This is a genomic window from Faecalibacillus intestinalis, assembly GCF_003024685.1.
Lineage (GTDB): Bacteria > Bacillota_I > Bacilli_A > Erysipelotrichales > Coprobacillaceae > Faecalibacillus > Faecalibacillus intestinalis.
This window is the reverse complement of the sequence record NZ_PYLQ01000018.1, coordinates 1-56665: the sequence shown is the minus strand read 5'-3', so window position 1 is coordinate 56665 and position 56665 is coordinate 1. Positions and strand designations below refer to the sequence as shown.

At 30.5% G+C, this 56665-nt stretch carries 51 protein-coding genes, 1 rRNA gene, 1 pseudogene and 1 riboswitch; of the genes and pseudogenes, 48 read left to right on the top strand and 5 right to left on the bottom strand.

All coding sequences use genetic code 11. The annotated features are described in order from the left end of the window. The 6 genes from C7U54_RS14720 to C7U54_RS11215 form a co-directional block, all read left to right on the top strand. On the top strand, positions 1 to 867 hold an 867-nt coding region (locus C7U54_RS14720), incomplete at its 5' end, for a hypothetical protein (protein WP_162297515.1). Beyond that, positions 848 to 1597, top strand: coding sequence for an ABC transporter ATP-binding protein (locus C7U54_RS11235; protein ID WP_107030343.1), 750 nt, complete (start codon positions 848 to 850; stop codon positions 1595 to 1597). The genes C7U54_RS14720 and C7U54_RS11235, both read left to right, overlap by 20 nt. A 198-nt stretch (positions 1598 to 1795) precedes the next feature. After that, positions 1796 to 2749, top strand: coding sequence for an Rpn family recombination-promoting nuclease/putative transposase (locus tag C7U54_RS11230; RefSeq protein WP_162297514.1), 954 nt, complete (start codon positions 1796 to 1798; stop codon positions 2747 to 2749). 94 nt (positions 2750 to 2843) lie between these two features. Next, positions 2844 to 3092, top strand: coding sequence for a hypothetical protein (locus C7U54_RS11225; RefSeq protein ID WP_146137631.1), 249 nt, complete (start codon positions 2844 to 2846; stop codon positions 3090 to 3092). 354 nt (positions 3093 to 3446) lie between these two features. Next, positions 3447 to 4853 (top strand): ROK family protein, encoded by a 1407-nt coding sequence (locus tag C7U54_RS11220; protein WP_107030340.1) that lies wholly within the window; start codon positions 3447 to 3449, stop codon positions 4851 to 4853. 4 nt (positions 4854 to 4857) lie between these two features. Beyond that, positions 4858 to 5457, top strand: coding sequence for an MBL fold metallo-hydrolase (locus tag C7U54_RS11215; RefSeq protein ID WP_107030339.1), 600 nt, complete (start codon positions 4858 to 4860; stop codon positions 5455 to 5457). Here C7U54_RS11215 and C7U54_RS11210 read toward each other — a convergent pair. After that, positions 5454 to 6647 carry an MFS transporter gene (locus C7U54_RS11210; RefSeq protein WP_241522611.1) on the bottom strand — a complete coding sequence of 398 codons (1194 nt, stop codon included), beginning with the start codon at positions 6645 to 6647 and terminating at the stop codon, positions 5454 to 5456. The genes C7U54_RS11215 and C7U54_RS11210 overlap by 4 nt on opposite strands. Before the next feature lie 169 nt (positions 6648 to 6816). Here C7U54_RS11210 and C7U54_RS11205 point away from each other — a divergent pair, with 169 nt between their 5' ends. From C7U54_RS11205 to C7U54_RS11175, 7 genes and pseudogenes are all read left to right on the top strand, one after another. Beyond that, positions 6817 to 7893 (top strand): M24 family metallopeptidase, encoded by a 1077-nt coding sequence (locus C7U54_RS11205; RefSeq protein WP_107030337.1) that lies wholly within the window; start codon positions 6817 to 6819, stop codon positions 7891 to 7893. Between the two features lie 493 nt (positions 7894 to 8386). Beyond that, positions 8387 to 9556: an MFS transporter gene (locus C7U54_RS11200; RefSeq protein ID WP_022000883.1), complete on the top strand. Its 1170-nt coding sequence runs from the start codon at positions 8387 to 8389 to the stop codon at positions 9554 to 9556. Positions 9557 to 9732: 176 nt separating this feature from the next. After that, entirely contained in the window at positions 9733 to 10302 is a 570-nt protein-coding gene (locus C7U54_RS11195; RefSeq protein ID WP_022000882.1) for a manganese efflux pump MntP, read from the top strand. 13 nt (positions 10303 to 10315) lie between these two features. Next, positions 10316 to 11260, top strand: coding sequence for a calcium/sodium antiporter (locus C7U54_RS11190; protein ID WP_022000881.1), 945 nt, complete (start codon positions 10316 to 10318; stop codon positions 11258 to 11260). A gap of 74 nt (positions 11261 to 11334) precedes the next feature. Continuing rightward, positions 11335 to 12174 (top strand): annotated as a pseudogene (locus C7U54_RS11185) (HAD family hydrolase). Further along, a complete protein-coding gene (locus C7U54_RS11180; RefSeq protein WP_107030336.1) occupies positions 12162 to 12875 on the top strand; it encodes a DUF554 domain-containing protein in 714 nt (237 codons plus the stop codon). The pseudogene C7U54_RS11185 and the gene C7U54_RS11180 overlap by 13 nt, the downstream one beginning before the upstream one ends. A 72-nt stretch (positions 12876 to 12947) precedes the next feature. Then, a complete protein-coding gene (locus C7U54_RS11175) occupies positions 12948 to 14270 on the top strand; it encodes an NCS2 family permease (protein WP_022000877.1) in 1323 nt (440 codons plus the stop codon). A gap of 102 nt (positions 14271 to 14372) precedes the next feature. On the opposite strand, the gene C7U54_RS11170 is transcribed toward C7U54_RS11175, so the two are convergent. Continuing rightward, complete coding sequence (locus tag C7U54_RS11170; RefSeq protein ID WP_107030335.1) at positions 14373 to 14591, bottom strand: hypothetical protein; 219 nt, start codon at positions 14589 to 14591, stop codon at positions 14373 to 14375. Between the two features lie 194 nt (positions 14592 to 14785). On the opposite strand from C7U54_RS11170, the gene tnpA reads away from it, so the two are divergent. From tnpA to C7U54_RS11155, 3 genes are all read left to right on the top strand, one after another. Next, positions 14786 to 15178, top strand: a complete 393-nt coding sequence (gene tnpA / locus C7U54_RS11165) for an IS200/IS605 family transposase (protein WP_241522610.1) — start codon at positions 14786 to 14788, stop codon at positions 15176 to 15178. 9 nt (positions 15179 to 15187) lie between these two features. Next, positions 15188 to 16273, top strand: a complete 1086-nt coding sequence (locus tag C7U54_RS11160) for an RNA-guided endonuclease InsQ/TnpB family protein (protein WP_107030333.1) — start codon at positions 15188 to 15190, stop codon at positions 16271 to 16273. A gap of 177 nt (positions 16274 to 16450) precedes the next feature. Continuing rightward, entirely contained in the window at positions 16451 to 16714 is a 264-nt protein-coding gene (locus C7U54_RS11155; RefSeq protein WP_022000924.1) for a hypothetical protein, read from the top strand. Positions 16715 to 16756: 42 nt separating this feature from the next. Here C7U54_RS11155 and C7U54_RS11150 read toward each other — a convergent pair whose 3' ends face one another. Then, positions 16757 to 18058, bottom strand: a complete 1302-nt coding sequence (locus C7U54_RS11150) for a fused HPr family phosphocarrier protein/2-hydroxyacid dehydrogenase (protein ID WP_022000923.1) — start codon at positions 18056 to 18058, stop codon at positions 16757 to 16759. 137 nt (positions 18059 to 18195) lie between these two features. Here C7U54_RS11150 and C7U54_RS11145 point away from each other — a divergent pair, with 137 nt between their 5' ends. The 12 genes from C7U54_RS11145 (at position 18196) to rpsO (ending at position 31614) form a co-directional block, all read left to right on the top strand. After that, positions 18196 to 19761 carry an L-lactate permease gene (locus C7U54_RS11145; protein ID WP_107030332.1) on the top strand — a complete coding sequence of 522 codons (1566 nt, stop codon included), beginning with the start codon at positions 18196 to 18198 and terminating at the stop codon, positions 19759 to 19761. Positions 19762 to 19968: 207 nt separating this feature from the next. Next, a complete protein-coding gene (locus C7U54_RS11140) occupies positions 19969 to 21393 on the top strand; it encodes an extracellular solute-binding protein (protein WP_107030331.1) in 1425 nt (474 codons plus the stop codon). A 15-nt stretch (positions 21394 to 21408) separates the two neighbouring features. Beyond that, the gene (locus C7U54_RS11135) at positions 21409 to 24369 is read left to right on the top strand and encodes a bifunctional diguanylate cyclase/phosphodiesterase (protein ID WP_107030330.1); all 2961 of its coding nucleotides are present in this window, start codon (positions 21409 to 21411) and stop codon (positions 24367 to 24369) included. 131 nt (positions 24370 to 24500) lie between these two features. Continuing rightward, positions 24501 to 24872: an HD-GYP domain-containing protein gene (locus C7U54_RS11130; protein ID WP_107030329.1), complete on the top strand. Its 372-nt coding sequence runs from the start codon at positions 24501 to 24503 to the stop codon at positions 24870 to 24872. Positions 24873 to 25010: 138 nt separating this feature from the next. Further along, on the top strand, positions 25011 to 26153 hold the full coding sequence (locus tag C7U54_RS11125; protein ID WP_022000918.1) for a D-alanyl-D-alanine carboxypeptidase family protein: 1143 nt from the start codon (positions 25011 to 25013) through the stop codon (positions 26151 to 26153). Positions 26154 to 26241: 88 nt separating this feature from the next. Next, the gene (locus tag C7U54_RS11120) at positions 26242 to 26565 is read left to right on the top strand and encodes an STAS domain-containing protein (protein ID WP_022000917.1); all 324 of its coding nucleotides are present in this window, start codon (positions 26242 to 26244) and stop codon (positions 26563 to 26565) included. Further along, positions 26562 to 26987: an anti-sigma F factor gene (spoIIAB, locus tag C7U54_RS11115; protein WP_022000916.1), complete on the top strand. Its 426-nt coding sequence runs from the start codon at positions 26562 to 26564 to the stop codon at positions 26985 to 26987. Before C7U54_RS11120 ends, spoIIAB begins: the two co-directional genes overlap by 4 nt. Further along, entirely contained in the window at positions 26980 to 27705 is a 726-nt protein-coding gene (locus tag C7U54_RS11110) for a SigB/SigF/SigG family RNA polymerase sigma factor (protein WP_022000915.1), read from the top strand. Before spoIIAB ends, C7U54_RS11110 begins: the two co-directional genes overlap by 8 nt. Positions 27706 to 27731: 26 nt before the next feature. Continuing rightward, positions 27732 to 28238 (top strand): signal peptidase I, encoded by a 507-nt coding sequence (gene lepB / locus C7U54_RS11105; protein ID WP_022000914.1) that lies wholly within the window; start codon positions 27732 to 27734, stop codon positions 28236 to 28238. A gap of 200 nt (positions 28239 to 28438) precedes the next feature. Beyond that, positions 28439 to 30196, top strand: a complete 1758-nt coding sequence (locus C7U54_RS11100; RefSeq protein WP_107030345.1) for a phosphoenolpyruvate carboxykinase — start codon at positions 28439 to 28441, stop codon at positions 30194 to 30196. 27 nt (positions 30197 to 30223) lie between these two features. Beyond that, positions 30224 to 31237: an AI-2E family transporter gene (locus C7U54_RS11095; protein WP_107030328.1), complete on the top strand. Its 1014-nt coding sequence runs from the start codon at positions 30224 to 30226 to the stop codon at positions 31235 to 31237. 110 nt (positions 31238 to 31347) lie between these two features. Then, the gene (gene rpsO / locus C7U54_RS11090; protein ID WP_022000911.1) at positions 31348 to 31614 is read left to right on the top strand and encodes a 30S ribosomal protein S15; all 267 of its coding nucleotides are present in this window, start codon (positions 31348 to 31350) and stop codon (positions 31612 to 31614) included. Positions 31615 to 31699: 85 nt separating this feature from the next. On the opposite strand, the gene glmS is transcribed toward rpsO, so the two are convergent. Further along, a complete protein-coding gene (glmS, locus tag C7U54_RS11085) occupies positions 31700 to 33523 on the bottom strand; it encodes a glutamine--fructose-6-phosphate transaminase (isomerizing) (RefSeq protein WP_022000910.1) in 1824 nt (607 codons plus the stop codon). A gap of 306 nt (positions 33524 to 33829) precedes the next feature. Between glmS and C7U54_RS11080 the strand changes: the two genes are divergently transcribed. Further along, the gene (locus C7U54_RS11080) at positions 33830 to 34387 is read left to right on the top strand and encodes a hypothetical protein (protein ID WP_227351855.1); all 558 of its coding nucleotides are present in this window, start codon (positions 33830 to 33832) and stop codon (positions 34385 to 34387) included. 30 nt (positions 34388 to 34417) lie between these two features. On the opposite strand, the gene C7U54_RS11075 is transcribed toward C7U54_RS11080, so the two are convergent. Beyond that, a complete protein-coding gene (locus tag C7U54_RS11075; RefSeq protein ID WP_022000908.1) occupies positions 34418 to 35608 on the bottom strand; it encodes an acetate/propionate family kinase in 1191 nt (396 codons plus the stop codon). 99 nt (positions 35609 to 35707) lie between these two features. Then, positions 35708 to 35808, top strand: a riboswitch (TPP riboswitch). Between the two features lie 56 nt (positions 35809 to 35864). Here C7U54_RS11075 and C7U54_RS11070 point away from each other — a divergent pair. The 19 genes from C7U54_RS11070 to C7U54_RS10980 form a co-directional block, all read left to right on the top strand. Beyond that, positions 35865 to 36380 carry an energy-coupled thiamine transporter ThiT gene (locus tag C7U54_RS11070; protein ID WP_022000907.1) on the top strand — a complete coding sequence of 172 codons (516 nt, stop codon included), beginning with the start codon at positions 35865 to 35867 and terminating at the stop codon, positions 36378 to 36380. 79 nt (positions 36381 to 36459) lie between these two features. Then, positions 36460 to 37017: a DUF402 domain-containing protein gene (locus tag C7U54_RS11065; protein ID WP_022000906.1), complete on the top strand. Its 558-nt coding sequence runs from the start codon at positions 36460 to 36462 to the stop codon at positions 37015 to 37017. Further along, entirely contained in the window at positions 36992 to 37462 is a 471-nt protein-coding gene (gene tsaE / locus C7U54_RS11060; protein WP_107030326.1) for a tRNA (adenosine(37)-N6)-threonylcarbamoyltransferase complex ATPase subunit type 1 TsaE, read from the top strand. The genes C7U54_RS11065 and tsaE overlap by 26 nt, the downstream gene beginning before the upstream one ends. Then, complete coding sequence (gene tsaB, locus C7U54_RS11055) at positions 37440 to 38045, top strand: tRNA (adenosine(37)-N6)-threonylcarbamoyltransferase complex dimerization subunit type 1 TsaB (RefSeq protein WP_022000904.1); 606 nt, start codon at positions 37440 to 37442, stop codon at positions 38043 to 38045. Before tsaE ends, tsaB begins: the two co-directional genes overlap by 23 nt. Next, entirely contained in the window at positions 38036 to 38476 is a 441-nt protein-coding gene (rimI, locus tag C7U54_RS11050; RefSeq protein ID WP_032090311.1) for a ribosomal protein S18-alanine N-acetyltransferase, read from the top strand. Before tsaB ends, rimI begins: the two co-directional genes overlap by 10 nt. Positions 38477 to 38478: 2 nt before the next feature. Beyond that, entirely contained in the window at positions 38479 to 39501 is a 1023-nt protein-coding gene (gene tsaD, locus C7U54_RS11045) for a tRNA (adenosine(37)-N6)-threonylcarbamoyltransferase complex transferase subunit TsaD (protein WP_107030325.1), read from the top strand. 1 nt (position 39502) lies between these two features. Continuing rightward, complete coding sequence (locus tag C7U54_RS11040) at positions 39503 to 40135, top strand: redox-sensing transcriptional repressor Rex (protein WP_022000901.1); 633 nt, start codon at positions 39503 to 39505, stop codon at positions 40133 to 40135. A 10-nt stretch (positions 40136 to 40145) separates the two neighbouring features. Beyond that, positions 40146 to 41528 (top strand): asparagine--tRNA ligase, encoded by a 1383-nt coding sequence (gene asnS / locus C7U54_RS11035; RefSeq protein WP_022000900.1) that lies wholly within the window; start codon positions 40146 to 40148, stop codon positions 41526 to 41528. Positions 41529 to 41580: 52 nt separating this feature from the next. Continuing rightward, entirely contained in the window at positions 41581 to 43047 is a 1467-nt protein-coding gene (locus C7U54_RS11030) for a metallophosphoesterase family protein (RefSeq protein ID WP_022000899.1), read from the top strand. Then, entirely contained in the window at positions 43031 to 44413 is a 1383-nt protein-coding gene (locus C7U54_RS11025; RefSeq protein WP_107030323.1) for a D-2-hydroxyacid dehydrogenase, read from the top strand. The genes C7U54_RS11030 and C7U54_RS11025 overlap by 17 nt, the downstream gene beginning before the upstream one ends. Before the next feature lie 65 nt (positions 44414 to 44478). After that, positions 44479 to 46062, top strand: a complete 1584-nt coding sequence (locus C7U54_RS11020) for a DEAD/DEAH box helicase (protein ID WP_022000897.1) — start codon at positions 44479 to 44481, stop codon at positions 46060 to 46062. A gap of 152 nt (positions 46063 to 46214) precedes the next feature. Further along, a complete protein-coding gene (gene ppdK, locus C7U54_RS11015; RefSeq protein ID WP_022000896.1) occupies positions 46215 to 48848 on the top strand; it encodes a pyruvate, phosphate dikinase in 2634 nt (877 codons plus the stop codon). A gap of 104 nt (positions 48849 to 48952) precedes the next feature. After that, positions 48953 to 49852, top strand: a complete 900-nt coding sequence (locus C7U54_RS11010; RefSeq protein ID WP_022000895.1) for an alpha/beta hydrolase — start codon at positions 48953 to 48955, stop codon at positions 49850 to 49852. 214 nt (positions 49853 to 50066) lie between these two features. Further along, positions 50067 to 50186, top strand: a complete 120-nt coding sequence (locus C7U54_RS15285) for a cupin domain-containing protein (RefSeq protein WP_022000894.1) — start codon at positions 50067 to 50069, stop codon at positions 50184 to 50186. A gap of 107 nt (positions 50187 to 50293) precedes the next feature. After that, positions 50294 to 51301 carry a DNA-processing protein DprA gene (locus tag C7U54_RS11000; RefSeq protein WP_022000893.1) on the top strand — a complete coding sequence of 336 codons (1008 nt, stop codon included), beginning with the start codon at positions 50294 to 50296 and terminating at the stop codon, positions 51299 to 51301. Next, a complete protein-coding gene (locus C7U54_RS10995; protein ID WP_107030322.1) occupies positions 51285 to 51899 on the top strand; it encodes a rhomboid family intramembrane serine protease in 615 nt (204 codons plus the stop codon). The genes C7U54_RS11000 and C7U54_RS10995 overlap by 17 nt, the downstream gene beginning before the upstream one ends. Before the next feature lie 10 nt (positions 51900 to 51909). Then, positions 51910 to 52365, top strand: coding sequence for a hypothetical protein (locus C7U54_RS10990; RefSeq protein WP_107030321.1), 456 nt, complete (start codon positions 51910 to 51912; stop codon positions 52363 to 52365). 122 nt (positions 52366 to 52487) lie between these two features. Beyond that, complete coding sequence (gene nifJ, locus C7U54_RS10985) at positions 52488 to 55997, top strand: pyruvate:ferredoxin (flavodoxin) oxidoreductase (protein ID WP_107030320.1); 3510 nt, start codon at positions 52488 to 52490, stop codon at positions 55995 to 55997. A 387-nt stretch (positions 55998 to 56384) separates the two neighbouring features. Further along, positions 56385 to 56665 (top strand): 16S ribosomal RNA (locus C7U54_RS10980); the annotation flags it as partial.

The window sequence follows — 56665 nt, the reverse complement described above, 5'->3', positions numbered from 1 at the left end:
CGTTATTGTCATATTCATCAAAGTATTTTCTATTTTAACTTTAAATTATTTAAGATGTTAGGAATTTTAGTTGTTTGTATTTTAGTTATTTTAATCGCTATGCAAATCAACTATATCAACAATAATTCTTTATCATCACTTATTAAAGATAAATATATTACAACACAAAAAGAAGATCATCGTGTCTTTATCATTCCTGATTATATTTATATCTTAGGTTATTTCTTAGGACTTTATGCGATGTATGTAGGAGAAGAATTAGATGCAGGATTTGCGATTGCTTCTTGTATTGGGGCTATTAGTGCTTATGGTTTGTTCTATTATTTTATACCTCATACTTTAAATGAAATGGTTGATTCATTGAATCTAAAAGGCGAAGATACGATTGTTTTAGGTGATTTAGCTCTATTTATGCAACAAAGCAAACTATTAATTGTCTTTATTATGTTAGCTGTAATTTTAATACCAACATTTATTTTCTCATCAATTCATATGAAGATGTTGCATATTGCCTTACACATAGGAGCTGTTTTAATTAATTTTGTTTTATGTTTAAGTGTTGTTAGTCGTTTTGATATTGATGCTTTAGAAAAGAAAGAACATTTTAAAAACTTATGTAAGATAGGACTTACAAATAAAGAAGTTAAGAAGATTTCTTATAAAGAAGGAAATGGCTTTTACTTTGTTTTATGGATCTTTGCTGGTATTTATATTTTAAGTATTGCGTGTACGTTTTTAATTCGTGCATCGATTGATTTAGGACTTGTTGGTATTGTTTTACTTGAATTTATTGTTCCTTATGGAATGGCTGAGTTCATTGTTTATTTAAAGAAAAGAGGTCAAAATTATGAGTTACATGGAAATTAGAAATTTAAAGAAAGTTTATAATCCTTATGGTGTTCATCCTAAGGTGGCTTTAAATGGGTTAGACTTTAAAGTAGAAAAAGGAGATTTTATTTGTATTATGGGAGCCTCTGGTTCAGGAAAAACAACACTTGTTAATATCTTGTCAACGATTGATGAAGCAACTCATGGACAAATTTTTCTTAATCAAAAAGATTTACTTTTATTATCGGAAAAAGAGAAAGCAAATCTAAGAAAAGAAGAAATTGGATTTATTTTTCAAAATTATAATCTTATTGAATCATTAACAATCAAAAATAATATTTTATTTTCACCTAGACTCAATAAAGTAAATCAACAAACACAACTAGAAAGGCTTCATGAACTTACAAAAATGTTAAATATTGAAGAAATCATTGATAAATATCCTTCCCAATGTTCAGGGGGACAACAACAAAGAGCAGCAATTGCGAGAGCGTTGATTAATGAGCCAAAGATCATCTTTGCGGATGAACCAACAGGAAATCTCGATAGTTTAAATGCTAGGGAGCTGATGGAATATCTAGTTAAAATCAATGAAGAAAAACACACAACTATTATTATGGTTACTCATGATAGTTTTGTAGCTTCTTATTCAAAGAAAGTTTATTATATGAAAGATGGTCAGTTAGATTTATCAATTGATCGTAATACAAAATCACAAGATGATTATTATAAAGAAATTGTTAAAGTAACAACACAAATGCATTTATAGAAAACAGGAGCAATCCTGTTTTTTTGGACTAAACGTCCATTGAAATAGTAAAAAGAGAAAGATAAAATAAGTATAAGAAATGAGACATTTGTGAGACAAATTTGAGACAAACTTGGGACAAATATTGAGTTCATACATGTTATAATCTACTTGTAATAAATCTAGATATGTTACTTTAAAAGAAAGTAGGTAATGTGTATGGAACCTCTAAATAAGTTAACAGCTGATGGTGCTTGTCGAACAGTATTCAGTAATGATGTCAGTTTTGCATCTTTTTATAATGCAGCTATATTTGAAGGGAAACAAATCATTCATCCTGATAGATTGGTACGTTATGAAAATGATATTTCTTTTATTATCAATGATTCGAAAAGAGCAGAAGATAAAAAAAGAAGAAGGGATATTGTCGTTAAAAGTGATATTAATGGAATCTACTGTATACTAGGAATAGAGCATCAAAGTAGTATTGATGAAACGATGGTTATTCGTTGTGGAATCTATGAAATGTTGGAATATTTAAAACAGGCAGAAAATAAAGAGTATAAAAGATTAGTTCCTCAAATAATAGTAGTACTTTATACAGGACCAAAGAAATGGAATGCTCCTTTAAAACTCAGTGATTATTTTGAAATACCCGAAGAATTAAAGAAATACTTTAATGATTGGAAAATCATTCTTGTAGATGTTAAAGAAATGGATACAAGTAAGATCAGTGATGAGCAAACTCGTTACTTTATAGAAGCTATCCAAGCAATGTATAAAGGAAGCTATGAAGATTTAAAAAAATTAAAGAGAATGAAAAAAGAAAACTTTCTCTATGCAGCCATCATTACAGGAAGTATAGATCAAGTTGAAAATGTTCTAGAAGGAGATGAGATGGATATGTGCGAAGGAATGGAAAGAATGGCAGAAGGATTTAGAAAAGAAGGAGAAGCGAGAAGTAAAAGTAAATATAAAGCAGAAGGAATTATTGAAGGAAAATTAGAAGAAAAACAAAATATGTTAAAAGAACAATTAGGAATTAAATTTGGAAGTCTTTCAAGTAATCTAACAAATCAATTATCAAAAGCATCTATTGAAAAACTTAATGTATTAACACGTCACATTTTTAATGTAACAAATGAAGAAGATGTTTTAAAAATTATTAATTGATAAACAAGAGCATAACAAGCTATATGGATCAATATGCAATGTTATGCCTTTATTTGCATATTAAATTCAACAACAATTTATTAACATAACAGCAATGTATAAAGGAAGCTATGAAGATTTAAAAAGATTAAAGAGAATGAAAAAAGAAAACTTTCTCTATGCAGCCATTATTATAGGAAGTATAGATCAAGTTGAAAACGTTCTAGAAGGAGATGAAATGGATATGTGTGAAGGAATGGAAAGAATGGCAGAAGGGTTTAGAAAAGAAGGTAGGTCTGAAGGAGTTATTGAAGGAAAATTGGAAGAAAAACAAAATACGTTAAAAGAACAATTAGAAATTTAGTTTGGAAATCTATCAAATAATCTAACAAATCAATTATCAAAAGCACCTATTGAAAAACTTAATATATTAACACGTCATATTTTTAATGTAACAAATGAAGAAGATGTTTTAAAAATTATTAACTAATAATTCAATGCATAACATGCAATAGAATTTAGATAGGTTCTTATTGCTTGTTATGCTTTTTATATTTTATTTTCGAAGATGATTGTTTATAAGGAAAGATATATTAGGAATAATTTTCTAACTTTTTGAGTAAAGGTTGGATTTTTTTTGAGAAATATTTTCTATTTTTGTAAGAGCTTTCTTTAGTGGGCAGGATTATGGTAAAATAATAATAAAGGTGGGATTGAAATGGATGATTATTTAAGAGAGATACAAACTGCCATATTTAGAAAGTGGATCAGTAATCAAAAAAGAGATTATTATTATCTTTATCCAAGTGAAACGGATCCGGATGCGATTATTATTGAAAATGAATACTGTTATAGTTATGTGACTTTTAATCCACAATGTATCATAGAATTATGTGTAATGAATAAAAGAACAGATGAAATGGCTTTTTATCTTCATTTTCAATTCAAAACATTGAAACATGCTATTTCTTTATTTGAAGAAATGGATCAATGTATTCAAAAAATGGTTAATCAACCAATATGTCGTCTTTTACTTTGTTGTAGTGGCGGGATGACAACAGCATTTTTTGCAGATAAAATCAAAAATGGAATAAAAGTTTTAAATTTAAATATGGAAGTAGCTGCTACTTCATATCAAAAAATATATAATGTTGCTCAAAATTATGATGTCATCTTACTAGCTCCTCAAGTTTCTTATGTTAAATTACAAGTGGAAAAAGTATTTAAAAATAAATTGGTTTTAAAGATACCTACACAAATTTTTGCTTCTTATAATGTAGGAGCTTTGATTACTTTTGTTGAAGAGTCTATAAAAAATAAGGAAAAGAAATATGATAGTACAGTAGAACCTCTTGCATCAATGATGGAAATTAAAACAAAGAAAAATATTTTAGCGGTTTCTATTAACGCTAATGGGGAAAATAGTCATATTTCTTATCGTTTATATAATAATCTACAAGAAATTGTATTAGATAGTAATATTATTAAAAGTAATATCAAATTACATGATGTTCTGGATGCTTTAGATACAGTTGTTTTACAAAATGAAATGATTGATGTGATTTCTATTGCTTTACCAGGAGTGATGGTTGAAGGAAACGTTTATTCGGGGATTATTGAGGGTGGAAATCATCAACTTAAGGAATTGTTGGAGAAGAGATATGAAAAGGAAATTTATTTGATTAATGATGTTAATGCTGCTGTTGTAGGCTATTATGCTTCACAAAACCAATATAAATCTATTGCTTTTTTATTCCAACCTATTGGACGTATGGCTGGAAGTGGCATAATTGTTAATGGTCAACTAGTAAGAGGAATGGATCATCTTGCTGGAGAAGTAGCACTTTTACCATTAAAACTTTCTAATGATTATTTTACACTTGCGAATACACCAGAAGGCACATTGGAACTTGTTAGTAAAAATATTATGAGTATTATAGCAATTGTATCACCAGAGGCGATAGTTGTTTATAGTGATTTGATTTTAGATAGTCAAGATGTGAGTAATGAAATAAAAAAATCATTGAGTCAATATTCTTTAAAAGTATATCCAAAGATTATTAAAGTGGAAAATATTTTAGAATATATATTATTAGGTGCAATGATTTTAAGTGCAAAGGAGTGATTTGATGAAAATTATTTGGTATGGACATTCTTGTTTTGAAATAACAGGCAGTGATGGAACAGTTATTTTTGATCCTTATCAAGAAGGTTCAATTCCAGGATTAAACAAACTTCATTTAAAAGGAAATCTAGTTTTATGTTCTCATGGACATAATGATCATAATGCTAGAGATTGTGTAGATGTATTGCCTAAAGAATTTAAAGTAGAAAAAATTAAAACGTATCATGACCATCATTTAGGTAGTCGTCGTGGTAAAAATACGATTCATATTTTAACTTATGAAAATATGAAAGTCGTGCATATGGGAGATATTGGCTGTATGATTGATGATCTTTCAAAAATCAAGAATTGTGGTGTTTTAATGATTCCTATTGGAGGTTATTATACAATTGATACAAAGGAAGCTTTAGAATATATCAATCAGATTCAACCACGCATTGTTATACCAATGCATTATCGTAGTGGTGATGTGGGTTATGATGTTTTATCAACCAACGAAGAGTTTATAAAAAATAGAAAAGATATCTGTTATGTAAAAGATGTTATTGAAGTCAATCAAGAAACGCAAAAACAAACGGTTATATTTGAAAAACCAAGGAACTAATTTTCCTTGGTTTTTGTTACGATAAACAATAAAGCAAGACTGATCATAATCATTGTTAAAGCGATTATAAATGCATAAAGATAAGAACCAAAGAAATCATAGATATAACCAACCATGGATAAAGAAATAGCAGCTCCCACATTAGAAGCAAAAGAAATTGTTGGGAAAGCTTTTGCATAATTTTCTGTTTTAAAGAAATATTTTGTAAGTAAAGGTATGGCAACGGCACCTAAAGAATAACAAGAACCAAACATAAAAGCTCCGATAATAAGTAGAACCATTGATTTACCAATCATGAGTAAAATAATTCCTAAAATATTAACTCCAATCATCATAAGTGTTGCTTTCATTTCTCCAAAATAATCACTTAAACTACCGATAATCAATTTAGAAACAATATTTCCCATCATTCCCGCAGATAACAACATGGCACATGTTGTAAGTGGATACCCCAAAGATTCTCCGTATCCTGGTAAATGTTGAGTCACACTTGTAATACAACTAATCAACATTCCAAAGATAAAGAAAGCAATAAATGAAACAGAAATAAAATGGAAAGAAGAAGTTGTTTGTTTTTGTATAGTTTCTTTTCTTTCTTGATAGCCATAGGGAACAAGTCCTTCATCAAAGGCTGTCATTTTAAAAGGATAAATGCAAGCTGGTAGGCATAATAATAAAATAATGATGGCTTTTAATAAATAGCCCATTTGCCAATTAAATGAACTAATGATACTTGATAAAATAGGTGAACAAATTGTTCCGCCTAAACCACTAAAACCAAAAGCAATACTTGTTGCAAGTCCATGTTTCTTTTCAAACCAACCATTAATAATGATTGTAATAGGTACGATGGAAAATAAACTTGTCGACATCCCACGAACAGCTCCTAAAATATAAAATGTTAAAGCATTTTTTCCTAGTGCCATAGCTGCTGTAGAGGCAACGGCAACAATAACGCTGATAGTAAGTACTTTTTTAAAAGCAAATTTTTCATAGATTTTTGGAACAAATAATGACATCATAGCAGTTGCAAGGGAAAATAATGTCATATGCATTGAAAATGTTCCTCTTAACATATGTAAATTCTTTGAAACAGGTGTATAGAAAACACCTGATGAATTAATAGAAATTCCAATCGATGCAGCAGCTAAGCCACAGCAACAAACTAATACCAACCAATGTTTTTTCATAAACATCTTCCTCCTTTTACTGTCTTTATTTTATAAATGTTTATTAATAATGTCTAATACTTATAATTGATCCAATATAATGCTTTATAAGCATTGTAAATAAAGTAATTATATTTCTTTTAATTTAAAATAAAACGTATTAAAATAAATGCAGTAGGGGGATTTAAAGATGAGATTAGAAAAAGTACTCAAAGAAATGCAAAAAAGACAATTAACGCATTTAATTATTAGTGATCCATCATCCATTGATTATTTAATTAATTATAAAAATAATCCAGGGGAAAGAATGTATTTACTTCTTTTATCAAGTGATGGACATCATAAATTATTTATGAATAATTTATTTTATTTAGATCGTGAAATTGATATTGAACAAGTATGGTATAGTGATACAGATAATTATCTTCAATTACTTGCTGATGAATTTGATGGCGCTTGTTCAATTGGTATCGATAAAAACTTTCCAGCTAGATTTTTAATGCCATTGATGGATTTAGTAGATGAATGTCATTTTGAACTTGGTTCTGAATGTGTTGATCGTGTAAGAATGGTTAAAGATGAAAAAGAACAACAATTAATGATAGAAGCTTCTAAAATTAATGATTTAGTAGTAGATGAAGTTATTAATATTTGTGCCAAGGGAAACTTAACTGAAAAAGAAGTTTCTGATCAACTTGCTGGTATTTACCAAAAACATGGTTGTACAGGAAATTCTTTTGAACCAATAGTTGCTTATGGTAAAAATGGAGCTGATAATCATCATAGTGGTGATGATTCTACTTTAAAACCAGGAGATAGCATTGTTATTGATATTGGTGGTTTATATAAAGGATATTGTTCAGATATGACAAGAACTGTTTTTTATAAAGAAGTTTCACCAAAACAAAAAGCGGTTTATGAACTTGTTTTAAAAGCTCAAAAGGCAGCAGAAGCCATGATTAAACCAGGTGTTCGATTATGTGATATTGATAAATGTGCAAGAGATATTATTGCTGAAGGTGGTTATACTGTTGAATTTAATCATCGTTTAGGTCATTTTATTGGACGTGATGTTCATGAATGGGGCGATGTTTCGCAAAACTATGATATTGAAGTTCAAGAAGGTATGACTTTCTCTATTGAACCAGGTGTTTATTTACAAGGTGAATTTGGAGTAAGAATCGAAGATCTTGTACTTGTAACAGAAGATGGATGTAAGGTCTTAAATAGTTATCCAAAAGATTTGAAAGTTATTGGTAATGATTAATAAAAAGCATAGGTTAGATAATCTAATCTATGTTTTTTTAATACTCTAAAAATAAATCAAGTGTTTTAGAATGATTTTGATGATACAAAGCACCACTTGCCTCTAAAAGACTAAGATTTAATTTATTAGATCATTTAAAACAACTTCATGTAGAATTTACTTTAGAAAGTAAAGTTATCAAAATTGATCAAGATGGTATTGTTTATGAAAAACATAATCAATTAGAAATACTTTCTCATTTTGATACGATTGTTTTAACTTTTGGTTCAAAAGCAAATTAAAACCTTTATTAAGAAATAAAAATTGAACATGTTTATTTAATTGTCGATGCAAGTAAAGTTGGTGACGCTAAAAAAGCTATTTTTAAAACTACTCAACTTGCTTTAAAACTTTAGAAAGGGATAACCCTTTCTTTTCTTTTTCAAATTATGAAAATAGCATCATCTTTAAAAAATTATGTTAAAATATATTTTACGACTAGGGAGGAAGAAATATGTCACTAAAAGCAAAATATAATTTTTTACATTTATTTTATTGGTTTACTGGATGTTGTATTAATGGTTTTATTGCTGTCTTTTTACAATCAAAAGGGCTTACAAATACTGAGATAGGGATTGTTACAGGAGGTTCTTGTATAGCAACAATCTTTTTATCACCATTTATGTCATCACTTATTTCTAAAATAAAAGGGATGACTATTAAAAAATTAATGACAATTTTAATGTTAACAACAGTTTTGTTATATATTGCGATGGCATTTTTACCAATACCAGCATTTTTAGTGATGGTTTTCTATGTTGTTATGTATGCTTTAAATATGTCCACAGTACCCATGCTTACAATGATTGCTATGAATTATATTAATGAAGGGACATATGTCAACTTTGGTTTAGCACGAGGAATTGGCTCAGCTTCATGGGCAACAAGTGCGCTTATTTTTGGACAAGTGGTTTCTTTTTTAGGAGCTAATGTTTTATCAATTGCATATTGTATCTTTGCTTTAGTGACATTATTTATTTTATATCATTTACCAGAATCAAAAATTACAGAAACAAAAGAAGAAGTTCAAGAAGAAGGATCTGTGATTACTGTTATTAAAAAATATAAAATTTTCTTTTTCTTACTTTTAGGTTTTTGTTTTATGTTTTCGGGAGCAACAGCAATCGGTACTTATTTAATTAATATTGTTAAAAATCTAGGAGGAAATACTTCTTTATACGGAGTAGCTATGTTTGCAATGGCTTTTAGTGAATTACCAGTCATGATGACAGTTCCTAAGTTAATGAAGAAATTTAATAGTGTAACACTTATTTTAGTAGCTTCTATTTTCTATCTTTGTCGAAATTATACAATTGGTTTAGCTCCTAATTTAATTGTTTTAATTATTGGTATGATGTTCCAAGGTCTTTCTTATGGATTGTTTACAGGAGTTATTACATATTATGTAACTTATAATCTAGAAACCCAAGATCAAATGTCAGGACAAACAATGATTGGGATTATGACATCAGGAATAGGTTCAACCTTAGGAAATGTTCTTGGTGGAGTTTTACAAGATACGATTGGATTGAATGCTTTATTTGTTTTTGTTTATTTAATGACAGCCATTGGTGCGATTATTATCTTTATTTGTAAATTTATGAGTATGAAAGTTAAAAAATAGCTTGATTTATGTCGAGGACTTTGATACTATCAAGCTGTTGAATGAGGGAGTAGTACACGTCTTAGGACGCGGTTTGTCAACATCATGGCGTATAGCCTGGCAAATCTTAAAGAACGAGACTCATGCATATTTTTTATGCATGGGTCTCTTTTATTTTAAGGAGAAAGGAATTTGGTATGAGTTTATTTATTGAAATCTTTTTGATTGGAGTAGGTCTTTCCATGGATGCTTTTGCAGTATCAATTTGTAAAGGCTTATCAATGCAAAAAGTAAAGAAGAGAGATGTTTTTATCATCGCTTTATTTTTTGGTGGCTTTCAAGCACTAATGCCTTTTATTGGCTGGTTTTTAGGTAGAGGTTTTGAAAGCTATATTACAAGTATTGATCATTGGATTGCTTTTATTTTACTTAGTATTATTGGTGGTAAGATGTTGATTGATGGTATTAAAGCAGAAGACGATGAAGATGAAGGAGAATTTAAATTAGATTTAAAGGAATTATTTTTACTTGCGATTGCGACATCTATTGATGCATTAGCGGTAGGAATTACTTTTGCTTTTTTAAATTATCCAATAGTTGAATGTATGAGCATTATTGGTTGTACGACTTTTATTATTTCTTTTATTGGTGTTTATATTGGTAAAGTTTTTGGGTCAAAATATGAACATAAGGCAGAGATTGCTGGTGGTATTATTTTAATTGTGATTGGTTTAAAAATTTTATTAGAACATTTAGGTCTATTTTAAAGGAGAGAAAGTTATGACAAATGTATTTGTATCATTATTAGTTCTTATTGTTGGTTTTATTTTATTAATGAAAGGGGCAGATTTTTTTGTAGAAGGAAGTTCTTCTATTGCTACAAGATTTCATATTCCTTCATTAATCATCGGTTTAACAATTGTGGCCATGGGAACAAGTTTACCTGAATGTGCTGTCAGTATTACAGCTTCGATGGAAGGAAATAATGCTTTAGCGGTAGCAAATGCCGTAGGTTCTAATATTTTTAATTTAATGGTTGTTTGTGGTATTTCTGCTTTATTTGTACCGATTGCAGTACAAGTAAATACGCTTAAAAGAGAATTTCCATTTTCTGTTTTATGTGCTATTTTATTAATGATCTTAGGTTATTTTGGGATGATATTAGGACATATTGATGGAATTGTTCTTTTGATTTTATTTGTAGGATATATTGTTTACATGATTGTTTCGGCTAAAAAAGCCATGAATACATATCAAGAGGAAGAAGAAATTAAAGTTATTTCAATGGGATTAAGCTTGGTTTATATTGTTGGTGGAGCAATCGCTATTAAATTTGGTGGAGATTTTGTAGTAGATAGTGCTTCCAATATTGCTTTATCTTTAGGAATGTCACAAAACTTAGTCGGTCTTACCATTGTTGCTCTTGGAACTTCTTTACCAGAACTTGTTACTTCAATGGTAGCTGCTAAAAAAGGTGAAGTAGATATGGCTCTTGGAAATGTTATTGGTTCAAATGTTTTTAATATTTTATTTGTTTTAGGTATTGCAGCAACAATTAGTCCAATTACTTTTATCTTTGAAAATATTATTGATATTCTTATTTTAACTATTTTTTCTTTAATAGTTTTATATTTTGGATTTACGAAACATAAAATTGATCGTAAAGAAGGAATTATTATGCTTCTTCTTTATGTTGCTTACTTAGCCTATATCATTATACGTTAGAGAGCATTGCTCTCTTTTTTTATTGCTAAAAAGATAAAATATGATTAAAATAGAAACGCTATAAGGAGATATATATGAAAAAAATAGTATTTTTAGATATAGATGGAACATTAGTCACACCAAATTATCCTTTATCAGATTTTGTAAAAAAAGGAATTAAAAAAGCAAGAGAAAATGGGCATTAGATTTTTTTATGTACAGGAAGAAATCGTGTCGGTATTGAAAGTATTATGTCAGATGATTTTGATGGTTGTATTTGTTCAGCGGGTGGTTATCTTGAAATTAAAGGGGAAATGATTGAAACAACTTATTTAGATAAAGAAGAAGTTGAACAAGCAAGAAAAGTTTTTGAGCAAAATCATATTCTTTATAATTTAGAATCAACTTATATGACTTTTGCGAGTGAAGAATTACGACATTACTTTGCACATGCTCTGTTAGGTGATGAAGGAACAAATTCAGAATTTGAAAGATTAAAAGAACAACAAAAGAAAGAATATCATATGGTTGATATAAGCAAATATCAAGATCAAGGAATTCATAAACTTTGTTTTATTGCTTTTAATAGAGAAGATATTGAAAAAACAAAAATACTCTTACCAAATTATCATTTTATTGTTCATGAAATGTTTAGCCAACATTCTATCAATGGTGAAATCATCAAAAAAGGAATGGATAAGGGACTTGCTATTAAAAAGGTCGTTGAAACACTTCATATGAAAATGGAAGATACGATTGCTTTTGGTGACAGTATGAATGATTATGAAATGTTACAAGTTTGCAATTATGGTGTAGCAATGAAAAATGCCTGCCAAGAATTAAAAGCAAGTGCTGATAACATTTGTGAAAGTGTTGAAAATGATGGTGTGTATTATGAAATGGAAAGGTTAGGATTGTTTGAATGTTTGGATTAGGAACAATTGTTAATACCATAGCTGTTGTTGCAGGTGGTATTATTGGTCTATTGTATAAAAATGGTTTAAAAAATAGGTATCAAGAAACGATTATGCAAGGAATTGGTTTAGCAGTTTTGTTTGTTGGTATTTCAGGGGCGATGACAGGGATGTTAAAGATATCTAAAGAAGGATTAGAATCCACCGGTTCTTTAATTCTTGTTTTATCGTTATGCTTTGGAGCGTTATTAGGAGAGTTTATTAATATTGAAAAAAGAATTGAACAATTTGGGATCTATTTAAAAAATAAAGTTAAAAGTAATGATTCTAAATTCATTGATGGTTTTGTTTCTACTTCACTTGTTATATGTGTAGGAGCCATGGCTATTGTGGGTTCTTTTCAAGATGGTTTGTTACATGATTCAAGTGTTTTGATTTCAAAAGCCGTAATGGACTTTGTAATCGTTATGGTTTTTGCTTCAACACTTGGGGTGGGAACAATTTTTTCCGCAATTCCTATTTTTGTTTATCAAGGATTGCTGACAGTCTGTGCTTCTTTTCTAGCACCTTATTTTACGACAATAATGATTTCTAATATTTCTTTTGTGGGTTCGGTTTTAATATTTGCGGTAGGGACAAATTTATGTTTTCATACAAAAATTAAAGTAGGCAATCTTTTACCAGCGGTATTTATGCCCTTGTTATTAGCACTTTTTATGTAAGTGCTTTTTTGTTTGCTTGTCAATTGTCTAAAAATAATGTACGATAATAACGTTTGAAGAAGGGAGAAATTTATGTTAGACAAGTTTTTTAAATTAAGTGAAAAAGGCACTACAGTAAAAACTGAAATTTTAGCTGGTGTGACAACATTCTTAGCAATGGCTTATATTTTAGCAGTCAATCCAGCAATGCTTGGTGAAACGGGAATGTCTGTACAAGGGGTATTCCTTGCAACTGCTATTGCTTCTGCTGTAGCTACCATTATTATGGGACTTGTTGCAAACTATCCAGTGGCTTTATCTGCTGGTATGGGTGTGAATGCATTATTTACTTATACAATTTGTTTTGGTATGGGCTTATCTTATAAAGGAGCCTTAGCCTGTGTTTTTGTCTCAGGTATTATTTTCTTAGTTATTTCTATTACAGGAATTAGAACAATGATTATTAATGCTATTCCTGCACAACTTAAATTAGCAATTGGGGCAGGTATTGGTTTCTTTATTGCCTTCATTGGTCTAAAAAATGCAGGTATTATTGTCGCAAATGAATCAACATTTGTCGGTCTTGGTAACTTCCAAGAACCAACAGTTATTTTAGCAGTAGTTGGTATTTTAATTACTTTATTACTTTTAACTAAAAATGTTCCTGGAGCTGTTTTCTATGGTTTAGTTGTTACAGCTGTTGTGGGAATTATTGCTGGAGTTTGTGGTGTTAAAGGAATGCCAGAAATTCCTACTGGAGTTATTTCATTTGACTTTGATTTTTCATTAGTAGGAGCATTTGCTTCAGGACTTGGAGAATTAACTTCACATCCACAATGTTATGTCGCAATCTTCTCATTATTATTCGTTGATTTTTTTGATACTGCAGGGACTTTAGTTGCTGTATGTAACAGAGCAAACTTAGTTGATGAAACTGGAAATCCAGAAAACGTAGATCGTGCTTTATTAGCTGATTCAATCGGTACAGTTATTGGTTCTATTGCTGGAACTTCAACTGTTACATCATTCGTTGAATCAACTTCAGGTGTTGAAGTAGGGGGAAGAACTGGTTTAACTGCGGTTACTACTGGGGTATGCTTCTTATTATCTGTTTTCTTTTCACCATTACTTTCATGCGTTACAAGTGCAGTGACAGCGCCTGCATTAATTATTGTTGGTATTTTAATGGCACAACAATTAAAAGGAATTGAATGGGATAATATTGTTTATGCAGCAAGTGGATTCATGACAGTTATTTTTATGATCTTAGCTTATTCTATTTCAAATGGTATTGCTATTGGATTTATTACATATACCGTTTCTATGATTGGTGTTGGTAAAATTAAAGAAATTAAGCCAATCGTATGGATCTTAGATATCTGTTTTGTAATCTTCTTAGTGTTCTTACCTAAATAGTGAAGAAGTGAGTTTTACGCTTAGGCGTAAGACTCTTTTTTTATTTAAATGAAAAGGATGTTTTGTACATCCTTTTCAATATGATAGGGTTAGAGTGTAAGATTACATGCCTCCGGGACTGCGGAAAGTCATATGTGCTTGTGCTCTTGAAATTTCATAGTTGTCACTATGAACATCTCTGGATAAATCATGAAGTTCTTTTGTTTTTAAGTAAGTTTCTTTGTTTTCTTTACCTTTATTTTTTCTATCTTGGATGAATAAATAAAGATAAATTCCAATAATGATGATAATAATAAAAACTACTAAATAAATAAGCTTCATATAGATCACCTCTTATCTTTATTATATTATAACATTATTATGTGTAAATATTATGTACTTACAATTGAAAACACAAGTTTTACCAAATGTTGCCGTAAAGCTCCCAGCTTTAGCTGTGGATATATAAGGCAACTTTTTTAAGCTTTTATCAATAACATATATCATTAGATAGCTTTTGGTAGTATAATATATTCATGAAGTGCAAATCAAATAATAATGTGACCTATTCCTGTAAATATCATGTTGTATTCTGTCCAAAATATCGACGTCCCGTTCTTGTAGATGGTGTGGATGATCGCTTAAAGGAGTTGATTAAAGAAACCTGTGATCAATTGAATGTCGAAATCATTGAAATGAAAATCATGCCAGATCATGTACATTTGCTTATGGAAGTAGATCCACAATATGGAATTCACAAAGCAGTTAAAAGAATCAAGGGCTATTCTTCTAGAGTGTTGAGACAGGAGTTTCCTTGGTTGAAATCAAGGATCCCATCGCTATGGACCAATAGCTATTTTGTATCTACAGTAGGTGATGCACCACTTTCTGTAATCAAGCAGTATATTGAAGATCAAAAAAACGTTTAGGTGATATCTATGCAATTAACAGAAACAGTCAAGCTTTATCCAAATAAATATCGGACAGAATTAATCAAGGCAACGATGTCGGAGTATATTTCTACAGTCAATTATCTTGTTCTTGATGCAATCAATGGAAGAGCTATTACAAAAATAACAACAGCAGATGTAAATGCTGCTCTTCCAAGTGCCTTATGCAATCAATGTATTCGAGATGCCAAGTCCATCATAAGAAAATATAATAAGGTTTTAAGAAATTCAGATACTCAAGTAAAACTTCCTGTTTTGAAAAAAATGTGTTGTTATATCAACAACCAAAACTTTAGGATCAATGATGACTGTATTAACTTTCCAGTAATCATCAATGGAAAGTCAAAACGTATATCAGTCAAGACAAAAATGTCAGAAAGACAGAAATCAATTTTTTCATCCAGTAAATTAGGAACGATGCGTATTGTTGTAAAAGGACATGACCTCGTAGCACAAATCGTCTATGATACCAAAGAAGATGCTGCTTCTTCAAATGACAATGTCATGGGTGTTGATCTTGGAATCAAATGTCCTGCGGTAAGTTACTGTCCAGATGGAAGTATCAAGTTTTATGGAAATGGGAGAAAAAACAAATATATAAGAAGACACTTCAACAATCTTAGAAAAAGATTTCAAAAAAAAGCAAAGAAGCCAAAGGCGGTTGTCAAAATCAACAACAAAGAACAACGTATCATGAAAGATATAGATCATAAGCTAAGTCGTGAAATTGTAAATACAGCAAGAGCTCATGACGTATCAGTAATCAAATTAGAGCGACTTCAAAACATACGCTCTACGACAAGAACAAGTCGAAAAAACAATCATAGCCTGCATACATGGTCATTCTATAGACTAGCTACATTTATAGAATACAAAGCAAAACTTGCAGGCATAGAAGTTGAGTATGTAGATCCAGCGTATACAAGTCAGATTTGTCCGATATGTGGAAGTGTTCATCATGCAAAAGACAGGAATTATATATGCAGATGTGGATATCAAACACACAGGGATCTGCTAGGAGCAATAAATATATGCAACTCAACTGAGTATATTGGTAACAGATATACTGCCTAGAGAACTATAGGTTCTGCTCTAGGAAGGGTAATGGCATACCCCTAACTTGCACTGCGACCTATCAGAAACGAACTGGTCAGCCAACAATGTTGGCAGGTAGCAGGAATCCCCTGCCTTTAGACATGGGGAGTGTCAAACAAGTAAGTATTATAATTTATAAAAAAGGAGGGATTATGTATGTTTGATGTTCATCTTACGACAATTAAAGTGATTGATATTGAAAACAATAAAGTGGTGATTGATAGTACTTTTGGAGAAAAAGAATATGTTTTAGATAAGATTAAAAATGGAGTTAGATTTGAACTTCCTAAATACAAAAGTGCCTTACAATATCAAGAAAAAAACGATGTATGCTATGTATTCACAAACAACCAAGGTAAAAAGCTATTTACTGCTTTAGATTCAAAATTAACCCAAGAATTATTAAAAATAATATCATAATTTTAAGTAATAAAAAAGGAGCCACACTTGGCTCCATTATTATTATGCTTTACATTCAGCGTTTCCTAATTCATTACCTTCATTGAAGTTACGTGCATTTTCCATTGTAACAACAGCGATTGCTTGTAAAGCTTCACGAGTAAAGAATGCTTGGTGACTTGTTAAAACAAGTTGAGGGAACATTTGTAAACGAGCTGTGATATCGTTTGTGATAGCAACATCACTTTTATCTGTATAAACGTTATTATCTTCACCTTCATATACGTCTAAAGCAACAGCATGGAATTTACCTTGTTTTAATGCTCTAATTAATGCTTCAGGATCAATGATAGGTCCTCTACTTGTATTAACTAACATAACTGTATCTTTCATTAAAGCGATTGTTTCATCGTTAATTAAATGATAAGTTCCATTATCTCCCATAATTAATGGACAGTGTAAAGAAATTAAATCAGCTCTCTTTAATAATTCTTCTTTACTTACATAAGTTAATAAACCTTCATCAACTAATGCTTGGTTAGGATAAGCATCCCATCCTAAAACTGTCATACCATAACCTTTACAAATTCTAGCCATACATTGACCGATTTTACCAGTACCCATGATACCAGCAACTTTATTATGTAGGTCTAAACCTAATAAACCACTTAAAGCAAAGTTATTATCTTTAACTTTTGTATAAGCTTTGTGTAAACGACGGTTTGCTTCTTGTAGAATTGCCATTGCATGTTCAGCAACTGCATATGGTGAATAAGCAGGAACACGTAAAACTGTAATTCCATATTCTTTTGCAGCTTGTAAATCAACATTGTTGAATCCAGCACAACGTAATAAGATTAATTTAACACCACATTCATGTAATTTTTCAACAACTGGTCTTGAAGCGTTATCGTTAACGAAGATACATACAGCATCATAACCTTGAGCTAAACCAGCAGTTTCAGGTCCTAATTGAGAATCAAAATATTTGATATCTGAATTGTAAGTTCCTTGACCTTTATCTTTTACTAATTCACTAAAGAAAGTTCTATCATAATCTTTAGTTCCAAAGAATGCAATTTTTAAAACATCTACAGGTTTCTTTTCTTCAAAAGCACCATGTAATAATTCTTCGATTGCTTTTGCTGCAACTTCTTCGTCATCACCATCGATATCCACTCTTAAAGTATCACCTTTTTTAGCACCTAATGCTAAGATTTGAAGAACGTTGTCTCCATCAGCCACTTTATCACCTAAGTGAATTCTTACTTGGCTTTTGAAATTCACGCAACATTGAGCAAGCAATGCAGCAGGTCTTGCATGAATACCTAATGTGTTATTAACTACATAACTAATTTCTTTCATTTTAAATCTCCTCCATTTTGCAAGACCATTTTAGCACAAAAAAAATGAGAATAAAGAAGAAATTGAGAAAAATTACAAAAGTGATGGAAATTTTATAAAATATCACTATAATAGGTTTGTCAAGAGGGGGAAAAATAATGCTAATTATTAATTTTATCTTAGGTTTATTACCTATTATCTGGTTAGTAATCGCTTTATGTGGTTTAAAATGGCCAGGATATAAGGCTGCTTTAGGTGCCTTAATTATTGCTGCGGTTGAAGCATTAACATATTTTGGATTCTCAATGTCAGATACATTAACTTCTGTTTTAGAAGGTTTTGCGTTTGCAATGTGGCCAATTGTTATCGTTATTATTGCAGCAGTTTTTACGTATAACTTATCTTTACGTACAGGATCAATCGATATGATTAAAAAATTACTTACAAGTGTATCCGCTGATAAACGTGTTTTAGTTTTATTAATTGGATGGTCATTTGGTGGTTTCATGGAAGCAATGGCTGGATTTGGTACAGCAGTTGCGATTCCAGCAAGTATGTTATGGGTTTTAGATTTTGATCCAATTCTAGCCTGTCTTGTTTGTTTAGTTGCCAATTCAACACCAACACCATTTGGGTCAATTGCTATTCCTACAGTAACACTTGCAACAAACTTAGGTTTAGAAAATAACTTAATTGCTTTTGCAACTTCTTGTGCTTTAAGTGTTTTAATTATTTTAACACCATTTGTGATGGTTTATATTTTAGGAAAAAGTACAAAAGGAAAAGGTTCTGCCTTTAAAGGAATTGTACCAGTTGTTTTAGTTTCAGGATTATCTTTCTTAATTCCAGAAATGGTTGTTTCATATTTTGTTGGTGCTGAACTTGCGGGGGTTGCAGCTTCAGTTATCTCATTAGTATGTACAATTTTAGCTAGTATGAAATTTACAAATCCAGACGCTATTCCTGATGAATATCGTTTAGAAGTAAAAAAAGGAAGTCCTTTAAAAGTAGGAAAAACTTTACAAGCGTTATCACCGTTTATTTTAATCTTTGTTGTTTTATTACTTACAAGTAATTTAGTACCACCAATCCATGATGCGTTATCATCATTTGCGACAAGTGTAAAAATTTCAACATACAAAAACGCAAGTATGACAACATTTACATGGATCAATACACCAGGTGTCTTAATTATTTTATGTGCCATCGTTGGTGGATTTATCCAAAAAGCAAAAGTATCAGAAATGGTTGCTGTCTTTATTGCAACATTAAAACAAATGATGTTTACAATTTTAACAATGTTATTTATTTTAGCAACAGCTCGTGTTATGCAATATTCAGGAATGATTGCTGCCGTTGCCGCTTTATTTTCAGTATTTGGACCTGTTTATCCATTCTTTGCCCCAATGTTAGGAGCATTAGGTACATTCGTTACAGGATCAGGTACAAGTTCAAGTGCTTTATTTGGATCAGTTCAAATGTCTACTGCTGCAAGTATTGGTGCTAATAAATATTGGCTTGCTGCCGCAAACAGCTTAGGTGTTGCTACTGGTAAAATGATGGCACCACAAAGTATTGCTATTGGATTAGTCGCTGTTGATGAAGCGGGTAGAGATGGAGAATTACTTAAAAAAGTATTACCATACGCTGCTTTATTCATTATTATTAGTGCACTCGTATGTTTCTTTGGACAATACGTCTGGGCAATCTTTGGAATTGCTTAAATTAAAAATAAATGATTTAGGAAGTATCTGTAAAAAGATACTTCTTTTTCTTTAGGTAGATTTTAAATTATTATATGAAAAGAGAAATCACAGTAAATGATTTCTTTTTTAATTCATTATAAAAAGTAAATATGTATTAATTTCATAGAAAATCCTCGATAGAAAGGAGATTTTATGAGATAATAGGTGCCAAGAAGGTGGAAAAATATGAAAAAGGGAATTATGAGTAGTTTTATTATTTTAGGGGTTTTATTATCAGGATGTGGGAGTCAAAAAGAAGAACTTTATTCTTCATCAAATCCTGTTGATATTACAGTATGGACCTATTATAACGGAGATCAATTAAGTTCGTTTAATACGTTAGTTAAGAAATTTAATCGTACACAAGGGAAAGAAAATGGGATATATGTTGAAAGTGTTTCTTGTGGAACGGTAAATGATTTGGAAAAAAATCTTAAAGATTCTATTGAAAAGAAAGTAGGAGCAAGTGAGATTCCAGATATGTTTTCAGCCTATAATGACATTGCTTATACAATTGATCAAATGCATGGTATTGTTGATTTAAATAAATATTTTAGTGATGATGAACTTGATGAATATATTGAGGGATATGTTCAAGATGGGAATATTTTAAATAATGGAAAATTGAAAGTTTTTCCTGTTGCAAAATCAACAGAAATTTTAACAATCAATAAAACAGATTTTGATATTTTTGCAAAAGCAACCAATGTAAGTTCTAAAGATTTATCAACAATTGAAGGACTTGTAGAAGTTTCACAAAAATATTATGAATGGACGGATAGTTTAACACCAAAACCAAATGATGGAAAAGCGTTCTTTGGTCGTGATGCGATGGCAAACTATATTTTGGCGGGTTCTATGCAATTAGGACATGAAATCTTTAAAGTTAAAAATGGAAAAATGAAACTTGATTATAATGAAAAAGTTGCACGTAAATTATGGGATAATTATTATATTCCTTATATTAAAGGTTATTTTACTGCTTCTGGTGTCTTTAGAACAGATGACATTAAAACAGGAAATATTATTGGTTATGTTGGATCGAGTTCTTCAGCAACTTATTTTCCTAAAACCGTAACAAATAGTAATGATGAAACATATTCAATTAAAATGGAAACCTTACCATGTCCTCAATTTAAAGATAGTAAAAATTATGCGATTCAACAAGGTGCAGGAATGGCTGTAATGAAAACAACAAAAACAAAACAACAAGCTGCTGTTGAATTTTTAAAATGGTTAACAGATACTAAACAAAACGTACAATTTTCTAAAGAAACAGGATATCTTCCTGTTAAAAAAGAAGCTAATAAAGTAGAACCACTTGTTGATAATAACAACAATATGGATACTCAAAAAGTTGTAGAAGTTTCAATTGACACAGTAAAAGAAAATGCAATGTATTCTCCAAAAGCTTTTAAACAAGGAACAACAGCAAGAGCCTACTTACAATCAATGATGGCAGATAAAGCGACTGAAGATCGTCAAGTTGTTGAAACCAATTTAAAAAATGGGCAAGATCTTGATCAAGCAACAGCTTCATTTAATAGTGATGAATACTTTGAACAATGGTATCAAGAAACAAAAACGCAATTACAAACATATGAAGATTAATAGGAGATTATCGTTATGAATAAGATGGGAAATTCTAAAACGGTATATCGGACGATTTTAAGGCCACTTTTAATAGTGGTTCTTGTTGAAATTGTCTTAATGACAGGAAGTTATTGGATTTTGGGGATTAATGATCAGCTTGATAAAAATGCTAGAGATATTTTGATACAACAAACAGAAAATAGAAGAAGCTATCTACAAAATGAAATGATTCAAAAGTGGTCTAATTTATCAACGATTTCACAAACAATTAATGAACGTACTCAACAACTTATTGACCAAGATGTCATTTCTTTACAAACATTGGATTCTTCAAGTAAAGCAAGTGCGCCACTTTTAAATGAGATTTCTAAGGAATTGATTTCAACGCTTTATAGTAAAGAAGCAACAGGAATTTTTGTTATTTTAAATACACATGATTTAAGAGAAAATAAAGATAATAAACCAGGAATCTATATTCGAAACAATGACCCTAATACGTTTTTTGTAAAAGAATATGGTGATTTGCTTATGGAAAAAGCACCCGTGGAAGTTGTTCGTTCTCTTAATATTTCAACGGATACGCATTGGGAATCGACCTTTGATCTTTCAACAGAAGAAAACACTTTACTCTATAAACCTTTTGAAAAAGCATATCATGATAAAATAAAGATGGAAGTAAAGGAATATGGCTATTGGAATGAAAAAAGCTATCATTTAAAAAATGATGATAATTCTGCAATTTCTTATTCGATGCCACTTATTTTACCAGATGGAACCGTTTATGGAGTGGTGGGTGTTGAACTTCTTACTTCTTATTTAGAAAATTTAATGCCGATCGATGAACTTAAAAATGATAATCAAGGAAGCTATGTCCTTTCTGTAGAAACGAATGATCAACACAATTCTTTAGTTGTTTCCTCGGCATCAGTAAAGCGTAAACAATTAAAAAAATTCTATTTAACAGAAGATAATGATAAAAATAATTTTGTCTTTTTAAATGGGAAAGAATATTATGCAGCAGTTCAAAATTTGAATATTTATAATAGTAATGGTCCTTTCTCTAAACACCAATGGCAATTGGTATCACTTGTTGAACGAAATCAACTTTATACATTCTCTAATCATATTTTTTACCTACAAATTTCAATGATTGTATTAGTAGGAATTGTTTCATTAATTGGAATCTTTTATGTGTCTAGAAAAATATCTGGACCCATCAGTCGCCTTTCTAAAGAAGTAGATAATTCAAGACTAGTAAAAGAAATACCAGAATTACACGCAACAGGTATTCAAGAAATTGATCAGTTTTCATCCGCAATTACTGCTTTAAGTCAAGAAGTTTTGGAAACGTCGACAAAATTCTTAAATATTATGAATATGGCAAGTATTGATATTGGTGGTTTTGAAATTAAAAAGGAAAGTAAAAATGTCTATGTCACAGACAATTTCTTCTTGTTGCTTGGTATTGATAAGGTCACTCTTCCTTTAAGTTATGAACAATTTGAAGAATTATTTAAAGAAGTAGAAAGAGATTATCAAGTTGAAATTGAAAATGAAAACGAACGTATTTACTGTATAAAAAAATATGTAGGCCTACGTTATGTACGTTTGAAAATGAGAAAAGAAGCAGATCGTGAAATTGGTATTGCCGAAGATATTACGACAAATTATTTAGAAAGACAACGTATTGAACATGAACGTGATTTTGATGTTTTAACAGGATTATATAATCGTTTTTCTTTCCAAAGACACATGGATTATCTATTTGAACACTCTGAACAACTAAAAATTGCTGCCTTGGTGATGATTGATTTAGACAACTTGAAAAAAATCAATGATGCTTTTGGACATGATTGGGGTGATAACTATATTCACCAATGTGGAAAATGTTTCCAAGAAAATGTTCCTGAAAAAACAATTTGTGCGCGCGTTTCAGGAGATGAGTTCTATTTATTCTTATATGGTTATGACAGTCAAGAAGAAATACGACAAAGACTTATTTCAATGACATCAATTATGCAACATAGAACAGTTTTATTACCTAATGGTAATAAAATGAATTTAAGTGCCTCTATTGGAATCTCTTGGTATCCTCAAAATAGTGTTTATTTTGACTTTTTGAAAAAATATGCAGATTTTGCAATGTATCAAGTTAAGAAATCTACAAAAGGAAATCTTGCAGAATTTGATAAGGCTCTTTATGAAGATGAAAAACTTAATCGACAAATGCGTTTAGAATTCCATCAATTAATTGAAAAGGAACAATTAGCATATCATTTCCAACCGATCCTTTCTGCAAAAAATGGAGAAATTATCGCTTATGAAGCTTTAATGCGTAGTCAACTTGCTACTTTGAAAAATCCTGAAATGATTTTAAAAATTGCACGTGAGGAAAATAAACTGGAAGATGTAGAAAGAATTTGTATTTTTAAATCAACAGAAACTTTTGATCAATTAAGAAAAAATAAATTAGTTAAAGAAGATGCTTTATTATTTATTAATTCTATTGCATCGGTGTCTTTAAATGATGAAGACCGTACACGCTTCCATCACTGTTTTAGTCATATTCAATCACAAATCGTCGTAGAAGTAACAGAAGAAGAAAATATGTCAGAAGAAGCTTTGGTTCGTAAAAGAGAAACCGAAGGTTTTTCAGGAATGTTTGCGTTGGATGATTATGGTAGTGGTTATAATACAGAAATTAATTTATTAAATTTAAATCCAAAATACATAAAAATTGATCTTACTATTGTAAGAGATATTGATAAAGATTTTGATAAGCAACAACTTGTTTCAAATATTGTTGAGTATGCACATCAAAGAGAGGCTTATATTATTGCAGAGGGTATTGAAACGAAAGAAGAACTTCTTAAAGTCTTAGAGTTAGGGGTGGATTATTTACAAGGTTATTACTTATCTTATCCTCAATCAAACCCTCAAGAAGTTTTTGATGAATCTATACAAACAATTAAAAATTATTGGAAGAAAAGATGATGAAAAATCATCTTTTCTTTGTTATAATTGTTAGCGTTTGATAACAGGAGGCTAGAAATGAGCAGACATACAAGAAAATGTCAATGTAAAAAAGTACATTGTTAGAGTATCATGAAATTATTGGATGTATCATGGCGGCATTAGATGCTAAAAGTCCTTATACGGCAGGACATTCAAAAAGCGTAAGTGATATGGTAGAAATTCTTTGTAGATTACTTGGTTTAAATCGGATGATGCATATTGCTGCCCATTTGCATGATATTGTTAAAATAGGAATTGATGATGCGATTTTAAATAAAGAAGGAAAATTAGATGAACAAGAATGGGAAATGATGAAAACACACCCTCAAATAGGTGCGAATATTCTTGATAAATCACATTTGTTAGCACCTTTTAGTAAAATTGTTTTACATCATCATGAACGATATGGCCTCAACGGGAAAGAAATTCCTTTAGGATTACGTATTATTGCTTTATGCGATTCAATTGATACGATGACATAAAAAATTATCGAGATATATAGACAATTGATTTTTGTTATCATGAAATAGAAATAATCTAGGGAAAAGTAGTTTTCTCTTTTTTTTCGTTTTTATCAAGAAAATGACAAAAAAACATACAATGTCATGAGGTGGTTTTACATGTTAAAAAAAGGATTATGTTTATTAATAGGGATCATGATGCTTTTTTGTCAAATCAATGTTGTTCATGCAACAAATCTTGCAAGTGGGGCAGAAAGTGCAATTTTGATTGATGCAAATAGTCAACAAGTTTTATATCATAAAAATGAAACGAAAAGATTATATCCTGCATCTACGACAAAAATTATGACAATGATTTTATTATTTGAAGCTATTAAAGAAAAAAGGATTAATTGGAATGATACACTTAGTTGTTCAGCCTATGCTGCAAGTATGGGAGGAAGTCAAGTTTATTTAGAAGAAAATGAAAAAATGAGTGTTAATGAACTTTTTAAATGTGTGGCAATTGCTTCTGCAAATGATGCATCTGTTTTAATTGGAGAAGGAATTGCTGGCAGTCATCAAGAGTTCGTTAAAATGATGAATGAAAAGGCTAAACAATTGAAACTGGTGAATACACATTTTAAAAATTGCACAGGACTTCATGACGTTGAACATTACACATGTGCTAAAGATTTAGCAACCATGGGAGCGTATTTAATTAAAATAGGTGGGAAAAAACTGTTTTCAGTAACATCGTTATATGATAGTTACATTCGTGAAAAAAATCATCAAAAATTTTGGCTTGTTAATACAAATAAACTTTTAAAACAATATCAAGGGGTCGATGGCTTAAAAACAGGTTATACCAAAGAAGCAGGGTATTGTATTGTAACAACGTGTAAAAAAGATAATTTACGTTTAATAGGTGTTTTAATGAATGAAGATAAGCCCCAAACACGGAATGAAGATATGAAAGGTTTATTGAATTATGGTTATTCTAAGTATCAACAAATAAAACTCTATTCTAAAGGAGAAGTGTTAGATACGTTAAAGATCAAAGATTTGGTTGATCAAGAAGTTAAAGTTATTACACCTAAAGATATTTATTATTTAAATGATAGAGCAAGTAAGGGAGAAGTGAAAACGAAAATCAAATATAATCAAATAGAACTTCCTGTTTTTAAAAATCAGGAAATAGGAGAATTAGTAGTGAAAAAACAAAATAAGACAATTGCAAGTTATTCTTTATATTTAGAAAAAGATGTCAAAAAAATGAATTTTTTAGATAAATTATTGAGAGTCTATAAATCGTTGATTTAGACTCTTTTTTTGTCATTATTTCTAGTTTTGTCGAATCTATTTTTTTTCTTTTTAAGATGAGCTAAGATGCATTTAAGGAGATGAAAAAATGGAAAATAAAATGGAACATGAAATTGAAAATGGACAACTGATTATTTCATTTTACGGAGAAATAGATGGTTATAATGTTGCGTATTATCGAAATAAATTAAATGTACTTCTAGCGATTAATGATGATGATGTCATTTTTGATTTTAAACATACGACTTTTATCGATAGTGCAGGGGTAGGGTTGGTTTTAGGCAGGTATCAACAATTATCTAAAGAAGGAAGAAAATTATCACTTAGAAGATTGTCTAATACAGCTTATAAGGTTTTTGAGTTAAGTGGATTATTTGAAATTATGGAATATTTAAAGGAGGCGCAAATATGACAAATGAAATGTCATTATCTTTTAGTGCAACTTTAGAAAATGAACCTTTTGTAAGAACATGTATTGCCTCTTTTGTGGTTTGTTTAAATCCTACGGTAGATGAAATTGTAGAAATTAAAACGGTTGTAGGAGAGGCTGTTTCTAATGCCATCATTCATGGTTATAACGGTGATAAAGGCTGTCTTGTAAAGGTTAAAGCTTATATCGAAGATGATTTGCTTACAATCTATGTCATTGATAAAGGACAAGGTATTCAAGATATTGAAAAAGCAAGACAACCGATGTTTACTTCTAAAAAAGAATTAGAACATGCTGGAATGGGACTGAGTATTATTGAAGCATTATGTGATGAAATGACAATCGAATCTTCTTTAGAATTAGGAACTCAACTCATAATGAAAAAAAGAATTGTCCATGAATAAAGAAGCTGTTTTAAACAATATTCAATTAGCACAACAAGGGGATGAAACAGCTAAGGAATTAATTGTAAAAAATAATTTAGGTTTAGTTTGGTCGATTGTTCATCGTTTTAAGAATAATTATTATGATAAAGAAGATCTTTTTCAAATAGGGTGTATTGGTCTCATGAAAGCTATTAATAATTTTGATGTTCATTATGGTGTTCAATTTTCAACGTATGCGGTGCCTATTATTATGGGAGAAATCAAACGCTATTTTAGGGATGATGGGACAATCAAGGTTTCTCGTTCACTTAAGGAATTGAATATCAAAATTAACAAAGCAAAAGAAAAATTAATTACACTTTATGGTTATGAACCGACGGTTCAAGAAATAGCAAAGGAACTGGAAGTAGATGTCATGGATGTTGTAGAAGCTATAGATGCTTCTTATTATCCAACTTCACTTTCTGAACCGATATATGAAAAAGATGGATCTACAATTTCAATGGAGGAAAGAATAGAAGATAAACATCATACAATGTGGTTTGAAAAAATTGCATTGAAATTAGAAATAGAAAAACTTGATGAAAAAGAAAGACTTATTTTATATATGAGATATCAGTTGGATTTCAATCAAGAAAAAGTGGCGCAAAGATTAAATATTTCTCAAGTACAAGTATCTAGATTAGAAAAGAAAATCATTACAAAATTAAGAAAACATTTGAATGAATCTCATTAAGTGATATAATTCATTCAGGTGATTTTATGAATGAAAGAAAAGAAAGTACGACTTCAATTATATTGGAATATGTAAGAGTCATTGTTTTAACAGTTATTGCAACTTTTATATTTTTACAGTTTGTGCAAATATCAAGAGTTAATGGTTCAAGTATGGAAAATACTTATTTTCAAAATAATATTGTTTTGATTGATAAAGTTTTTTATAAACATAGTCAACCTAAAAGAAATGATATTATTATTGTAGATTATGATGATGGTTTAGATGATACGCTTATTATTAAACGAGTTATTGCTGTTGGTGGGGATCATCTAGATATTAAAAATAATGAAGTGTATATTAATGGTAAAAAGATAAAAGAAAATTACATTAAAGAGAATATGAATACAGAAGATCTTTCTATTGATATTCCTAAAGGAAAAGTGTTTGTCATGGGGGATAATCGTAATCATTCTTTAGATTCTAGAAAATTAGGCTATTTTGATTTTGATAATGATGTCATTGGTAAAGTCTTTTTTAAGATTCCTTTATAGGAGTCTTTTTTTGTATAGATATGTAATAAAAAAACATCCGTATGATAAACAAATCTTAATTGTATAACTTTAAGCAAAAAAATCGAAAAATAAATCATATTTTTACTGTTTTTATTTTGCTTGTGAAAAAAATTATGGTAAGATAATGTCAATCAATAAGGCAATTTATGGGGAATCTTATTGGTGGAAAGGATGATAAAATGTCATATAAATTTAAAATTACTAGAGGAAATGCAATTCTTAACTTTTCAGAAGAATACTGTCAATCACGTTGTGAGTTGATTGAAAGCGAATCTTTTGCGCGTGTACTTAAAGGGTATGTACACGATATCAAAAGAAAGAAAACAACAGCTTATGAATACTTGAGAGAAGTTCAAAAAGAAAGTATTGATATTGTTGATGATTTAAGAACGGTTTTTAGATTATTACTCGTTATGGATCCTAAGGAATTAGCTTCAATTTATCCTAAATTTGCTCCATATTTTAGAGATATGGATGAATTTACACAAGTAATTGAAGATATCTATTTATTCTGGCGTCGTTTACAACGTTATAGTGTGGTTTATAACGAAGAATCAAGAGGGGGATATCAAAACGTTCAATTCGCTGATGCACAAGCTAACTTTGAAGCGCTTGTTTTATCAGTATATCGATCAATTAAAAATAAATGTATTGGACAAAGTGAAAATGTTTTACGTCAAATCACTGCAGGTGTCAATGCAGGGTTACGTGTTTCAAATATGCGTTCATTTTTACCATATGAATATCGTTGTTTAGACAATATTCCATTTATTGAATCAGTTATTATTCATCCACCTTTTATTACATATTCAAAACGTAATAAAAGAGATGGGGTTTTCCCTGAAACAAAGAAAAACCCAATTGAAGATTTAAAATTTGATCAAGATCAATGGTTCTGTTATCCTGCAAAAGTAGGAGATCTATTATGTTTTGTTTATTTCAATGTCGCTTATATGGCACAAGGTGTTACTTTATGTAACTTATTCCAATTAGCAACTGAAGAAGAATATCGTAATAGAAAACCAGATATGATTTATGTTTATGGATATGAAGATGGTAAAAAACATCAATATTTCTATCAAGATGATGAAAATGATATGATGGTTGCTTTACTTTCAGCAAACGATGAATTTGATTATTTCGGTTACATGAAGAAAATGATGCTTACATTACACAATGTAAGAAAAATCAATAAAAAACAACTTCCAGTCCATGGGGCAATGGTTCAAATCACTTTACAAAGTGGAGAAACAAAAAATATCGTTGTTATGGGTGATAGTGGAGCTGGTAAGTCTGAAACAATCGAACAAATTAAAGTTTATGGAGCAGCTTATATCAGAGATTTAATCACTGTTTATGATGACATGGGGTTATTATCATTAGACGAAAAAGGAACTGTTAAAACATCAGGTACAGAAATTGGGGCTTTCGTAAGACTTGATGATTTAGATGCAGGTTATAGTTTTAAAGAATTAGATAGGTCTGTTTTCATGAATCCTGATAAAGTCAATGCTCGTATCGTTATTCCAATTACAGAATATAAAGATGTAGTTGCTAAGCATGATGTTGATATGTTCTTATATGCAAACAATTATGAAGAAAATGGAGATTCATTAAGTTTCTTTGATAATGTTGATGATGCTCTTAAAGTCTTTAGAGCTGGTAATCGTATGGCTAAAGGAACAACAACTGAATATGGTTTAGTAGGAAGCTACTTTGCAAATCCATTTGGACCTGTACAAAGACAAGATCAATGTGAACCATTATTACAAGATTATTTCCAACGTATGTTTGATCAAGGAGTTAAGGTTGGACAATTACGTACTCGTTTAGGAATTAAAGGTAATGAACATAATGGTCCTAAAGAAGCAGCTACTGAAATCTTAAAATATATTACAGGTGAAAAAGAATTAAAAATGTTAGAAGATGATGAATAATCATCTTCTTTTTTTATATTTTATACTATGGAAAAGAAAAAACGTTGGTTAATTAATTTTTTATATTATGGAATTATTTTTAGTATAGGATGTTTGATAGTTTATATTTTATTAAAAAAATGTCTGATTGTCGTTTTAAGTTATTTATCCGCTATTTTATTAAAACCTTTTATTGACTTGATATTAGAAAAATTGCATATAAAAAATAAAGTTTTTTCAATAATTATGACAATCATCATTTTTATTCTTTTGTATTCTTGTTTCTTTCTCTTTGTTTTCTTTTCATGTCTTTTTTTTATTAAAACACTTTCTTTTCTACCGAGCTTTATAGAAACGGTTTATCAAGAACTTCTTAGCCATCAATATCTCATTTCTTTTTTTACGCAATTTTATCAACAAATTCAAACTCTCATTCAAAATATTCTTTCAACAAGTATTCATTATGTATTATCGCTTGCGATGAATATGGTTCATTTTATTGCTTGTCTGTTTATTCATTTCTTTCTAACAATGCTTTTTTTATTTCATCAACCACTTATTCAAAGAAAAAAAGAAAGTCTTTATACGACCCTTATATCTTCTTTTACAGAGACGTTTATTATCATTATAAAAACATATAGTATTTTATTTGTTATCACATTTATAGGGCTTTTTTTAGGCTTTCAAGTGATAGGAATCAAACAAGCATTGAATCTTTCTTTTTTTATTGCCTTCTTTGACTTTTTTCCAGTATTAGGAATTGAGATGATTATGTTTCCTTGGATCATTACTCTTGCTTTATTAAATCAAATATCTCTATCATTAAAACTATTAATTCTTTATGGGATCATTGCTCTGATAAGGAATATTTTAGAACCACATCTTTTATCTAAAAAAATCAAAATACCAGCTCTCTATATGTTTGTTGCTATGTATCTGTTTATGAAATTGATGGGTATTTGGGGGGTTATGGTTGCACCTTTTGTTTTGTTAGTTTTAAATAATTTTAGACAAAAAAATAATTTTCAAGAGATTTACAAAATAATTAAAAAAAGTCTTTGAAATTTATATATGTTTTGTTATAATAGTCGTGCAACAATGTCTAGGATATGCGAATACTCAACGTATAGCTTGGATATTGCCAAGAAATTAACATATGGAGGATAAAAGAAATGTTAACAAAACAAGAAAAACAAGCTATCATGAAAGAATATGCTACTAAAGAAGGAGATACTGGTTCTCCAGAAGTACAAATCGCTGTATTAACTGCAGATATCAACAAATTAAATGGTCACTTCAAACAACATCCAAAAGATAAACACTCAAATAGAGGTTTATTAAAGAAAATTGGTAGAAGAAGAGATTTATTAAAATACTTAAAAAATAAAGATATCGAAAGATATGCTTCTTTAGTACAAAGATTAGGATTAAGAAGATAGTTAAAAAAGCGCCTAAGCGCTTTTTTTGTTAAAAGAATAAAAGGATAAAAAAACTCTATGAAATAGGAATCATAGAGTTTTCTTTTTATTCAACTGTAACTGATTTAGCTAGGTTACGTGGTTTATCAACATCACAACCTTTAAGACCAGCTGCATAGTAAGCAATCAGTTGTAAAGGTACAGCAACTAAAACAGATTGTAAGATTGGATCAACGTCAGGTAAGATATATGTTTCTTTAACATTTCCTACTTCTTGTCCATCGATTGTAAATAAGATAACATTAGCACCACGAGCAATTGTTTCTTGAATGTTAGAAATTGTTTTAGCAGCAATATTTGGTTGTGTTGCTACAGCAATCACTAAACTTCCTTGTTCAATTAATGCAATTGGACCATGTTTTAACTCACCTGCAATATAGGCATCAGCATGGACATATGAAACTTCTTTTAATTTTAAAGCTCCTTCTAAAACAGTAGCATAATCTAAACTCCTACCAATATAATAAGTATCTTTTAAATCTTTTAAATAAGATGCATAATGTTCAAATGTTTTTTCATCTTTTAAGATGTTTTCAATATGTTGAGGTAATGAAGCAATACCTTCAATAATACGTTTATAATCTTCATTTTCATTTCCTAAAGCTTGAGAAATATACATACCAAGTAATAATAAGACAATTAATTGTGTTGTATAAGCTTTTGTTGAAGCAACAGCAATTTCAGGACCAGCACATGTATAAATTGTATGATCAGCTTCACGAGAAATGGATGATCCTAAAACGTTTGCAACTGCAATTGTTGTACAGCCTTTTTCTTTAGCTAAACGTAAAGCAGCCATTGTATCAGCTGTTTCTCCTGATTGAGAAACAAAGACACACATTGTTTTTTCATCAACGATAGGATCACAATATCTAAATTCACTGGCAACTTGAGTAAAAGTAGGGATTCCTGTTAATCTTTCTAAAATATTTGCTCCTGAAAGACAAGCGTGATAAGCAGTTCCACAAGCAACAAAGTAAGCTTTGTTGAAAGTTTTGAATTTATCATGAATGGCATCAAGTTCAGGTAAAATGATACGATCTGTTCCTTCAACACGTCCTCTTAAAGTTTCAGCAATAGCATATGGTTGTTCATGAATTTCTTTTAACATGAATGTATCATATCCACCTTTTTGAGCAGCTTCATTATCATAAGGAATAGTAGTGATTTCTTTTTCGATAGGATTTCCGTATTGATCAAAGAAAGAAACATTTCCTTTATTTAAAATAGCGATTTCATAATCTTCTAAGAAATAAACATCTTTTGTATAATCTAAAATAGCTGGAATATCACTGGCAGCGACAGAAGCATCAGCTGTTTTTCCAATAACTAATGGACTGTCTTTTTTAGCGATAAAGACTTTATCAGGCTCAATTGTTGAAACAATACATAAAGCATAGCTTCCTTCAATTCTTGTAATAACTCTTTCTAATGCTTTTTGTAAATTTTTTTCTTTTTTATAGTAATAATCCATCATATGAACAACAACTTCACTATCTGTTTCAGAATGAAATTGATATCCTTGTAAAATTAAGATTTCTTTAAGTTCTCTATAATTTTCAATAATTCCATTATGAACTAAAGAAATAGTCTCATCATTATTAGTATGAGGATGAGAGTTTAAATTTGATGGGATTCCATGAGTAGCCCATCTAGTATGACCAATCCCAACATGACCTAAAACATTTTCATCTTTTAATAAATCTTTTAAATTTTGAAGACGGCCTTTAGCTTTTTTTGTAAATAAATGGTTTCCTTCAATTGTTGTAATACCCGCTGAATCATATCCACGGTATTCTAGTTTTTCTAGCCCTTGAAGTAAGAATGGTAGGGCTTCTTTGTTTGCACTAATGGCAGTAATTCCACACATAAAAAATCCTCCTTTATATATTTATATGTGTGGTTATAAAAAAGAGGATACCAGATGAATTTGTTTTACAATCACTTGTAGTTTTTGTTCATCGTTTAGGTAGTATCATACCTCTAGACCATCCGCCGAATTTTTCGATAAGTCTAGTCCTCGTCAACTGCAATGCAGTCCTGGCGCTCTATTTTCAAATCTCATTTTATAACCGCATCTATTATATAGAGTACTTATTTATAAATCAACTACAAATTTTTTAAAAAAAGAAGAAAAAATGATTTTTTTTGGCGATATAATAATGGAGGTATTTTTATGGAAAATAAAAAAAGTGAGATGTCTGTAGAATATAATATGGACGAAATGAAAAAATCATTAAAAAATTTGAAAGAAACAGAATGCTATGATGTAGAAAAGTATACCTATTCTTTATTGCATCAAACAAGACAATTAGAGTATTTTTATTGTCAATTAGTTGAAGAAGAGAATCCAGAACCTGATCAAACTTATTATCATGTTTCTCGTCGACCTATGGTTCACCAAATGGCCTATTTTAACATTGGTAGAGGATTCCCTAAAGAATTGATGGATGGGCATTGGTGCTACGTTTTAAAAGATTTTGGGTCGAAAATGCTCGTTATTCCCTGTACATCTATTAAAGAAGATTCGCCAGAAGCAACTGAATATGAATTAGATATTCGTGCAAAAATAAGAAAATATCCAATAAGGAGTCGTATGCAGTTGAGTGATATGCGTGTTGTTGATCTTCAAAGATTAGATATTAGAAAAAGATTTTGCAATGTAATTACGGATAAAAAAGAAATAGAAAATCACATAAAACATATTATTTTTGATGAAGATGATGAATATTAAAAGGTCTCACGAGGAGACCTTTCTTTTATCTTATAAATTTAACAATCTCTTAGTATCTCTAGCGATAACTAATTCTTCGTTTGTTGGAATAACGTAAACTTTAACTTTACTATTTGGCGTAGAAATTAAACGATCACCTTTACCATTAACGTTTGCATCATCATCAATTTCAATACCTAAAGCTTCAGCTAATAAATTACAAATTTCTTTTCTTGCAAAGAATGAGTTTTCTCCAATACCTGCTGTAAAGCAAATAGCATCAACTCCACCTAAAGCAATGAAGTAACGACCGATATAAGCAATAACTCTTCTAAAGAAAATATCTAAGGCAAGTTGCGCTCTTTCATTACCGTTGGCAGCAGCTTCTTGTACATCTCTAAAGTCACTTGATACACCAGAAACACCAAGTAATCCAGATTCTTTATTAAGCATCTTGATGACTTCTTTCATATCTAAACCAACTTCTTCGATTAAATAATCGATAACTGAAGGATCAACATCTCCAGAACGTGTTCCCATCATAATACCAGCAAGAGGTGTAAATCCCATAGATGTATTGATTGATTTACCATCTTTAACAGCAGTTAAAGAACCACCAGCTCCAAGGTGAGCAACGATAATACGTGAGTGTTTAGGGTTTCCCATCATTTCACGACAACGAGATGAAACATAGAAATGGCTTGTTCCATGAGCACCGTATTTACGTACTTTGTTTTCTACATAATATTTGTAAGGAATTGGATAAATATAACTTTTTGGTTCTAATGTTTGATGGAAAGCTGTATCAAATACAGCAACAGCTCCAGCATTAGGAATTGCTTCTTTAAAAGCATAATATCCAGTTAAGTGAGCAGGGTTGTGTAAAGGTGCTAATGATTTTAATTCATCAATTTTAGCAACTACATCATCATCAATGATTACTGATTGATCAAAATAAGCTCCACCTTGAACTACACGATGACCTACACCTTTGATTTCGTCTAAATCTTTAACAATTTCTTTTTTGATTAAAGTGTCTAATAAAAGTTGAACAGCAACTTTATGGTTTTCGATTGGTAAAGTTGTGACATCTTTTTCTCCATTATACTTAATAGTAAAAATAGAATCTTCTAAACCAATTCTTTCAATAACACCAGAAGTAATAACAGTTTCATCATCCATTTCAAATAATTGGAATTTTAAAGATGAACTTCCAGCGTTTACGGAAATAATTTTTGACATAACATTCAAGTCCTCCTTATTAATACTTTTCCATTATAACACCGACAAGGAAGAAAAAACTATAAAAAGATTGAAAAAAAGAAGAGATTGATTTATAGTAAGACTTGCCAGGGGCGCAAAATGCTGAGAAAGGTTAAAACCTTGTCCCTTATAATCTGAACTAGGTAATGCTAGCGTAGAGAGTGCAAAATAGTTTATTTGCCTTTTTGCGTATGTAAAAAGGTTTTTATTTTGCCTCATTTAAAGGAGGATGACTATGGAAGTTAAATTAACTACGAAGAATATGGCTTATATGGCAATGTTTGCGGCAATGCAAGTTGTTTTAGAATATTGCACAAAATTTTATGAGATGCCAAAAGGTGGTAACTGTGCTTTTTCGCTTGTTGCAATTATTTTATGTGGCTATTTGATGAATTGGGGTTACAGTTTGATTGTTTCACTTGTTTGTTTAGGTCTACATTTTGCTTTAGGACTTGCAACATTTTATGGTCCTTTATCGGTAATCTTTGATTATTTATTACCAATGGTTTTAATTGGACTTACACCACTTATTCCTTTATTAAAGGTGGGTAAGTATGAACTACCTGTTGGAATTATCGTAATGGGTGTTTTAAAAACGATTTGTCATTTGATTTCAGGATGGTATGCTTTCCAAACACCATTACAAGCAAACTTAACTTATAACTTACCTTATAATATTGCAACAATCATTGCTTGCTTTATTTTGTTTGTGATTTTATATCCAAGGCTTAAAAAAGCAGTTCATTTATAAGACTCGTTTCGAGTCTTTTTTTCTTTGAAAGAAAGATGAATTTGTGTATAATGTAAATGTTAATAAGGAGTCGTTTGGTGTGGAAGATATTGTAGGAAAGAAAATCTTAATACATGGATATAAACATAATGGTAAAATACATAGATGTTGGTCAAAGGGACTTGTTTTGCAAGAAACGGATGATCATTACATTGTTATTAATAATCGGACATTGGTGACAGAATCAGATGGCAGAATGTGGCATACACGTGAACCTGCTATTTGGTATATGCCCAAACATAAATGGTACAATGTCATTTGTATGATTAGAAAAACTGGAGTGTATTATTATAGTAATATTGCTTCACCAACTTTATATGATGGAGAGGCTTTAAAATATATTGATTATGATTTAGATTTAAAAGTATTTCCAGATGGAAACTATCGTATTTTAGATCAAGAAGAATATCGTCAACATGCTCGTGAAATGGGCTATAGTGATGAATTAGACAAAATTTTAAAGAAACAACTAGATGTTTTGATTGATTTAGCAGTAAAAAAGGGAGGACCATTTGATCAGAATTTTACTAAGAAATGGTATAGTTTTTATCAAGATTTAAAAGAGGGTTATTATGGAAAAAGTGATTACTATAAATAATAGAGATGAAACATTAGCTTTTGGTGAATATTTAGGAAAATTACTAAAACCGCATATGTTATTGACACTTAATGGTGATTTGGGTGCAGGCAAAACAACCTTTACTAAAGGAATAGGAAAGGGTTTAGGAATTAAAAGAATTATTAATTCACCAACTTTTACAATTTTAAAACAATATCAAGGAAATTATCAATTATCTCATTTTGATGCTTATCGTTTAGAAGGACAAAGTGAAGATTTAGGCTTTGAAGAAATTTTTGATAGTGACGATATTTGTGTGGTTGAGTGGCCAGAATTTTTAGAAAATATTTTACCTCAAGAACGTTTAGCAATGACGATAAAAAGAATCGATGATGATCGTAGAGAATTTATTTTAAAACCAATTGGTAAAAAATACGAAGAACTTGTAAAGGAGATTGAATATGAAAACAATTGTCATGGATAGTGCTAATAAGTATTTAGTAGTAGCTTTATATGAAAATCAAAAATGTTTAGCTTCTTTACAAGAAGAAGGAAATCGAAAGCAATCTGAGTATGCAATCGTTTATTTACAAAAGTTATTACAAGAAAATTATTTAAAAATGAGCGATTTTGATGAAATGGTCATTACTATTGGACCGGGTTCTTATACCGGTGTACGTGTTGCTTTAACGATTGCGAAAACATTAAATGCAACGATGAATATTAAGGTAAAAACTGTTTCTTCTTTAAAGGCGATGGCAGGAATGAAAAAAGCTATTTCTATTTTAGATGCAAGAAGCCATAAATTATTTCTAGGAATTTACAATGAAGGAAAAGTTATTGTTGATGATTGTTTAATAAATATTGATGAATTTGAAAATTATCAAAAACAATATAGTGATTATGAAATTGTTGGTGATACACATTTAGTAGGAATACCTGAAAAAGAAGTGGATCTTGCCGATCATATTTATACACTTTCTACTTTAGAAAAAGAAATAGAAAATGTTGATGGTCTTGTTCCAAGATATATTAAGGAAGTTGAGGCTAAAAAAATATGTCAATAAGAGAAATGAAAGTTGATGATTTAAAAAGAATTGTAGAATTAGAAAAAGATCTTTTTTTATCACCATGGAATGAAGAAGATTTTATACATGAATTAAAAGAGAATCCTATGGCGGGTTATTATATTCTTGAAAAAGAAAATCAAATTATTGGATACATAGGATTATGGTTTTTAGGTGATCAATGTCAAATTACAACAATTGCGACAGATCGACATTTTCAAGGACAAGGGTATGCAAGCCAACTGATGGAATACGCTCTTGAAAAAAGTGAAGAATTACATTATCAAAATGTTAATTTAGAAGTACGTGTTTCAAATGTAAAAGCAATTGCTTTATATCAAAAATTTGGGTTTAAAAATGTTGCTGTTAGAAAAAGATACTATAGCAATGGTGAAGATGCGTATTTAATGATCAAGGAATTGGAGGGATAGAGATGTCATTATTACTAGCAATTGAATCGAGTTGTGATGAAATGGCGATGGCTGTCTTAAAGGATCAAAGAGAATTTTTGAGTAGTGTCGTGGCAAGTCAAATCGACATACATGCAATGTATGGTGGTGTTGTCCCTGAAATTGCCAGCCGTAAGCATGTTGAATGTGTATCTGTTGTTTTAAAAGAAACGTTAAAACAAGCAAATATAAAAATGGAAGATCTTGATGCTATTTGTGTAACAAAAGGTCCAGGACTTGTTGGCTCTTTACATATTGGTTTACAAGTTGCTAAAACACTTTCTTTGGCTTATGATAAACCATTAATTGGGGTTCACCATATTGCAGGGCATATTTATGCAAATAATTATGAAAAAGATATTGTTTATCCAGCACTATGTCTTGTAGTCAGTGGTGGGCATACAGAGCTTGTCTTGATGAAACATCCTTATTCTTTTGAAGTGATTGGTGAAACTTTAGATGATGCTGTTGGAGAAGCATATGATAAAGTGGGAAGAGTTTTAAATTTACCTTATCCTGGAGGGCCTGTTTTAGATAAGATGGCACATTTAGGAAAGGCAAGTTATGCTTTACCTAAACCATTAGATGATGATAGTTATAATTTTAGTTTTAGTGGGTTAAAATCAGCGGTTATTAATTTAGCACATAATCATAAACAAAAAGGATTAGAAATCAATCAAAATGATTTAGCAACGTCTTTTCAAAATGTTGTTGTTGATGTTTTGGTCGATAAAACGATTCGAGCGGCTAAAGAATATGGTGTTAAAGAAATTATGTTAGCTGGTGGGGTTTCTGCTAATAGGGGTTTAAGAGAAAAGATGAAAGAGCAAGTTGACATGTTAGAAGACGTACAATTGTCTCTTCCACCAATGAAATGTTGTACAGATAATGCAATGATGATTGCTTTAGCAGGAAAAGTTATGTATGATAATAATAAGTTTAGTGATTTATCGCTTGGCATTAAACCACATCTTGATTTAGAATTAGAATCAATAGGAGGGGATTAGTGTGGAGAAAAAAATATCAAAAGCGACAATGTCCCGTTTTCCTGTTTATTTAAAAGCGCTTAGAAAAATGCAACATGAAGGAAAAGAAACATGTTTATCGAGTGAATTGTTTGAAATTACAGGAATACAAGATACAACAATTAGGCGTGATTTTACATATTTATCAAAAACGGATAATTTTGGTAGACGTGGAAGAGGCTATGATGTTAAACATCTTATAGATGGTTTAAGTGAAGTTTTAGGTTTAGGATTAGATGAACCTATTATTTTAATTGGGGTTGGTAATTTAGGAAGTGCCATTTTAAAATATAATCGTTGGCAATATACAGTAGGTAAGATTGTTTGTGGTTATGATATGGATAAAAATAAAGAAGGGGAAAGATTTGGTGTGAAAATTTGTCATATTGACAAGTTGGAAGAAACTTTTCCAAGTGATTGTAAAATTGCTATTTTGGCGATTTCAGAAAATGTTCAAGAAACAGTGGATCGTTTAATGAAATTAGGCATTAAAGGAATTGTAGATTTTACGCATAGTCATTTTATGGTTCAAGAAGGCGTTGAAGTCCAAACAGTAGATGTTGTGGTAGCTATTCAAGAATTAGTAATTAAAATGAAATCAAATGATCAAGAATAGGGAGAGAAAAATGTTTGAATTTATTACAGTAAGAGAATTATATGAATTATATATCAATGATAGAAATCAATTAGATGGTATTGAATATGTTGAATTACAAGGATGGATCCGTACAAATAGAAATAGTGGGAAAGTCGGATTTTTAGCTTTAAATGATGGAACATATTTTAAAAATGTACAAGTTGTTTATTTAGATGAAATTATTGATAATTATGAAGAAGCTTCTCATATTTCTACAGGAAGTGCTGTTAAAGTAACTGGTAAATTAAAATTAACACCAGATGGAAAACAACCTTTTGAAATTGAAGCAACACATTTAGTGGTTGAAGGAACTTGTGATGAAGATTTCCCATTACAAAAGAAAAGACATTCTTTTGAATACATGAGAGAAATTCCTCACTTAAGACCAAGAGCAAATACTTTTTATGCAATCTTTAGATTAAGATCTGTTTTATCGATGGCTATTCATGAATTCTTCCAAAACCAAGGATTCGTTTATGTCCATACACCAATCATTACTTCAAATGATGGTGAAGGTGCTGGAGAAATGTTTAGAGCAACAACAATCGATAATACTGAATTTGATAAAGATTTCTTTGGAAAAGAAGCTTATCTTACAGTTACAGGACAATTACATGTTGAAGCTTTTGCTTTAACATATCGTGATGTTTATACATTTGGACCTGCCTTTAGAGCGGAAAATTCAAATACTTCAAGACATGCTAGTGAATTCTGGATGATTGAACCTGAAATTGCTTTTGCTGACTTAGAAGATGATATGGATTTAATTGAAGATATGGTTAAATACTGTATTGATTATGTCTTAGATAATGCACCAGAAGAAATGAAATTCTTTGAAAGCATGATTGATAAAGAATGTATCAAACGTATCAAAGCAGTTAGAGATAGTGATTTTAAACGTATGACTTATACAGAAGCAATCGATTATTTATTAAAAGCAGATGTTAAATTTGAAAATAAAGTAGAATGGGGTATGGATTTAAACTCAGAACACGAACGTTATATCTGTGAAAAAATTGTTGGTGGACCAGTATTTTTAACAGATTACCCTAAAGAAATCAAAGCATTTTATATGCGTTTAAATGATGATGGTAAAACAGTAGCTGCTTGTGATTTACTTGTTCCAGGAATTGGTGAACTTGTTGGTGGATCACAACGTGAAGAAAGATATGATGTCTTAGAAAAAATTATGGATGAAAAAGGAATGGCCAAAGAAGGATTACAATGGTACATGGATCTACGTCGTTTTGGTGGATGTAAACATGCTGGATTTGGTTTAGGATTCGATCGTTTCTTAATGTATTTAACAGGTATGCAAAATATTAGAGATGTTGAACCATTCCCAAGAACTCCAAGAAATTTAAAATTCTAAAAGCCTATTCGTTAGGCTTTTTTTTGTGTATAATATGTGGGAGGTGACACACATGAATGAATATGATTTGATGAATCTCTATTTTAATTTTATTTTTAAAGACGGTAATAAGTCATTTAGGTATGTGTATGCAAGTTATGAACAACTTGTAGAATTTAAAAATTGGTTAACAAAACAAAATATAAAATTTCCATTTGTACATCAAATTCAAAAAAATGAATGTGAGTTACTTTTTAGAAGTAAAAACTTTGAAACTTATGATACGGCTTTTAAAACAAGTTATGCACATGATTTTCATAAATATATAGCAAAGGAAAAAGAAAAATATCAAGTCATTTTATTATTGGGAATCGATCAGCAATTCTTTGAAAATTTTGATAATAGTTATAATCATGATTTGATGCGCGTTTTTCGTATAAAAAAGGCATTGAAAGAAGATATCTCTTTATATGGACCTTTTCATCTGTTTTTAAATGCTCTTTATCAAATAGATCGTTGGCCTGGTGTTTTTATATTTAAAGGAGAGCAAAGTGTTTTTTATCCTGTAAAAAACATAGAGGAAGTAAAAGAATGTTTTAGACTAATAGAAACAAATAAGATTTTTGAAAAGAAATGTCAAACAAATGAAGATCAATATTTTATACAACTAAGCGATCTTCATTTAGGAACAAAGAAAACAGACAATGGACTTATTGTATTACAGGATAGTCTAGATGAACTTTATCATATGCTTCCTCATGATCACCAACTTAAATTTTTGATTACGGGTGATCTAATGAATTCGCCTAATCGTAAAAATATGTATGCAGCCTCTCATTTTATGAATCGTTTAAAAAGGAAATATCATAGTGATGTAACGTTTGTTTTAGGAAATCATGACGTCATTGTTTATGGCTTGAATCTTTTAAAAAAACAAAAGACAAAAGTGGTAGCTTATTTGCTAGGAGAAAATATTAAAGTTTATCCGGATGTTAAAATGATTGTGATCAAAATAGATTCTACTTCTCAAGGAAATCTAGCAAGGGGAATGGTTGGGCAAAGACTTTTACAAGAAATTGAAGATGAGTTATTATCTATTAATCATTTAGAGGATTATACTTTGATTGCTATGATGCATCATCATTTAATGCCACTTAGAAAAGATGATTTTTTGAAAATAAAATGGAATGAAAAACTATTCATGGGAAAAATTGCTGACTCGACAAAAGCCCTTGTGGATGCTCAAGATGTAATGTATTGGTTAGAAAAACATCATGTACGTTATATTTTCCATGGACACAAGCATATTCCTTGTGTTGTAAAAAAAGGAAATACGTATATTATGGCAGGAGGTTCTTCTTGTGGAGGAGGTACCAGAGAAAGAAAAAGCAGTTATTTAAGTTATAATTTATTGAAATATAATCGTAAAGATCAAGTGTTTAAGTATTGTTTTGTATTCTATGATGATCTTACAAAACAAGAAAGACATCGTGTAAAAATAAAATTATTTATGGAGGATCAAAATGAAGTTAGTAGATAAGATGAAAGATGAAAATTTAGGACTTGCAATCCTATATAACTTTACAAAAGGGTATGGGCATGTTCCAATGAGTGTTTATGATGTGGTTTTACCATTTCTTTATCATGATGGTTTTAGAAATCATTTATTTGAAGGGATTGAAGTAGAAGAAGCCCTTACTAAATGTGTTCAAGAGGATGCTTCTTTTATTCAAAATATATTAGATACAATTGAAAAAGATAAAGAAATGACATCAAGAGCATTAGGAATTTGTCTTTTAAATAAATATTTAAGTTTTGAATTTGAAGATAATGAAATGAAAGGGATTTATCATGAAAGCTCTATTTTAGATATTAATGAAGCAATCAATTTAGGAAAATTCTTTTCAGGAAAATCTTATGAAGATATTTTAAATATTTTAAAAAAAAAGAGTTCTAGCGTTGTCTTTTTAGATAGTGTTTGTTTAGGAGAGGATGTTGATCTTTCTAAGTTGAATCAATTTGGACAAGTAACGATTTATAAACAAAGTAATCCAGAAGAAGTCATTGAACGTATTAAAGAAGCAGATATCATTATTACGAATAAATGTTTACTTACCGAAGAAGTCTTACAATATGCTTCGAAAGTAAAACTTATTTGTATTACAGCAACAGGTGTCAATAATGTTGATTTAGGTTATTGTCATCGTCGTGGTATTACGGTATGCAATGTGGCAGGGTATTCTTCTTTAAGTGTTGCGCAACATACTTTTGCTTTAGCTTTAGAACTTTTACATAAAAATAGTTATTATCATCATTATGTTCAAAGTGGTCAATATAGTGAAAGTGGTATGTTTAGTTATATTGGACCTCGTTTTTATGAATTACATGAAAAAACATGGGGTATTATTGGTATGGGAAATATTGGACGTACGGTTGCAAAAATTGCTGAAGCTTTTGGCTGCCAAGTTCAGTATTATTCAACAAGTGGAAATAATACGAAGCAAGATTATCTCTCAGTTGATTTAGAAACATTATTAAAAACAAGTGATATTGTTTCTATTCATTGTCCTTTAAATGAACAAACTAAAGGATTAATTGGTGAAGAATCATTTAAGTTAATGAAAAAAGAAGCGATTTTAATTAATGTAGGACGTGGTGGTATTGTTGATGAAGAAGCACTGGTTGAAGCTTTACAAAATAATGAAATTGCCGGGGCAGGACTCGATGTTTTTGAAAGAGAACCACTTGCAAAAGAGAGTCCTTTACTACAAATTAATGATGCTTCAAAACTTTTAATGACACCTCATATTGCATGGGCAACAGTAGAAGCAAGAAATCGTTTGTTTGATTTAGTCGTTGATAATATTCAAGGTTTTTTAAAGGGTGATTTAAAGAATGTATGTTAATGCATTCTTTTTTTTGCAATTTAAAATGAATTATGTTATACTCGAAAAACTTGAGGAGAAAATGAATGAACAAATTTGAAAAATTAGGATTAAGTGAAGAATTATTAAAATCAATCAATGAATTAGGTTTTGAAAAACCAACACCTATTCAAGAAAATATTATCCCTGTTATTTTGGAAGGCTATGATGTCATTGGACAAGCACAAACAGGAACAGGAAAAACTTTGGCGTTTTCAAGTATTTTACTTACAAATTTAAAAGAAAGAAAAAAGAAACCACAGGCGTATATTTTATCACCAACAAGAGAACTTACCATGCAAATTCATGAAGAATTAAAAAAACTTGGAAAATACAGTTCTTTACGTTTTGCTTGTGTTTATGGTGGTAGTGGTATTGAAAAACAAATTAAATCGATTAAAAAAGGTGTTGATATTGTCGTAGGAACACCGGGAAGAATGATGGATTTAATGAGACGTAAAGTACTTCAACTAGATGAAGTTTCTTACGTGGTTTTAGATGAAGCTGATGAAATGTTGAATATGGGATTTGTAGAAGATATTGAAACGATTATTTCTAAGACAAATCCAGAACATACAACGATGTTGTTTTCTGCAACGATGCCAGAAGGTATTAAAAAAATTGCGAAAAATTATATGAAACCAGATTATAAGCATATTCAAGTTAAACAAAAAACAGTGACAGCTAACACAGTTAAACAATATTACTTTGAAGTTAAACAAAAAGACCGTTTTGAAACATTATGCCGTATTATTGATAGTGAAACGGTACAATCAGGAATTATTTTCTGTCGTACTAAAAGAAGCGTTGATGAAGTAACGGAACAAATGCAAAAGGCTAACTATAATGTAGAAGCAATGCATGGTGATTTAAATCAAGATCATCGTATGCGAACTTTAAAGAAATTCAAAGAGGGAACAATTCATTATTTAATTGCCACAGATGTTGCCGCTAGAGGGATTGATGTAGAAAATATTAGCCATGTTATCAATTATGAATTACCTCAAGAAGTAGATCTTTATGTACATCGTATTGGTCGTACAGGTCGTGCGAATCGTGAAGGAAAAGCCTATACAATTGTTGTAGGGAAAGAAGAACGCTATTTAAAAGAGATTGAAAGAAAAACAAAATCTCATATTGAAAAATTAGAAGTACCAACATTAACACAAATTCACCAACATAAAGTAACAGAATTAATGTATAAATTAGAAGATATGATTTTACATGGAGAACATAAACCAATGAAAGATTTGGTAAATCAAATTGAAAATCATATGTTAAAAGATGTAACGGCAGCTTTAATAGAATTATCTTTAAATCAACAGATTGGTTTTCCTTATACGAAAGAAAAACTTGAATCTTCATCAAAACGTAAAAAAGGTGCAAGTGAAGGTTATACACGTTTATTTTTAACGGTAGGATCTATGGATAAAGCAAAGAAAAAAGATATTATTCATTTCTTGGTCTCAAAGGCAAATATTAGAGAAAGTGATATTCAAGGAATTGATATTAAAAGAAAGTTTACGTTTGTAAATATTAATGATAAAGCTGTAAAAAAAGTGATGAGACATTGTCAAAAAGAAAAATTAAATGGACGAAAAGTAGAAATAGAGCAAGCAAATAGCCGTTAGGCTGTTTCTTGTTCAATTTTTTTTAAAAAATTAAAGGCGATAGAATCAACATAATTAACAAAAATTATGAAAGCGGTATCAATTTACACTTGAATGTAAGGGCTATCATGTGTATAATTATATTAGTTGATTAATTAGGAGGATTGATTGAAATGAAACAATATGTTTACTCATTCAAAGAAGGAAATAAAGATATGAGAGTCATCCTTGGAGGTAAAGGTGCAAACTTAGCTGAAATGACAAGCATTGGTTTACCTGTTCCACAAGGATTTACTGTATCAACAGAAGCTTGCACTGCTTATTATGAAGATGGAAAACAAATTTCGCCTGAAATTTGTGCGCAAATTGATAATAAATTAGCTGAATTAGAAGCTGAAACTGGAAAAAAATTAGGAGATCCAACAAATCCATTGTTAGTATCTGTTCGTTCTGGAGCAAGAGAATCAATGCCAGGTATGATGGATACTGTTTTAAACTTAGGTTTAAATGATGAAGTAGCTACTGGGTTTACTAAAATTACAAATAATGAAAGATTCGTATATGATAGTTATAGAAGATTCATTCAAATGTTCGCAGATGTTGTTATGGGATTCCCAAAAAGCTCATTTGAAAGAAAATTTGATGATATCAAAGAAGAAAAAGGAGTTGAATTTGATACAGATTTAACTGCTGAAGATTTAAAAGAAGTTGTTGCTATTTATAAAGAAGAATACAAAAAACATGCGGGAGTTGAATTCCCACAAGATCCAAAAGTTCAATTAATGGAAGCTATCAAAGCTGTATTCCGTTCATGGAACAATGATCGTGCAATCACTTATAGACGTTTAAATGATATTCCTGGTTCATGGGGAACTGCTGTAAACGTTCAACAAATGGTTTATGGTAATACAGGAGATACTTCTGGTACAGGTGTTGCCTTCACTCGTAACCCTGCAACTGGTGAAAAGAAATTATTCGGTGAATACTTAATGAATGCACAAGGTGAAGACGTTGTTGCTGGTATTCGTACACCTCAACCAATTGCAACATTAAATGATGTTATGCCAGAATGCTATGAACAATTCTGTAAAGTATGTGACATTCTTGAAGAACATTATAGAGATATGCAAGATATGGAATTTACTATTGAAAATGGTAAATTGTTCATGTTACAAACTCGTAATGGTAAAAGAACTGCACAAGCCGCTTTAAAAATTGCAGTTGATTTAGTAAATGAAGGAATGATTACTAAAGAACAAGCCTTATTAAAAGTAGAACCAAGACAATTAGATCAATTATTACATCCAAACTTTGAAGAAACTTCATTGAAATGTGCTCAAGTTGTAGCTACAGGATTAGCTGCTTCTCCAGGTGCTGCAACAGGACGTATTTATTTCACTGCAGAAGATGTTATTGAAGCTCATAAAAATGGTGTTCAAGATATCTTATTAGTTCGTCTTGAAACTTCACCAGAAGATATCGAAGGTATGAATATTGCTCATGGTATCTTAACTATCCGTGGTGGTATGACATCACATGCAGCTGTAGTTGCTCGTGGTATGGGTACTTGCTGTGTGTGTGGATGCGGAAGCTTAAGAGTTGATGAAGAAGCTAAAGTATTAATGACACCAGATGGTAAAAAATATCATGAAGGTGACTATATGTCATTAGATGGAAGTACAGGTAATGTTTATGGTGAAAGAATCAAAACTGTAGAACCTGAAATCAGTGGTGACTTTGAAACATTCATGTCATGGGCTGATGATGTACGTACATTAAAAGTTAGAACAAATGCTGATACTCCAAGAGATGCTTTACAAGCTCGTAAATTTGGGGCAGAAGGTATTGGTTTATGTAGAACAGAACATATGTTCTTCGAAGAAGAAAGAATTTTCAACTTCAGACGTATGATTACCGCTGAAACAGTAGAAGCAAGAAAAGAAGCATTAGAAAAAATCTTACCATATCAAAGATCTGACTTTAAAGAATTATTTAAAGCAATGGAAATCTATCCAGTAACAATTCGTTTCTTGGATCCACCTTTACATGAATTCTTACCTCATACAGATGAAGAAATCAGACCTTTAGCTGAAAGTTTAGGTATGACATTTGATGCGTTAAAAGCACGTGTTGAATCATTAAAAGAATTCAACCCAATGATGGGTCATCGTGGATGCCGTTTAGCAGTAACTTATCCAGAAATTGCTGAAATGCAAACAAGAGCTGTTATTGAAGCTGCAATTGCTGTTAATAAAGAAGGACAAAACGTTGTTCCTGAAATTATGATTCCATTAGTTGGAGATATTAAAGAATTAAAATATGTTAAAGATGTCGTATGTAAAACGGCTGATGCAATTATCGAAGAAGCAGGTGTTGAATTACCATATAAAGTTGGTACAATGATTGAAATTCCTCGTGCTGCATTAACTGCAGATGAAATCGCAAAAGAAGCTGAATTCTTCTCATTTGGTACAAATGACTTAACTCAAATGACTTATGGATTCTCTCGTGATGATGCTGCTAAATTCTTAAATGAATATTATACTAAGAACATCTTTGAATCTGATCCATTTGCTCACATTGATGAAAATGGTGTTGGACAATTAATGCAAATTGCTATTAATAAAGCTAAACCAGTTCGTCCAGATATTAAATTAGGTATCTGTGGTGAACATGGTGGAGATCCTAGAACTGTTGAATTCTGTCATAGAATTGGTTTAACTTATGTTTCATGTTCTCCATACCGTGTACCATTAGCACGTTTAGCTGCTGCTCAAGCTGCTGTTAAAGAAAAAATGGGTAAATAGTTTATAAGGAGGGTAGTGAAAACTACTCTCTTTTTATTTGTGTGAAATTCAATTATTGAAGTTTTCTTTTTTTAGTGAAATAATAAAAATTAGGAGATGATAAAATGACGTATGAAGAAATGATAGAAGATGAAACTTTTATTGAGGGAATGCAAACACGTATCATATCTGATCAAGAAATGGATACTATGTATATTCCGGATGTTGAATATATGAATATTGATGGAATCAGTCGTGTTTTACAAATATTAGTACCTCGTAAAAGGGTGATGGAAAATGAAAAATATCCACTAATTGTCTATGTTCAAGGGTCTGCTTGGCATAAACAAAATGTTTATCAACATGTAGGACAACTTAATTATTTATGTAAACAAGGTTTTGTTGTAGCTATTGTACAATATCGTGAAAGTGATTTAGTGCCTTTTCCAGCACAAATAGAAGATACCAAAACAGCAATTCGTTTTTTAAGAAAACATCACGAAGAATATTTTATTGATGAACAAAATGTTTTTTTATTTGGTGATTCATCGGGTGGACATGTAGCTTTAGTAAGTGGACTTACAAGTAAATTACCATTATTTAACAGTAATTTATATTCTGAATATTCTAATGAAGTACGTGCTATTATTGATTTTTATGGTGTGGTTGATATTACGATGGAAGATGGCTTCCCAACAACAGAAAATCATCAACAACCCGATAGTCCAGAGGGATATTTAATTGGAAGAAAAAATGTTTTAGAATATTTAGATATCGCTCGCCAAACAAGTCCAATGACATATTTAGATGGTGATATTCCACCTATTTTAATTGCTCATGGAACAAAGGATCGTTTAGTTGCGTTTAAACAAAGTGTTAAACTTTATAAGGCTTTAAAAGATAAAAATAAAGAAGTTATTTTTTATCGTATGAAAGGGGCAGATCATGGTGGACCTATGTTCTTTTGTGAAGAAATGCTTGATGAAGTAATTAAATTTATAAAAAAGAGCATAGCTCATGACTAATAAATAGGAATATGGTAAAATATTATTATTAGAGGAAAGAATATTTTAAAAAATATTGATAAACAAAAAGTATTAAAATTAAAAGAAGAAGTTGCTTATCAAAAAGGACAAGTTGTTTCTAAAACATTAGCACAAAATGAAGCGTTAAGTGTAACTTTTTTCTTTTGATAAAGGAGAAGAAATTAGTTCTCATAAAAGTGGTGGAGATGCTTTTGTGACTTGTTTGGATGGTGAAGGAGAAATTACAATCGATAGTGTAAAATATATTTTACATGAAGGAGAATCAATTGTAATGCCTGCTGGGTTACCACATGCAGTCTATGGAAAAGAATAATTTGAAATGTTATTAGTTGTTGTCTTTTAATGATTGCTATGATGAAATATCATCATAGCTTTTTTTTATGTTAAGATTGGTCTATAATAATCATAAAGGTGAGTATTATGGAAAAAATAATGTTGAATTTAAATAGTTTGGCAACGATGTTATGTACATGTGATTTATATGCATATGATGAAGCTGCTTTAACAAGTGACGAGTGGTTGGAAGTCGAAAAAAATTTAAAAGTTCATGGGTTAAATGGTCCCGGCAGTCTTTTTGGGTTAAATAGTGATGAATTAATGGACATATTAGATATTTCTGAATATAGTGCATATAAAATTGTGCGACGAATGAAATCGATACAGTTTTTTTTAAAAAAATTGCATGAATATGAACAACAAGGAATTCGTATTATTACTAAATATGATGAAGAGTATCCTCAAAATCTAATCAAGAAAATGAAAAAGAGTGCACCCCTTTGCTTATTTATTGCAGGAACATTACCGGTGAAATTTGAAGGTATTTCTATTACGGGATTGCAAACAGTTTCTAAAAAAGAAAAAGGATATGTTAAACGACTTGTTGATAAGCTCAATAATGAAGATAAATGGTTAATTTCTAATGATTGTAAAGGAATTGATCAAGAGGCCTTTCATTATGGATTGCATCATCATAGTCAAATAATTTGCTTTGTTTGTGAAAATATGCTAAATAAAATACAAGAATATAAAAAGAGTATTAGAATGGGGAAGGTTGTTTTTTTAAGTGCTGTTGATCCTGCTAAAAGATTTACTGTTACTCATGCTATTGATAGAAATAGTTATGTATGTGCTTTGTCAATGTTTCAAATTGTTGTTTCAAGTAAAATAAATAGTGGTGCTACTTGGTTTACAATCATGCATAATATGCATCATAATTGGACTGTTTCATTGGTTCTTGATAATGATTGTTTTGGAAATCAAAGACTACTAGAAATGAAAACAGTACCGATTTATATAAAAAATATTGTTTCAGATACAAGTTTTGAGATGATTTATGAACTTAATAAAAAAGAAAATATAGAAGAAGTTAATATTGATCAAATGTCAATATTTGAATTTATAGGAGATACGAATGAATCGAGAATATAAAATATATAAAATTACTTACTTTTTGATGGCTGTGAATGTTATTACATATCTGTATACTTCGTTAAAATATGGTTTATCAATGTCCGCTATGCAAGGGATACAAGTTGGAGGTTTTAATCCTTTGTATGTTTATTACTATCATGAATATTACCGATTGATTACAGCTAATTTTATTCATTTTGGTTTAATGCATATTTTTTGTAATGTTTATTCTTTATATAATTTAGGAATGTTAATGGAAAAAATATTAAAAGAGAAAAAATATATTATCGTTATTGTAGTTTCGATGATTTCGACAACATTATTTTCTTATTTGTTATTTTTATTATTTAATATTGGTACAAATAGTGTGATGGGTGGTATTTCCGGTGTTGTTTTTGGACTTATTGGTTCGCTTTTAGCACTATCAGTTTTATATGGTGATGTGTATAGCTATTTGTTTAAACAAATTGTTTCTAGTGTTGTATTGATGCTTTTTATTTCGGTGGCTGTTCCTTCGATTTCTTTAGTGGGTCATTTGGGCGGAATGATTGGTGGATTTATTGCAACGTTTGTTTTAGAAAAGATAGATTCAAAAAAAGAAAGAATAATAAATTAGGGGGGATATAATGAATTTACAAGAAAAATACAATGAATATAAACAAAGGCAAGAGGCCAAAAAGTTTTTTAATCAAAATAATGATTATCATTTATCAATAAGTGATTATATAAAAATGTTTGTTGTTGGCACAGTAATTGCCATTTTTTCAACAATTGCTTTTGATTTTATTAGTTTACAAATAGGGTGGAGCTTTTCATATTTTGATATTTTAACAGGTTATTTTACAGGCTTTATTGTTTTAAAAATAGCGCGTTATGGAAGCGAAAAAGTTGGGGTCATTTCAGTGATATGCTATCTACTTGGAACGCTGTTTACACCGATATTGACATATTATGCTTTTTGGGGTCAATCTCTTACTTTGGTGATGGCTATTCAATTAGCGATAGGACAGTTTAGCAATCTTTTTTCTTTAGTTTTTATAGCTATTGGAGCAATGACAGCGTATATAACAAGTAAAAATTAGTAGGACTATAAGGTCCTATTTTTTATTTTTGATAGAAATAGTAAGCGAATTCATGAATTCGTGTAGTCAAAATGTTTGGAAAGTAGTATAATAATAGAAGCAAAAGGAGGAATTTTTTAATTATGGCTAAGAAATATTTGTCAATGGATGGGAACCAAGCTGCTGCTCATGTTGCATATGCATTTTCTGAAGTAGCAAGTATCTATCCAATCACACCTTCATCTCCAATGGCTGAACATGCTGAAGCATGGGCTGCAAATGGAATGAAGAATATCTTTGGGTCTCCTGTGAATGTTATTGAAATGCAATCAGAAGCAGGTGCTGCAGGTGCAGTTCATGGGGCTTTACAAGGTGGTGCTCTAGCAACTACATTTACTGCATCTCAAGGATTGTTATTAATGATCCCAAACCTTTATAAAATTGTTGGTGAAAATTTACCAGGTGTATTCCATGTTGCTGCACGTGCTTTAGCAACTCGTTCACTTAATATCTTTGGAGATCATCAAGACGTGTATGCTTGTCGTCAAACAGGTATTCCAATGATTTGTTCACACTCAGTACAAGAAGTAATGGATTTAGGGGGAGTTGCTCACTTAACAGCAATTAAAGGGTCTGTTCCAGTAATGCACTTCTTTGATGGATTTAGAACATCTCATGAAATTCAAAAAGTAGAAGTTATGGATTATGATGTATTAGAAAGCTTATTAGATAAAGAAGCTTTAGCTAAATTTAAAGCAAATGCATTAAATCCTCATACAAATCCAATTGAACGTGGGGGAGCTGAAAACGATGATATCTACTTCCAAGGTAGAGAAGCTCAAAATAAACACATCGATGCAGTTGTAGAAATCGCTGCTGATTACATGAAAAAAATCTCAGAAGTAACAGGTAGAGAATATGCACCATTTACTTATTATGGTGATCCAAATGCTGATAGAGTTATTATCGCTATGGGTTCTGTTACTGAAACAATTAAAGATACAATTGATGAAATGGCTAAATCTGGAGAAAAAGTTGGTTTAGTTAAAGTTCATTTATATCGTCCATTCTCAGCAAAATACTTATTAAAAGTATTACCTGCTTCAGCTAAGAAAATTGCGGTATTAGATCGTACAAAAGAACCAGGATCTGCTGGTGAACCTTTATACTTAGATGTATGCAGTGTTGTAAAAGATGCGGATGTTTTAATTGGTGGACGTTATGGTATGGGTTCTAAAGATACAAATCCTGCTCAAATTAAAGCTGTTTATGATCATTTGAATTCTGATAATCCATTCAATAGTTTTACTATTGGTATTGTTGATGATGTTACTCATTTATCATTACCAACTGAAGAATTTAATGTAACAGGTGACTATACAGAATGTCTATTCTATGGTTTAGGATCAGATGGTACTGTATCAGCTAATAAATCATCTATTAAAATTATTGGTGATCATACAGATTTATATTCTCAAGCTTACTTTGCTTATGATAGTAAAAAAGCAGGTGGAACAACTCGTTCTAACTTAAGATTTGGGGCTTCACCAATTCGTGCTACATATTATGTAAATAATGCAGACTTTATCTCATGCTCATTAGATAATTATGTATTAAAATATGATATGTTGAAAAACTTAAAGAAAAATGGTTCATTCTTATTAAATACAGAATTTTCTAAAGAAGAAGTTGCTGACTATTTACCAAATAGAGTGAAAAAACAATTAGCTACAAAGAATGCTAAATTCTATATTATTAATGCTAATAAGATTGCTATGGAAATTGGAATGGGACGTCGTACAAATACTATTTTACAATCTGCATTCTTTGCATTAAACCCACAAATTTTACCAATTGATAAAGCTGTTGAATATATGAAAGAAATGGCTAAAAAATCTTATAGTAAAAAAGGTGATGCCATTGTTCAATTAAACTACAAAGCAATTGATGCTGGTAAAGATGCAATTGAAGAAGTAACAGTTGATCCAAAATGGGCTGATTTAGAAATCCAAGAAACTAAGAAATTAACAGGTGATGATCATTTTGATAATTTCGTTTCTGTAATCAACGCATTAGATGGTAATGACTTACCAGTTTCAGCATTCATGGATAAATTAGATGGTTCTATGAAATCTGGAATGGCTTATATGGAAAAACGTGGAATTGCGACTATGGTTCCTCAATGGAATAAAGATGACTGTATCCAATGTAATAACTGTGTTATGGTTTGTCCTCATGCTACAATTCGTGCGTTCTTAATGACTGATGAAGAAATTGCTAATGCACCAGAAGATATCTCTAATGATGTTTTAAAACCTATGGGTAAAGGGGTTGACGGATTATCTTATAGAATTCAAGTTTCACCAGATAACTGTGTTGGATGCGGTTTATGTGTTGAACAATGTTTAGGAAATAAAAAAGGTGAAGCTTTAAAAATGGTTAATGTTCATGAAGAATTAGAACATGCTCCATTAGCTGATTATATCTATAAAGAAGTAGAATATCGTGATGATAAATATCCTACAACTACTGTAAAAGGTGTTGGATTCAAGAGACCATACTTTGAAGTATCTGGTGCTTGTCCAGGATGTGGAGAAACTCCATATTATAGATTAGCAACTCAATTATTTGGATCAGATATGATGATTGCAAATGCTACAGGATGTAGTTCAATTTATTCTGGTTCTACACCATCTACACCATTTACAACTGATAAAAATGGTCAAGGTCCAGCATGGTGTAACTCATTATTTGAAGATAATGCTGAGTTTGGTTATGGTATGAAATTAGCTCAAAACTATAATGAAGCTCATATGATTCAAGTAATGGAAAATGCTAAAGATGCTTGTGAACCTGAATTAAAAGAAACTATTGAAAAATACTTATCTGTAAAAGGACAAAGAAGCGAAGAAAAAGCAATTGTTCCAGAATTATTAAAATTAGTTGAAGCATCTTCAAATGATGCGATTAAAGAAGTTTTAGATAATAAAGGTAACTTAGTTTCTAAATCTCAATGGATTGTTGGTGGAGATGGATGGGCTTATGACATCGGTTATGGTGGATTAGATCATGTTATCGCTAATAATGAAAATGTTAATATTTTAGTATTGGATACTGAAGTATATTCAAATACAGGTGGACAATCTTCTAAATCATCTCAAGCTGGTTCAATCGCTAAATTTACTGCTGGTGGTAAAACAGGAGCTAAGAAAGATTTAGCGCAAATTGCTATGGCTTATGGTCATGTTTATGTTGCACAAATTGCTATGGGTGCAAATCCTGCACAAACAATTAAAGCAATGAAAGAAGCTGAAAGCTATGATGGACCAGCATTAATTATTGCTTATGCTCCATGTCAAGCACATGGTATTAAAGGTGGTTTAGCAAATCATCAAGCTGAACAAAAACGTGCAATTGATTGTGGATATTTCAACTTATTAAGATATGATCCAAGATTAGAAGAACAAGGAAAGAATCCATTACAATTAGATTCTAAGACTCCAAACTTTGAAGGATTTAAAGATTACTTATTAGGTGAAAACAGATTCTCACAATTATTAAAAGTAAATCCAGAACATGCAGAACAATTAATGGCTAAATGTCAAGCTGATGCACAAAAACGTCGTGCTCGTCTAGAAAAAATGGCTCAATAGTTAAAATGAAATCCATTTGGTTAATTCCAAATGGATTTTTTTGTAGTTATTAAATATAAAATAATCGATTTTTAAAAGTAATAAATTTATTCTTTAGTATCTAAAATGCTCTATAAACACCAAATCATAAAAAAGCATCAAAAAAGATCAATGGAAAAAACGTTGATATAAAGGCAGAAAAAAAGGGAAAGAGAGAAAAAAATAAAAAAATACAGAAAAAAAGCTTTACAAAAGGGAGAGGGGATGGTAATATAAATGGGCACTCGACGAGAGAGTCAAGTGAGAGGACATTGAAAACTGAACAGGAAAGAATAAAACACAACGTCAATTAAGTTTAAGAAATAAAAAAGAGCTAAACAGACTAAGAGATTGTCTGAAAGAAATAAGACAATGGAGAGTTTGATCCTGGCTCAGGATGAACGCTGGCGGCGTGCCTAATACATGCAAGTCGAACGCTTCACTTCGGTGAAGAGTGGCGAACGGGTGAGTAATACATAAGTAACCTGGCATCTACAGGGGGATAACTGATGGAAACGTCAGCTAAGACCGCATAGGTGTAGAGATCGCATGAACTCTATATGAAAAGTGCTACGGGACTGGTAGATGATGGACTTATGGCGCATTAGCTGGTTGGTAGGGTAACGGCCTACCAAGGCGACGATGCGTAG

Coding starts and splice junctions, on each gene's coding strand:
- tsaE (WP_107030326.1), top strand. CDS start 36,992: ATGGAAAAAGTGATTACTATAAATAATAGAGATGAAACATTAGCTTTT.
- C7U54_RS11125 (WP_022000918.1), top strand. CDS start 25,011: ATGTTAAAAAAAGGATTATGTTTATTAATAGGGATCATGATGCTTTTT.
- C7U54_RS11200 (WP_022000883.1), top strand. CDS start 8,387: ATGTCACTAAAAGCAAAATATAATTTTTTACATTTATTTTATTGGTTT.
- C7U54_RS11220 (WP_107030340.1), top strand. CDS start 3,447: ATGGATGATTATTTAAGAGAGATACAAACTGCCATATTTAGAAAGTGG.
- C7U54_RS11175 (WP_022000877.1), top strand. CDS start 12,948: ATGTTAGACAAGTTTTTTAAATTAAGTGAAAAAGGCACTACAGTAAAA.
- C7U54_RS11230 (WP_162297514.1), top strand. CDS start 1,796: ATGGAACCTCTAAATAAGTTAACAGCTGATGGTGCTTGTCGAACAGTA.
- C7U54_RS11190 (WP_022000881.1), top strand. CDS start 10,316: ATGACAAATGTATTTGTATCATTATTAGTTCTTATTGTTGGTTTTATT.
- C7U54_RS11210 (WP_241522611.1), bottom strand. CDS start 6,647: ATGAAAAAACATTGGTTGGTATTAGTTTGTTGCTGTGGCTTAGCTGCT.
- rimI (WP_032090311.1), top strand. CDS start 38,036: ATGTCAATAAGAGAAATGAAAGTTGATGATTTAAAAAGAATTGTAGAA.
- C7U54_RS11075 (WP_022000908.1), bottom strand. CDS start 35,608: ATGTCAAAAATTATTTCCGTAAACGCTGGAAGTTCATCTTTAAAATTC.
- C7U54_RS11205 (WP_107030337.1), top strand. CDS start 6,817: ATGAGATTAGAAAAAGTACTCAAAGAAATGCAAAAAAGACAATTAACG.
- tsaD (WP_107030325.1), top strand. CDS start 38,479: ATGTCATTATTACTAGCAATTGAATCGAGTTGTGATGAAATGGCGATG.
- C7U54_RS11020 (WP_022000897.1), top strand. CDS start 44,479: ATGAACAAATTTGAAAAATTAGGATTAAGTGAAGAATTATTAAAATCA.
- C7U54_RS11160 (WP_107030333.1), top strand. CDS start 15,188: ATGCAATTAACAGAAACAGTCAAGCTTTATCCAAATAAATATCGGACA.
- C7U54_RS11150 (WP_022000923.1), bottom strand. CDS start 18,058: ATGAAAGAAATTAGTTATGTAGTTAATAACACATTAGGTATTCATGCA.
- C7U54_RS11155 (WP_022000924.1), top strand. CDS start 16,451: ATGTTTGATGTTCATCTTACGACAATTAAAGTGATTGATATTGAAAAC.
- C7U54_RS11000 (WP_022000893.1), top strand. CDS start 50,294: ATGGAAAAAATAATGTTGAATTTAAATAGTTTGGCAACGATGTTATGT.
- C7U54_RS11120 (WP_022000917.1), top strand. CDS start 26,242: ATGGAAAATAAAATGGAACATGAAATTGAAAATGGACAACTGATTATT.
- tnpA (WP_241522610.1), top strand. CDS start 14,786: ATGAAGTGCAAATCAAATAATAATGTGACCTATTCCTGTAAATATCAT.
- nifJ (WP_107030320.1), top strand. CDS start 52,488: ATGGCTAAGAAATATTTGTCAATGGATGGGAACCAAGCTGCTGCTCAT.
- C7U54_RS11095 (WP_107030328.1), top strand. CDS start 30,224: ATGGAAAAGAAAAAACGTTGGTTAATTAATTTTTTATATTATGGAATT.
- lepB (WP_022000914.1), top strand. CDS start 27,732: ATGAATGAAAGAAAAGAAAGTACGACTTCAATTATATTGGAATATGTA.
- C7U54_RS11215 (WP_107030339.1), top strand. CDS start 4,858: ATGAAAATTATTTGGTATGGACATTCTTGTTTTGAAATAACAGGCAGT.
- glmS (WP_022000910.1), bottom strand. CDS start 33,523: ATGTGTGGAATTACTGCCATTAGTGCAAACAAAGAAGCCCTACCATTC.
- C7U54_RS11110 (WP_022000915.1), top strand. CDS start 26,980: ATGAATAAAGAAGCTGTTTTAAACAATATTCAATTAGCACAACAAGGG.
- C7U54_RS11145 (WP_107030332.1), top strand. CDS start 18,196: ATGCTAATTATTAATTTTATCTTAGGTTTATTACCTATTATCTGGTTA.
- C7U54_RS10995 (WP_107030322.1), top strand. CDS start 51,285: ATGAATCGAGAATATAAAATATATAAAATTACTTACTTTTTGATGGCT.
- C7U54_RS11180 (WP_107030336.1), top strand. CDS start 12,162: ATGTTTGGATTAGGAACAATTGTTAATACCATAGCTGTTGTTGCAGGT.
- C7U54_RS11135 (WP_107030330.1), top strand. CDS start 21,409: ATGAATAAGATGGGAAATTCTAAAACGGTATATCGGACGATTTTAAGG.
- tsaB (WP_022000904.1), top strand. CDS start 37,440: ATGAAAACAATTGTCATGGATAGTGCTAATAAGTATTTAGTAGTAGCT.
- C7U54_RS11235 (WP_107030343.1), top strand. CDS start 848: ATGAGTTACATGGAAATTAGAAATTTAAAGAAAGTTTATAATCCTTAT.
- ppdK (WP_022000896.1), top strand. CDS start 46,215: ATGAAACAATATGTTTACTCATTCAAAGAAGGAAATAAAGATATGAGA.
- C7U54_RS11100 (WP_107030345.1), top strand. CDS start 28,439: ATGTCATATAAATTTAAAATTACTAGAGGAAATGCAATTCTTAACTTT.
- C7U54_RS11195 (WP_022000882.1), top strand. CDS start 9,733: ATGAGTTTATTTATTGAAATCTTTTTGATTGGAGTAGGTCTTTCCATG.
- C7U54_RS11225 (WP_146137631.1), top strand. CDS start 2,844: ATGTATAAAGGAAGCTATGAAGATTTAAAAAGATTAAAGAGAATGAAA.
- C7U54_RS11140 (WP_107030331.1), top strand. CDS start 19,969: ATGAAAAAGGGAATTATGAGTAGTTTTATTATTTTAGGGGTTTTATTA.
- C7U54_RS11080 (WP_227351855.1), top strand. CDS start 33,830: ATGGAAAATAAAAAAAGTGAGATGTCTGTAGAATATAATATGGACGAA.
- C7U54_RS11025 (WP_107030323.1), top strand. CDS start 43,031: ATGAAGTTAGTAGATAAGATGAAAGATGAAAATTTAGGACTTGCAATC.
- C7U54_RS11030 (WP_022000899.1), top strand. CDS start 41,581: ATGAATGAATATGATTTGATGAATCTCTATTTTAATTTTATTTTTAAA.
- C7U54_RS10990 (WP_107030321.1), top strand. CDS start 51,910: ATGAATTTACAAGAAAAATACAATGAATATAAACAAAGGCAAGAGGCC.
- C7U54_RS11070 (WP_022000907.1), top strand. CDS start 35,865: ATGGAAGTTAAATTAACTACGAAGAATATGGCTTATATGGCAATGTTT.
- rpsO (WP_022000911.1), top strand. CDS start 31,348: ATGTTAACAAAACAAGAAAAACAAGCTATCATGAAAGAATATGCTACT.
- asnS (WP_022000900.1), top strand. CDS start 40,146: ATGTTTGAATTTATTACAGTAAGAGAATTATATGAATTATATATCAAT.
- spoIIAB (WP_022000916.1), top strand. CDS start 26,562: ATGACAAATGAAATGTCATTATCTTTTAGTGCAACTTTAGAAAATGAA.
- C7U54_RS11010 (WP_022000895.1), top strand. CDS start 48,953: ATGACGTATGAAGAAATGATAGAAGATGAAACTTTTATTGAGGGAATG.
- C7U54_RS11170 (WP_107030335.1), bottom strand. CDS start 14,591: ATGAAGCTTATTTATTTAGTAGTTTTTATTATTATCATCATTATTGGA.
- C7U54_RS11130 (WP_107030329.1), top strand. CDS start 24,501: ATGGCGGCATTAGATGCTAAAAGTCCTTATACGGCAGGACATTCAAAA.